Below are 57,671 nucleotides of genomic sequence, written 5' to 3' on the forward strand. Positions count from 1 at the left end.
GAATCTCGTCGATGAACAACACGTCGCCCTCCTGCAGATTGGTCAGCAGGGCGGCCAGATCGCCGGGCCGTTCAATCGCCGGGCCTGAGGTTGTCCGCAGATTTACGCCGAGCTCGTTGGCGATAATATTCGCCAGCGTCGTTTTGCCGAGTCCCGGCGGCCCGTACAGCAGCACATGATCCAGCGCCTCACTGCGCATCTTGGCGGCTTCAATATATATCTTCAGGTTTTCCTTCACCTGATTCTGTCCGATGTACTCGCCTAAATAACGCGGACGCAGGCTGAATTCCACCGCCTGCTCGTCCATCATCAGATTGGCCGATATAATCCGGTCATCCATTGTTTATCACTCCGTTCTTCAACACTGTTAGCAGCCTCTTACTTGGCAATATACAGCAGCCCCAGCGCCTTCTTCATCAGCACATCGACAGTTCCCGTATCCGCGCCTTCCTTCTTCATTGTCAGCCATACACGGTCGAGCTCTGCCTCTGTATATCCGAGTGCCTTCAGTGCATCCCGCGCCTCTTCCCAAGGCAGGGCGGCAGCCTTCGCCTCCGCTTCAGCCGCTACCGCGAACAAGCCGGTCTGGATCGGCACGGAGCTCAGTCCGTCCAGCTTGTCGCGCAGGTCGAGGATCATCCGCTGGGCGGTCTTCTTGCCGATGCCCGGCAGCTTGGTCAGGAAGGTAATATTCTCCTGGTAGATGGCCGAGATCAGCTGATCCGGCGTCCCCCCGGTCAGAATGCCGAGCGCGACCCGCGGTCCGATGCCGGACACCTCAATCAGCTTGCGGAACAGCTTCTGCTCCTCCCGGGTCGGGAACCCGAACAGCAGCGTGGCATCCTCACGGGTCTGATAGTGGATATAGACCATTACCGGACCTTCCGTCTTGGCAAAGGCATACGGATTCGGACAGAATACCCGGTAGCCTACCCCTTGTATATCTAGCACAATATATTCGGACTCCAGATAAACGACAGGTCCTCTTAAAAAATCTATCATTTTCGCAATACCTCATTTAATTTGGAATTTAGACTCACGGAATGGGCATGGCACACCGCTACCGCCAGGGCATCGGCCACATCATCCGGCTTCGGGACAGCAGACAGCTTCAAAAGCAGCTTCACCATCTCCTGCACCTGCTTCTTCTCGGCCTTGCCGTATCCGACAACCGCCTGCTTCACCATCATTGGCGTATATTCGTAAACAGGGAGCCCCTTCTGTACAGCCGCCAGAATCAGCACACCGCGGGCCTGCGCTACCGGGAGGGCTGTCGTTACGTTCCGGGCAAAAAACAGCTTCTCTATAGCAACCATGTCCGGCTTGTATCGGTCAATGAGCTGAACCATGCCCTCATAGACATGCAAAAGCCGCTCTTCCTCCGGCGTATGCGCCTCTGTCTGAATAGAGCCATACTGAACGGGTGTCAGTTTATTTCCTGTCTTATCAATAAAACCGAAGCCGACAATCGCCAGCCCCGGGTCAATTCCCAAAATACGCAAATCCGATCTCTCCTCTGCTACAGGCAGGATATTCCTCATGACGGCCCATTGTCCGCCCCTAAAGCGAACATATGTATTCCTTCTAACCATTATAACAAAAATCCCTCTGGCGGGAGCATAAAATTTGCTGTACCTGCAGATTAAGAGACAAAAAAAAGCGGATGCCCGGCCGCCCCGGTGCCGATCCGCTCTTTCAGTAATATAATTATAGTTTTGTTATCAGTGCGGAATAATATCCTTCAGTCCCCCGAGAAAACGGCTGGAGGCATAACAAATTTCCCCGTTAGTCATCCGGATTTCACGGTTCTTCGTATCGACCTCGGCAATATTATCCTTATTGACGACAAAGGAATTGTGACATCGGTAGAACCGCGAGTCCATCTCCAGAATATCCTTCAGCTTGCCGTAGAACTCGACCTGGCGGTTTTTGGCATGCAGGATGATTTTGTGCAGCTGCGGCGAGGTCTCAAAGAATAAAATATCATTATAATCCACGCTGATCATCTTATCGCCGGATTTGGTCTGGAATTTCTTAATATTGTTATACTTGTTCTGCAGATAACGGGTATTGGCAGTATCAATGCACTCAATAACGCGCTGGCGGATATCTGTAAATTTGTCCTTCGTTATATAATCCATTGCTTCCACCTTGTAGGTGAATGTTAAATAGGTCAGCTCCGAGTGAGTGGTCACGAAGACAATGGCTCCGAGACTGTCATACTGGCGGATCTCTGCGCCCAGTGCAATTCCGCTTTTCTCCTCCTGCAGATCAACATCCAGAAAGTACAGCCCCGTCACCCGGTTATTCTGCAGATAGTCAAGGATATCCTGGGAACGCCCTGTGGAGATGACCAGCTTCATATCCAGATTTTCCATCATAATATAGTTCTCTATGTAACTGTTAAGCCGCTTTCTTTGTTCCGGGTCATCTTCGCATACAAATATCTCCAGCATCAAACTTCCTCCCGTCTAGTAAACTTCCAATTCCTGAATAAACTGTCCGTCTTTCCTGTATGTATCCAGCGTAACACCGGCGCACTGGGAGACAATCTCCCTCAGGTTGCTCAGCCCGAGCCCGCGGCCCGTACCTTTGGTGGAGAACCCCTTTTCAAAAATCTGGTGCAGCTCGGGACCGTCCGGCTGGCAGCTGTTCGCGACGGCAATCAGCAGACCTCCGGAACGCTTGACCAGTGCAACACGCAGGTTGGAGACTTCGCATTTGACCGCCTCCTCAATGGCATTATCGAGGATAATCCCCAGACACCGGCAGAGCTTGACGGAATCCATATTGATGGCTTCAATCGGCTCTACTGCCTCTACAACAGCGTCGATATGCAGCTCCTGGGCACGGATCAGCTTCGAGGACAGAATGCCCTTCAGCTCCTGGACCTTTACATTTTGCAGCGTTCCCAGCTTATAGTTGTTATTCTGCATCCCCTGGCTGATCGGAAGGATCTTGTGGTCAAAATAGGTACTCAGCCCTTCCATATCCTTCGATCTTATGTATTCGGACATCGACAGCAGTATGTTGATATAATCATGGCGGAATTTCTGCATGTCGGTGTACATCATTTCCAGATTGTCGGTGTACTCCAGGAGACGTTCATACTGCTCCTGCTTGCCCTGCATCGCAGCTTCTTTCATTACACTGCGCGTCAGCACCATGAAAACACCGATTAATAGAATGAAATAAAATGCAAACAGCAGACTGTTCGCCTGAATATTGGCATTCGTAAATCCCTGCTGCTTCCCGATCAAAATATTGGCATAAAAGATCACTACCGTAATTACGCAAAGTATGGCAAACAAAATCCCGTATCTGCGGAATAAAAGATCATATGCCTGGAATCTGGTGAAAAGAAACCGGACGGCAAAAGCGAGAAGAATGGCAATCACGAAATAAGTAGGGTAGTAGTACATATTGTTCAGAAATCCGTCGTTAATCTCTTCAGGAGAGGTATTGAAGAACCTGATAAATATACCGCTTGTTATGTAGTCGCTAATTACAGAAATAATTATCGCTATAATCGGAAAAATGATACTGAATACAATTCCCCTGGACTTCCAGTAGCTCGATGCAATACACAAAAGCAGAATAATGGCAATACTGGGGACACCGATCAAGATGTAGAGAGGATACCCGATACAAAGAGCGCCTATGAACATTACAAGACTGAATTTTAGACTGAATCTGCGCTGATTTAAAATGTAAATACTCAAACACAGTGTAAGCATTTGAGCGCCAACTGCAAGTAATTCCTTCAAAATCCCTATCCCCCTCAGTAAAAAGTTTATTCTGTAATTTTATACAAGATTGGTACTTTAACCCTATCCATTTCATTGTAATTCATACAAGATAAACTAGTAAAGCTGAATAACCCGAAAAAATCCCCTATACCGGGGATCTTTTCGGGTTCTGTTCATTCCGCTGCTGCTCAGTATCGCTTGGAGCGCATAATTATTTATTGGCTGAGGCCTTCAACAGCTCCATTGGAATTTTAGGTTCATGGAACAGCAGCGAGCAGCAGGTTTCCATTGCAATATCTCCGCTCTTGATTGCCGCACTTCTCACTGCTGCGGCCATACCGTCTTTTACCTCGTTAAACATTCTTTGCGTCATAGTTTTCATAATTATTATAGCTCCTTTTCAATAGTTTATAGGTTATTGGCAGAATCATCATTACTTGAAGCAGAATTCCCGTGAGCAGTAAAGCCTTGACCGTGGGGCTTGGAATCACCAGAGCGGTAAATACAATCAGCAGACTGGACCTTGTTGTAGCCCTTCTTAATTTCTCTCTTCTTTCTTTGCCAAGCAGCGGAAATTTATCTGTATCCGCCGGTGCATACCGGTAAAGCAGCAATGTAGCCAGTAAACCAATGATTCCTACCTGTATGTTGTTGAACCTTATGTATTGTTCGCATAAATACGGTATGCCTATGAACATTGCAGTACTTGATATACTGCACATCAAGCTGCTGCTTGCATGGAGGCCAAATGCTGTTTTGCGGATCGCGAAGTAGGCGCCGTGCATGATTAATGTCTGCCAGAGCAGATGGAACAGGATTGCCGCTCCGTAGACAAGAACCATTTTACTCAGGTTAATCAGCAGCATTTCAAATCCCAGCTTCATTTTCAGGTAATCAATGTATTCTCCCTCACGCTCCTTGTTTAATTTCTCGGCCATTTTGCAGGCCAGCGATTCGGTAAATCCCATCTTTACTGCTTCTTCAGCTTCCATCTTATTTGGTCACCTCTCTTGTCCTTTATATTAAACTTTTATTGGAGAGATGAATGATTCAGGCGCAGGATGCCGCTCACATATAGCAACTGCGAACATAAATGCCGGGGCATGTCCTAAATGTGCCTTTTTTACACGTACCTGTGAAAACGAATACAGCGGCTTGGACAAAAAAACACCGCCGCTCAACCGGGAAAGTTCCGGGTGCAGCGGCGGCGGATGAGCGGGCGGGATCATTAAAGGCTTCAAGTGTCGATCAGAACCTTCAGGACATCGCCCACCTCAATCTTTTGCGGGACGACCAGGCTGCAGATTTCCTGATCGTTTTTCATAAAGGAGTAGCCGGTCAGGAACGGGAAGTTTTTGAAGCAGACCTTGAACACCTCCGTACCGAACATGATCTCCGGCCTGATTGCGGAGATTTCATAAATGGAGTAATCCGCGAGCAGCCCCATCTTGAAGGCCTTCCCCAGCGCTTCCTTGCAGCTGAAGAACATGTAAGCGAAACGGACGGACGAGCCATATCCGGCTATCAGCTCCTTTTCCCCGGTGCTCAGCATTTCTTCAATCGGCACCTCCAGCCGGATGGTCTCCATATCAATGCCTACTATATTATCCTTGGAGTAGACAACGGAAAGCACATAGCGCTTGGAATGGCTGAGACCCACCTCGACCGGCTGGTCCTTGATAATCGGATAACGCAGGCTTCCATACTCAACGGTGATCCCGCTGAGCTTCCCTTTAAAGGAAGCAGACTGGCTGGCCAGATTTTTTTTGATCGCATAACGCCCGTACAGAAATTCCCTGCGCCGGCTCTCACTGCAGATATTGCAGTACATTATATACTCTGTAGAGCTTAATATTTCACTGGCCTCGAAGGCATGCTGCTCCTTCATATCGATCAGGTGCGGACTAATCATGGCCTCATCCCCTTATCGTTCCCCGGCCTTTGATTTGCGGTGCCAATAATGAAACAGCAGCAGGTCCGCTACAAATCCGGCATTGATCAGCAGTATAAAGCTTAAGTAGATGCTCTGTGTAATGGTATGAATCGGATATTTAAACAGGACGCCCGCTGTAATCAGCAGACTGGCAAGTGCGCTGAGCGGCACGACTCCGGAGCTCCGGTAATGGATTTTGCGGTAAATGCCAAGCATCAGCATCAGAATTCCCGGCAGAATCAGTGACTCACGCAGCTCGCTGACATCAGGCATCGCCTCTCCGAAGGCATACACGGGGAACCGGATGCAGAGCACAAGTCCCGAAAGAATCAGCAGGGAATCTATCCATCTGCGGTGTCTGCTCAGGGCAATCGCATACCAGGCCCCGAATACATTCAGATAGGAAAGAGTCACCAGTATGAGCGCTGCCGCTATGCTTCCGATGAACCAGTACGTATCCTCCGGGATGAACCGGTCCTTGCCGGTAAAGCGCAGGAACAGGAAGAAAAAGAGGCCTACCGCCAGCAGCTTCACTCCCCAGTAGGCCCTCATACCTGCACTGAACAGGCTGCGGAAGGCCTTATTTTCCCCGGGGGCACTGAAGCCGTATTTACGGTACAAAAAATCATAGATAGTTCGCTGCATAATGTTCCTCTCCCAGCATATTGGATAATTGCTCGATGGACGGGTGCTCAAAGACATCAAAGAAGCTGATATCGGCATTGAACCTCTGGTTAATCTCACGGGCGATTTCCCACACTGTCACGGAATCGATTCCCTGTTCAAATATGTTCGTCTGCTCATTCAGGGCCGCGCCGGGCAGGTATTGCTGGAGAATCTGGGCAAGCTTTTTGTTTTTGCTGAGAAAATGCTGTTCATATAACGCCCTTGTATCTGTTTTACCGTTGGCGGTCAGCGGAATCTCCTGCACATATACAATCCTGGACGGAAGCATGTACATCGGCAGCAGCTGCTTCAATACCTGGCCGAGCTGCTCGGAGCGGGTGGTGATTGCCAGGTAGATCTTTTTCTCGCGGACAAAGGCATGGCAGTTCCGGATGCCCTGGGCACGGACGGTATATTCGATCTCCTGCAGGTCAATCCGGTAGCCGTTGATTTTCACCTGGGTGTCCTTCCGTCCCAGATAGACGATTTTGCCCTCTTCGTTCAGCCGGACAAGATCTCCGGTCTTATAGACATCCCGGCCCTGCCACCGGATAAAAGCCTCGTTCGTCTTCTCGGGATTGCCCAGATAACCGATCGCTACCCCTTGCCCCCCGGCATACAGCTCCCCTTCGACCGCACTCTCCCCGCTTTCATTCACAATAAATGTCTGCGTTCCATGAACCGGCGTACCGATGGCGATCTCCTTCATCACGCTGCCCTGCTCCATAACATCCAGGGTCGTAAACACCGTATTCTCCGTGGGCCCATAGCCGTTGACGACAGTGGTATACTTCAGCACCTCATTGACATGGGACAGGCTGAGCTGCTCACCGCCGACAATGACCCGGGAGAGGCTGCGGAACATTTCCGGCTTCTTGTCCACCCAGAAGTTAAACAGGGAGCAGGTGATCCACATGACGTCGATTCCCTGGCTGATCCGTTTTTCCACATGATAGATATTCAGAATTTCGGTTTTGGATAACAGTGAAATGGTCATCCCGGACAGCAGCCCGCCCCAGATTTCAATAATGGAAGCATCAAATTCCAGCGGACTGATGTGGGAGATGGTCTTCTCCGGTGAGAGTCCGAGCCGTTCATCGCCCAGCAGGCGGAGGACACCCCGGTCGGGAATGCCGACTGCTTTGGGTGTGGACGTTGTTCCCGAAGTGAACACAATATAGCAGAGCTGCTCCGCAGAACGGGCGGGAAAATCCCAGATGTCTTCGAGCAGAGGATCAGGCTGCAGCACTTCATTGATGGTGGCCTTGACCTGAATCGTACTGCGCATCGTCTGCTTCCGGCTGTCCGGATAGTCCTTGTTGATTACGGTATAGGCGGCTCCCGCCTTCAGCACCGCGACCATGGCCGCAATGGCCTCAATACTGCGCTCCAGCTCAATCGCCACCACATCATGAGCCTGGATGCCCTGCTTCTGGAGCTGCCGCAAATAGACATTGGACAGTGCATTGAGTCCGCCGTAAGTAATGGAACGGCTGCTCTCCGTAATAGCCGTCTTATCCCTGAAAGTCTGCATATTGCCCACTAAACTGCTTAGTATATTGTTCATTGCCCGTTTCCCCCTTTGAATCGGCTCGTCTGGCCGGCTGTAATGAAGCTGATAATGTGGCTGTAGACCTGCTGCTCGAACTCGTAGTAAAAGAAATGTCCGCCCGGATAGGTGTGCAAGGAAACCTCCTGCCCGGACAGGTCGCCCCAGTTCTGAACTGCGGTGACCGAACGGTCCTCAAGCCCCTGAAAGACTGCGATCCGGACATCTGCCCCGAACCTGCGGCAGCGGTACTGGTTATCCAGGTTATAGCGGTTCACTGCTGTAATATCGCTCCGCAGAGCCGGCAGGAACAGCTCTCTCATCTGCCGGGAGTCGAACTGCCCCTCCTTGATCAGGCCGTAAATCCGGCAGCGCTCAAGCAGCGCATCATCGTCCGGCTCCTCTTCATCGACCGCTTCAATCCGGTGCGGCGGAGTGGCTGCCATGAACAACAGCCTGCTTACAGGGTAGCCGGAGTCCAGCAGTGCATGGGCAAGCTCATAGGCAATCAGGGAGCCCATACTGTAGCCCAGCAGCATCAGCTCCTCCCCGGGGTCCAGAGACTGCCGCAGCGTTGACAGCAGATCAGCGGTAATCTCCCGGATGGAGCTTAAAGGCCTGCCGGAGAATCTTCTGCCGTGTCCCGGATATTCCAGGGACAGGACCGTCAGCTCCGGGTAACCCGCCTGGAGCTGCTTCTGCAGCCCGGCGAACACATTGACATGGGCACCGGCATACGGGAGGAGGATCAGCTTCATCGTCCGGCACCTCCTCCGGACCATGCGCCGGCTTCCTCCAGCTGGAGCAGCAGGCTGTAGCAGTTGCCGTGCATCGAATACAGCACCGACGCGAACAGCCCGAAATCACCGGGACTGCTGCTCCACTGCTCCCCGCCGATAGTCCCGATATAAGCATTCGGCCTGGATATTTCCCGTCCCGGCAGTTTACTGTGCGTGCGGCGGGCATCCAGCAGACGGCAGACACCGGTCAAGCCGTAGTAGCCCACGATATAATGGATATCCTCCTTCAGGAAGCCGCCCCTCATGTTCCTGTAGGATTTCTGCAGAGCCTTCAGGCAGGAGAACTCTGCCGTATCATCAATCTCATTGCCGCGGCCGTACAGCTCCAGAAAAAGTTCTGCCTCAGGAGATACCCCGGCCTTCTCCAGCGACCGGCTCACCAGCTTCTTCACCGCAGTCCGGTTAACCACCGGATTGCCCATGCTTCCGGCGGAGATATCCCTGATCTCGGCCAGAATAACATCACCGTCCGCCAGGGCCAGCTCCCGCTCCTTCAGCAGGAAGACGGCTCCGCCTTCCGAAAAGTAACGTCCCGAAGCCCCTTCTTCAAACGGCTCCGTATAGCGTTCAGCACCCGTTCCGAACTGGGACAGCTCATACGGTACCGGGAAGGTAACGGCACTCGCTCCCCCCGTCAGGGCGGTATCGAACTCCCCTTTGCGGATTTTGGCGTAGGCGCTGTACATGGAGCTGATTCCCGAGGTGGAGGCCTCGCTGATCAGCTGGACGGCAGGGGTGCAGCCCGGCTGCAGCAGCTTCAGGTAGCCCAGCGGATCAATAAGCTTCACAGCATGCCGGAAGTCTTCCCCTTCTACGCCCATCAAGGCGTATTTGGACAGGATATCCGTCTGGGCAGTGCCGACGGAGACAAGCAGGCTGTTCTTAGGGCCCAGCTTGTTCCGGTCAGCCAGCGTCTGCATCAGGCTGAGTGTAATCCGTTCGCTGGACAGCAGGAATCTGCTGTCCGCCTGCGGCACATGCTCCAGCCTGAAGCGTTCTTCGACTGAGGGATAGAATATACCGTCGAAGCAGGACACCTCTGCCTGCTCCCGGTTGTAGCTGCGTGCAAGCTCCTGCATGCGCTGCTCCCAGACTGCGTCTTTACGCCGGATCAGCTCTTCAGGGCTCCCCGATTCGCGGTTCGGGTAATCACAGATATAATCGACGATAACGACTCTGCGGTCATCCATTGGCTTCCTCCAGCAGGTCTCTGACGTATTGGCTGAGCTGGGTAATGGTCGGATAAATGAACACATCCGCAACTTCGATATCAATCTTGAACTGCTCCGCCACCGGACCATAGATGCCGAAGGCTTTGAGCGAGTCGCCTCCCAGATCCGTGAAGCTCTTGTTCACATCAATCTCGTTGCGGTCAAGCACCGAGGCGAACACAACCGTAATAAATTGCTCCACTTCATCCTGGCTTTCAGTGCCGGTGATCTTTAAAGCGGAATACTCCTTAATCTGAATGCCGGCAGCCTCTTCCGCTGCTGCATCCGCTGCAGGAGCGGGAGCTGCAGTGCCCGCATACTGCTCAGGCAGGCGGATGTATCCGCCCAGGTATTCGGCAGTCTTGGCTTTGTTGAATTCACCGGCGATTACCTTGCCAAACCGCTTGTCCAGCGAGAGCCGGATGTACTCTCTTCCAGCTGCCGACGGGAGCGACTTCATCAGCAGCTGACCGTCTGCTGCAGCCAGATCTCCAAACTGGAGCGCCATTCCGGTCTCTTTCCAGCCGGGCCACTGCACCGTAGTCGTTGCCTCGTCCCGGAAGCCTTCAAGAAAAGCATTGGCGAAGGTGTAGGAGAACTGGCCGGCCGACCCGGCGATGGTCGTCATGGAGGAGCTGGCAATGAAGAACTTCAGGGGCTGCCCGGCCAGATACTTGCGCAGCAGCAGCGTTCCCGTTACCTTGGGGGAGGCTACGGCAAGAAACTCCTGTTCCGATTTCGTGAACAGCATGCCCTCCTCCGGCAAGCCTGCCAGATGAACAACCCCGGAGATGGTCTCTGTACCTGCCAGAGCGCCGATGACCTGCTTAACCTGCTCCTCATCCGCCAGATCACAGCTGTGGAAGGTTACATCGGCCCCTTTGCCCAGTACCTGGTTCATGCGGTTCAGCCTGTCAGACTCCTGTTCGGTCAAGGAAGTCTGGGCCTGCAGTACAGACCAGGCATCCCTGCGTCCCAGAACCGCAATGTGCAGCCCCGGCTGGCGCTCCAGCAGAACATCGATGTACTCAAGCCCGATACCGCCGTACCCTCCGGTAACAATGACACAGTCTCCCTCACCCAGCTGAAGCCCCGAATCCTCAGGCAGCTTGACAACCTCCGTTAACGCTTCCTCATACAGCCGGTTCCCTTCATACAGCAGCTTGAGGCCGTTCAGCTGCTCCTGCCCGGCGATGGCCAGGATGGTTCCCAGATCGAATACCTTCATGTTCAGCATCTGCGTCTTAAAGCCGGTATTCTCCAGTCCCGGAACTCTTCCGGAGCTCAGCAGGGAGTAGTTCAGCGGATTAAGCGCGGAGTCTGCCTTCAGGGCAAATCCGTTATCCGCAAGGAACACTACCGTTCCGCCGCGCTTGACCAGTGACGGCACCTGCTTGGCGAAATGGAAGTAATGCAGCATCTCCTCTTCTATGCTGCCGCTGTCAGGCACGTCGGCTTCATACCAGGGGGCATAGATAACGATGTCATACTTGCTGTCTGGCTTGAAGGCAGTGATTCCGCTATAATCCAGCAGCTCCACTCCTTCCTGCTGTTCAGCCGCGGCAAGCTCCAATGCCTGCCCGTTGCCGATAACCAGGACGGACTTGCCGGCGGCAGCTGCGGCTGTCTCAGGCAGGCGGAAAGCGGAAGGGCTCCAGCCCACTTCGTGCAGATGAGGCTTGAAATAGGCATTGGCGAAGGCCTTCATCACATATTTGTCCAGATACGCGATCCTCTCTCCGGCTTCGTTATAGACAGTTACGTTGCCCGAGATAACCTCATGGTCCCCTGCAGTATCGTAGAGGAGCTCTGTCCGCGAATAAATACGGCTGGTGAACGGTTTGCCGGTGTAGATAAATTTGCCGTAGGACAGGGGAAGGTAGCTTTTGCCGCGGGCCTGGGCACGCTCATATACCATTGCGCCGAGTATCCCGTCCAGCAGGGAAGGATGCAGATGGAAGGCATTCAGATCGCCTGCATAATGTTCGTGAAGCGTCAGGGACAGCAGGATCTCAGAACCGGACGGGCGGGCCAGACGAAAGTTTTGCTTGGCAAAATCCCAGCGTCCCTTGAAAAAGCTGTTCTCTTCCGAGCCGAAATTCGCAGTCTGCAGCTGCTGCTCGAACATAGTGCTTATCTCCGCAGCCTCTGCCGTCTCCATCCCCGGCTCTGCCGCCTTAATCGTGAAGGAGGCATGTGTCACATAGTTGTTCATGTCTTGGTTCTCGTAGGAGAAAACCTCAACCTCCAGCTGTCCGGAGGACGGCTTGCCTACCTGGATCTGAAACTCCCGGTGAGTATCCTCAAGCTGGATCAGATTTTTGAAATACAGCTTCTCCAGCTGGAATGCGGGAGTACCAAAGTAGAGCACGGCCAGCTCGGCCGCCAGCTGCGTATAGGTCGTCCCGGAGAAGGTCCGCTGGCCGCCGATCCGGTGATCGTCTACAAACCAGTCGTCCGGCGACAGCTGTACAGAATAGACGTCGGACCGCCCTGTCTTCAGGGTCTGCTTGCGGATCAGCGTTGAGGCAACAGGCAGACTGGGGCCGGAATTGGTGTAAATATTATGCTTTCTGACATTTGCCCAGAGCACTTCCCGTTTGAACTCATAGGTCGGCAGGGAGAGTGTAATCCCGCCGCGGTACGGATACAGCTCCAGCGCCTGGCTGTAGCCGTCCAGATACAGCTGAATCAGCTCGCTTGTCAGGTACTGGTCGTAGCCGGTTTTGAGGCGGTGCTGCATCAGCTTTCTCATGTCAGCTGTAATCTCGCGGAGCTCTCCCTGGAAGATTCCGTCCGCAGGCTGGCCGCCGGCCAGAACCCGGGCTGCTGTACGCAGCTTGCTGATAAATTCATCAAAGGTAGCTGCTTCAAAGCCGATTCCGATTTTAAAATGATTCCGTTTATGAACGAGCGTATAAGAGATGTTGTGCAGGCTGAAGCGCTCCAGCCGGCTTGCCTGGCGCACGAATTTATTCAGTACGGCAATGAGCTGGTCATGGGACTCAGCCGTGAAGACGAACGGGTAAGGCTCCTCCGGCTGGTATGCCTCCTGCTGGCGCTCATATTCCTCCAGGACGATATGGGCGTTGGTGCCGCTGAACCCGAAAGAGCTGATGCCGCCGCGGCGCGGATACTTGCCTTTTTCCCATTTGCGGACCTTAGTAGGAATATAAAAAGGGCTGTCAACAAACTTGATATATTCGTTCGGAGATTCAAACGTCTGGTTCGGAAAAATCTCCTGATTGCGCAGCGCCAGCGACATCTTGATCAGTCCGCCGACACCTGCTGCACCTACTGTATGTCCGATATTTTCCTTAAGGCTGGTGAGGGCGCAAAAGCCTTTTCTATCCGCATGCTGCCTGTAGGCATCCGTAAGACCTCTGACTTCAATCGGATCGCCGAGCTTGGTGCCGGTGCCGTGGGCGTCAATGTATTCAACAGTCTCAGGCGAAATGGAGCTGCGTTCATAGGTATCCAGCAAGAGGTCCTTCTGGGCATGCGGATTAGGCGCGGTCAGCCCGTTCGATTTGCCGTCGCTGTTGATCATGCTTCCGCGGATGACGGAATAAATGTTGTCATTGTCAGCAATCGCGTTCTTCAGGCGCTTAAGGATCACAATGCCCACACCTTCGCCGAAGATCGTTCCCTCGGACTCTGCATCAAACACCTTCAGGAAGGAACGGGAGGTTTCTACGTTGCTGTACTGGTCCAGCACGCTGCCCTGGCGCGGGAACAGGCCGAGCGCAATCCCGCCGACAATCGCGGTGTCGATCTCCTTGTCACGCAGCGTCTTGACTGCCAGATGCGCGGCAACCAGCGAGGAGGAGCAGGCCGTATCAATGACAAAGGAGCCGCCGGACATGTTGTAGATATAGTTGAGGCGGCTGGCCAGAATGCCTTCCCAGCAGCCGGAATTCACATAATTGGAATCCTCTTCAATCTCCGAGCGGTAATTGGCGGTAATCGATTTATCCTTCCCGATATAGATTGCGGTCTTGCTGTCCTTCACGGCATCCAGGCGGATGCCTGCATCCTCAAGCGCCAGATAGGAGTGCTTCATCACAAGACGGTGTGTCGGGTCGATATACTTGGCTTCCTCCGGGGAGATTCCGAAGAACTCCGGATCAAAGGTGTCAATATCCTCCAGGTATGCCCCCTTCTCCCGGCACAGCCGCTGCAGAAACTCCTCCGGGGTCGTCTTCAGGTGGTCGGCACCCTTTTGCAGGTAATCATGATCCTTCGGGATGTACGGAATCCGGTTCTCCGGGAATTCCTTGAACCCTCTCATGCCGTGTTTGACCGCCTGATAGAACTCATAGGTATCCTTTACATTGCTGTATTCGCAGGAAATGCCCACGATAGCGATATCATCGGGAATGATCTCCTCCAGTAGGGCTTTGCCTGCTGCTGAGTCCAGATTGCCCTTTTTTACCTGATCAAATATATATTCGCCTGCTCTCATTGCCTTCGCCTCTTTCAAAGTTTATTGAACTGTATGGCTATATCTTCTGAAATCTCAGGAACTCAAGCAGTTCGGCAGCATCAGGCGCTGCAGCTTCAGGCACCGCCTGCTGTACCGGTGTCCCCACGGTCTGATCCATGAATTCAGCCTGTCCTCTAATGGTCGGAATGGAGAACAGGGTGGTTACATCAAAGCTTCCGGGAAACAAGCGGTTGAGTTCATCGCACAGCTGCACAATGGAGATCGAGTCTCCCCCCTGCTCAAAAAAGCTGAGCTCTGTATCATAATGGTCGTCACCCAGCGTCCGCTTCCACGCTTCGGCAACACCCTGCATAGCCGGGATGCCAGCTCCGGCCGGCAGGGATGCTGCAGACCGCCTGCTAAAGACATCTGCGGCAGGTTCAGGTCGGCCGAACAGGGAGGAATAATCCTCGGCCGGCGCCTTAAGCTTCAGCATGGAAGCCTGCAGTACGCCAGAATGAACGAACCGGTCAATCAGCTTCACACCCTCCCGGCTGTGGAGCTTCTCAAAGTAATAGTCTGCCTTCCCGGCCGACATCCCGACATCCTCCCAGCCGGTCAGATTCAAAGTCCGGACACGTCCTCCTTCTGCCGCCAGTCCCGACTGGTACGCATTTGCGGCACAATATTCCGTCTGTCCCATGGCTCCGATCAGACCGGCAACGGAAGCAAAGTGAATGATCTCCCGGGCATGTCCGAAATATTTGCCGAGCAGATAAGAACCTTGAATTTTGCTGCGGGTCCGTTCGCAGAATTCAGCCTTTGTTTTGTTGACGAACAGCCCCTTTGCCGGCTCCCCGGCAAAATTAAGCACATACTCCACATTTCTGCCTTGTCCTGCGGCAAAGGCCTGGATCTGCTGCTCATCCGTAATATCCAGTGTGAGATAGCGGATATTGGCGGGTGGAGGTCCGCCTTGCCACCCTGGGCTGCGTCCGGCTGCAATGATGTCCGTGTCAGGATAGGCAGAAGCCACATAACGGGCGTATTCTCTGCCGATGCCCGAACCGCCGCCGATAATGAGGAGAGTCCGCCCGGCCAGCTTGCCGGATTCGTCTCCCCACAGCTTCAGGCTTTTGAAGCGGAGGGTGTGATAATTTCCGTCTCTGAGCACAATCAGCTCCTCGTTATGATAGCTGTTGCGGACAACCTCCAGTGACTCGTGCACCGGCTTGGCATCAATCAGCCTGATCCTGAAATTCAGCTCCAGACGCAGGGAGTAGATGCCCATCGCCACACTGCGGCTGAGCGCATTCATCTCATCCCGGCCGAACAGCCCGGTGCCGATGTAATGAAACTCCTTGAGGCAGTTCGAGCGGTTAAGCTCCACCAGCCAGCAGCCGATTCCATAGGTCTCTTCTGCTACAGTTGCTTCATCGTAGTAGGGCTTGTCCCATAAAAAAATCCTCTGGGACGTTACTGCAGACGGCAGCAGCTGCTGCAGCTCGGAGAGATTCTCGAAGTAATGAACCGGCCCATCCGGCGCAAGCCTTTTCTGAAGCGAGCGGTGCATAATAAGCAGCGGCATCTGCGGCTCTTCCTGCTCCTTGAATACCGTCTCGACATAATACTCCTGCTTGAAATAATCGCCCCGCGGCTCCCCGCCTGTATTCAGAGCATTCTTGACCTTGTAGTTCCTGACTGAAATGACTGCTCTGCCTAAGCTGTCATACAGGGTAATATCCAAAGATAATATAATATTGCCTATGTTATCCGAAGTTTTCTCCCGGATTCTTAGATCCGAGTAGAACTCGCTCCCGCTTAGCGCACCGGTGCTGAAATCAATTTCGCTCCACAGCCAGGGGAACAGAATCTCACCGGGCACTGCCATCCGGTTCAGGGCGTTAAATGCCGGGTCCAGGAGAGAAGGATAGAAGCTGTATAAGCCAAATTCACGCTCATAGCCGGAAGGCGCCTTCAGCTTGACCAGTGCACGGTCCCGCTCTGCACTGACCCAGAGCCTGTCCACAGTGTCCCATCTCCCTGAGACCTGAAGCCCTCCGCCTTGCCCGTCTCCGACCTGGCTGGTGACCTCAAGCTCCTCCAGCTCCTCCAGCCCCATATCCTGGATAATATTCGCAGCAAATCCTTCAGCCTGGTGGCCCGCTCTGGACACCAGCTCAAACTGAAGCCAGTTCCGGAACTCTCCCGCTGTGGAGTAAGAAGCCGTGCCCCGCAAAGTCAATTTATCAATAACAACGTTAATCTTCAGAGCTTCCTCACAGGTAGAGAGCGGTGCCAGAATATGCAGATTACGGATATTGAACGCTTCCAGGCCGTAAGCGGTGGTGTCCAGGCCCTGGGCAAGAATTTCAAAGATCGCCGTACCCACCATCAGATGGCTGCTGCCAAAGACATGCTCTCTGATCTCCCAGCATTGCTGCATGCTAAGCGGAAATTGAACACACAGTGTATGCTCCGTTTCCAGCCGCTGGAGAGGATGGCTGACTGCAAAGGAGTTGCGCTCCATCGGGAACCAGTAAGGCCGCAGCTGCATTTCCAAAGGCTTAACCTTCCGCTTCCCTGCCCCCTCATAGCCCTCCAGGATGACATGTGCATTCGTTCCCGTCATGCCGAAGGAGCTGACGCCGGCAAGCGAACACCGGCGGAGCGGGCTGCTCTTGTCCGGGATAAAGAAAACAGATTGCTCGAAATCAATCTCGCTGTTCGGAATCCGGAAATTGGGATGCGGCAGCAGAGCACCACGCTCCAGGCTCATCACGGACTTGATCAGCGAGAACAGGCCGGAAGCGACATCCAGATGGCCGAAATTCGACTTGCAGGCAGTGAGCGCCACCGATTGTCTGTTCACGCCATGCTCCAGAAAAAACGGGGTCAGGCTCTCGAACTCAATGCTGTCCCCGACCGCTGTACCTGTGCCGTGAGACTCGATAAAGGCAAGCCGGTCCAGCTGATCTGCGAATGGGCTCCAGGCTTCCTCGATAAGACCCTCCTGGGCAAGCGGATTGGGGGAGGACATATTGACGGTATGCCCGTCATTGTTGATCGCATAGCCTTTGATCAGCCCGTAAATATAGTTGCCGTCCCTCTCCGCCTCCCCGCGTCTTTGGAGGATAACCGAGCATACGCCTTCCCCGATGGAGGTGCCGGTGCTCCGCTCGTCAAAAGCCTTGGTCGTTGCATCGGCAGCCAGAATATCAACCAGCTTGTCCGCTTTCTCACCGGGCTTGATATACAGGTTGGAGCTGACAATCACTGCATAATCGGTAACACCCCGGCGCAGCTCATCCGCAGCCTGGATGACCGATACGAGCGAAGAGGAACAGGCCGTATCTGTCATGACTGCAGGCCCTTTCAGATCAAAGATATAATTGATCCGGCTGGCTATAGTTGAATTCAGCATGCCCAGCAGGTCGGGCGTCAGGCCCAAAGCCTGCAGCTGCAGCTGATACTGGTACTGCTGGGTTGTATTAACACTTCCGTAGACGCCGGTCCTTGTCCCCCGGATGGATTCAAGGCAGCCGCTGTCATTCAGCGCCCTCGTAGCCGAGAGCAGTGTCAGCCGCTGATTCGGGTCCATGTACTCCGCGCTTTTCTGCGCAATATGATAATATTTATGGTCAAACTGGTCGATGGCCGGGAAATAGGAGCCCTCCATATAAAGCTCCCCGTTCCCGGACAGCCCGCTCCGCTTCAGCCGATGGCCGGGAAATTGCCCTTTGGACACCTGCCCTTCGCTTAGAAACCGCCACACCTCCTCCTGATTGCGGCAGCCCGGCATGGACAGATCCAGACCAATGATTGCTATATCATCCTTACTCAAGCTCATCCACCCCATTCCTATAACGCATTATTTACCTTGTTATCCGACTTTCCAGGCTAACTGATTGCAGTATTCTGTAATTTCATCGGCCGGAACCGCCTTGGTGCTCAGGATCAGCTCCAGCAGTGACAGAGTCTCACGGATCTCAGCATCCGAGGCTGCCTTGCCGATCTGTGACTTGATGCGGTTATAGCCGCTTATTACGATATTGTCATAGGCCTCGGCATCCAAGCTGTTATTTTTGGTGGAGACAATGATGCCAAGCGCCCGGGAGAAGATATCATAGTGCCGGTTGACCTCAATATCATCCTTCAGCTCTGTGCATAGCGCCGCCATGCTCTCTTCATTATGGAAGGCAAAGATGCCTTTGACACTTTTGAGCATTTTGACGAACATTCCGTTAGGGGACAGATCCACGAAGAGCTGCACCCCGCGGCTAAGCGCGTAATCAATGGACGGCTGCCAGCGGACGGGGCTGACAATCTGTGCGGCAATTTCTCCCCTCAGATTCGTGAAGTCATAGGGCCCTGCACTCTTGTTGCTGATGACCTGGGTCTGCACTCTGGGGCTGAAGGACATGCCGTCAAGCTGCGCGTATACTTCATCCGCTGCTTCCTTCATATACGGGGTGTGGAAGGCCCCGTTCACGCCGAGCATAACCCCTTCAAGCCGGTGGTGCTTAACAAATTCCTGTATGGCCTGGCGGGTTCCGGAGATCACGGTCTGCTGCTCCGAGTTGAGGTTGGCCGCATACACGTTATCCCAGCCGGCGGCGAGTGCCTCGACTTCTCCGGGAGCTGCAAACACCGCCATCATCCCCAGGCTCTCCTGCCGCTCAATCGCCGCCTTCATCGCCTTGCCGCGGATATTTACCAGCGCAAGCCCTTCTTCATAGGTGACTGCCCCGGCAATGGTCAGTGCAGTAATTTCGCCCAGACTGTGGCCGAGCACGAAGCCTGGATACAGGCCGATTCTCTGCTTGTATAACTGGTACATGCACATGGTGCCAACATAGGTGGCAAGCTGAGCTTTATGGGTGTCCTGGCTTAAATCCGCGGTCAGCCACTCCGAAACCGGGAAGCCCAGCTGATGTTCCGCTGTTTCAATCAGCGCACGCGCCCCGGGCGATTCCAGCCATAGCTCCTTCACCTGCTCCGTAAACCGTGTTCCCTGTCCGGGCAACAGCAATGCAATATTCATTTAATTAGCCTCCTTTAGATGATCCTTTATTTTACCGGCCAGCAGCCCGGCTGTATGAAAGTTGAAGAAATCCGAAATTTTAAGATTGATATTGAAGGCTTCCCTGATCCTTTTCTTGAGCTTTACAAGCAGGAGCGAGTCCATGCCGAGATCGAAAAAACTAACATCTGCCTGCACATCCGTCTCCCCCAGCAGGCCGGATACGATTTCGGCAATTTGGCTGTAAATCTCTCCGCCTTGTGCCTGCAAGCTGTCTTCTGCACTGGGGGGCTCTTCTTCCCTGGAAGTCAGGGACACCAGATCGCCTACACGCAGTCCGCCGCCGGCACTCGCATACAGGCTCCGGAGATTGCTGCGGAACAGCGACTGCAGAGTCTGCAGATCCTCCAGCCGGTATTCGCTGGAGATGACACTTATCTCCCAATCTTCCCCTGACTTATAGACGGAGAAATGCAGCCCGTATTTTTCATCCTGGTAGCCGGCGGCTTCCTCCAGCTCAATGCCATGGGCCTCATTCAGTTTTTTGGCAATAAGGCTGCCTGATTTGTAATCAAAAATAATGTCCCTGAAAATGTTCATGCTGCTCATAGGCTCGGTACGGATCAGCTCCCCGTAATGGTCACGTCCGGCAAAGCCGGAGAATATCCTGGCCTGAATCCCGGCAATAAGCTGATCCGTCCCGGTCTCCAGCTCCTCCTCCAGCTGCAACGCAAACGGGATCAGCTGCACGAAATTGCCGAGCGCCCGGTAATTGCGGGGATCTCTGCCCAGATAAGGATAGGCGAGATAGACCGTTCCGCTGTGCAGCAGGCTGGCCAGACTGAGGGAGAAGGCGGTCAGCGCTACCGCGAAATCCGAGTGCCGCCTGACATATCCCGGCTCCAGCGTGAAGCGGTCATTCAGGTAATGAACCTCATTGCACTGTCTGGCCAGCAGCCTGGACTTGAACGGTGCATAGCTCCCGAAGCTGATTATGCTTGCCGGCTCCTCGCTATCTGGCCCGTCAACCTCAAGCACAGGCGGGTGCAGCTGTGATTCGGCAGCTTCCCCGGACAGATAAGCTTCAGTCAATTCCTGCAGGAACAGGTTCATACTGAACCCGTCAAGAAGCACATGATGGGCATTAATGAACAGATAATCAGCCGGCTCGTCCAGCACCCTGCAGATCAGAATCCGCACCAGCGCACGGTCCCTCACGGTAATCAGCTGCTCGCTGATCAGACGCTCCTTATCCAGCTGACCGAAGGTTCGGACCTCAATCGTTGGCGCTTCATCTCCGGTTCTTTTGTAAATCTCGGACTGGATCTGGTAGGTGGTCCGGAACAAGTCGAACTGTTCCACATACCGGGTCAGCAGATTATACATTTTGGGGATATTGAGTCCTTCGGCAAACCGGACAAACAGCGGGATATTATAGGCGGTAGGACTGAGCAGGCAGCTGCTCACAATTCTTTTCTCGGCACTGCTAACCGTGGCTGACATTGTCCGCAATCTCTCCTAAAGTTCTGCTGAACAGCATATCAAGGTCCAGCTGATAGCCCTTGCTTCCCAGCTGCCAGATGATTTCCATCGCCTTGATGGAATCCCCGCCCAGATCCAGGAATGTCTGCTCTGCTGCTATTTCACTTTTCAGCACATTTGTCATCACCTGCATAATTTCATTGCGGTTATTACTGGCCATAGAATTGCCATTAATGATTTCTGAGATATCCGTTTTACCGTTAGTATTCATAGGAATAATATCCACCACCTTCACTGTAGGAACCATATACTCAGGCAGCCTGCTCCGCAGATGTCCGCGCAGCTGCTCCAGATTCACCTGATCCTTCACATAGAGCATCAGCCGCTGTCCGTCGTAGTGAGCCAGACAATCCTTTTGCAGGCCGAAGCCATAGGCACATTTCTCCACTTCCCCCAGCTCAATGCGGTAGCCGGAGATTTTGACCTGCCTGTCCTTGCGCTCCACATAGATAATCTCTTCTTCAGCATCAAGGTACACGGTGTCACCGGTCCGGTAAAAGCGTCTGCCGTCCAGCTCCAGCAGAGCTCTGCTGCTTGCCTCCGCATTCCCGAAATAACCGCGCATGACGCCGGAATCTGCAATCAGCAGTTCTCCCTGCTGCCCTGCAGGAACCGCGAGATTATCTCCGTCTACAATCATGAACGCCCCCTGGTCAAACAGTTTGCCGATCGGCATCTGCAGCTCAGTACCGTCAACCCGGTGGGCTGTGGCAAAGACCGTGGTCTCCGTTGGCCCGTAGACATGGAGGACGGTGCAGTAGCGCGCGGCCTCCTGCAGATGATGCACGGAGCAGCGCTCGCCTCCGGTCAGAACCAGCGACACCTTACGGAACAGCTCAGGGGCTTCATCCACATAGAGATTGAATAGCCTTGTAGTCAGGAATAACGTATCGATTCCGTCAAATCGTTCAGGTACCGTTTCACAATCCAGACTGTCGTCCTTGCTGATCAGCTTCAGCGTCATTCCGTTCAGCAGCCCGCCAAAAATCTCATAGACAGAAGCATCAAATTCCAGCGGGGCAAGCTGGCCCATTATCTCACCCCGGTAGAAGCTTGGTTCATTGACTATCTTACCGATAGACCGGTCTTCGATAGCTACCGCTTTCGGCTCTCCGGTGGAGCCTGAGGTGAAAATGATATAGAGCAGGCTGTCAGGCTGTCTTTCCGTTTCCGGCAGCGCGGCTTCCCGTCCGCCCCCGGCCCCGGCGATAGTATGCAGACTAACCTTGGCCTGGACCAGTGACTTCATCTTCTCCTTGCGATGGTCCGGATAAGCTTCCGGAATAACACAATAAGCGGCTCCGGCACGGATGGTACCGATCATAAGCACAATGGAATCTGCTCTTTCCGGGCATTCAATGGCTACCACATCCCCTTTACCGACGCCCCGGCTGCGGAGGCCGGCTGCAACACCCCGGGTAAGCTCATCCAGCTGCCGATAGGATAAAGTGCGGGAATCATCCAGAATTGCCGTTTTATTATGGTATAAATTAAATGTATTATTAATTTTTTCTGTTAAATTCACAGGAATCCCCCTTTTCCGCCAAATCATCAAGCCTGCTGCCTAAGTCATTTATAATTGCTGCAATCTGATCATCTGAATACTTGGACTTGCTGTATTCCACTTCTATGCCGTTCTCCTGCTGGTAATGGTAGACCCTGATGTATAATTCAAACTTGCACATCCGGTCAGCCGGTATGTAGCGGAAATGCCGGAACATGTCCTCCTCATAGGAGTACACGATCGGATATTCAATCATCCCGTGGGAGTCATTGCCGGGATCTCTGAAGCTCTGAAGATTGCTGCCGTGAATATTCCGGATTCTCGACTCCGCATCCTCTTCCGTTTGTATCTGCTTAGGCATCATCCGCACATAGCAGCCCGCTTCAGTGAAATTTCCGATTCTCATCCGCCAGTTGCCGATTGTGCCGTAGGTATCACCGCTGCACATTCGGCCCAGCACCTCCTCAAGCAGCCCCTGATAAACGGCATTCTTCGTGACCTTCAGCCGTAAGGCCAGCTGCTGGACCGCTTCCTGGCGGGCGGCTGTAAGCCTGACGGCAAGCCTTCCGGCACCCGGAGCGGGCCCCGGCTGCAGCGCCGGCAGCCTCAGCAGCCTGTCCTTCACCTCTGCCGCAGCGATGCTATGCCGCTGGAGCTCACAGATTGCCCGGTAGCCGGATAACGGAAGGGAAGCCTGCGGTATAATCTCCTGCCCTTCCAGCAGCCTGCCGATGAAATCCTGTTCAAAGCGGCGGATTCCCAAGCCATCCACGGCGATATGATGGAACTCTGCATACAGAAACCGTTGATCCAGCCATTCCAGAAAAGTCAGACGCCAGGGATAATGTGCAGCCAGATCAATCCCGGAGCTGCTGCCTCTGATATATGCTTCGGGCGCTTCATGAATTTCCAGTGGTTCCACACTGAAATCCTCCGGCTGCAAAGGGGTATACCGCTGGTAGAACTTCCGCAGCTGCGGGTCGTATTCATATTTTACCTGGAGCGTCTTATGCGCCTTCATAACGGTGTACAACGCTGCTCTCACAGCACCGTAACTGGTACCTGCATCCAGCGGATACAACAGCGGCAGCCGGTACAGCGGCAGTTTATTGCAGATGAACATCTTGCGCTGGATGGCGGTCAGCTCACTGATCTCCTCCTGCTCACCGGGGTCCGGGGAATATGCATACTCAAGCATGATCGGCTTCACCCGCCTTTACAGCAAGCTCCTGAAGAGCTGACCGTACATCTTGGACAATCCGTGCTTCTTCCTCCGGCGTGTAAACCAGATCGTCAATATACAAGCTGATCCGGCACTCCCCGGCAGACAGCTGGAAATTCACCAGCAGCTGAAATTTCGACACGCCCGGGAATTCCAGCACCTGGTCAAACAACGCTCCTTCACTGCTGCCGGCCACCAGGGTCTGAAATACAACGGCCGGGAACTCCAGTGTGAAGCCGGCCCCGTTCAGATCATAGATCGATGCCGCCTGATACCGGTGTGCAGTAGTAAGGCTCTCCCGGAGGACATTGTCATCCTCAGTGTCGAAGAAGACAGGCAGTACCCGGGCGAAGGACTGGACAACATGGATTGCACCGGGGATTACCCTTCCGTGGTACACCGCGCCCACATAACCCTGTGTATAATTGAAAGCCAGTGCCAAACGGCTCGTCAGAGAAGAGAGCAGCCTGTGTTCCTGCTCCGGATATGGCACTTCTTCTGCCTGGCAGGTAAACTCATACAAATGATAGCCTCCCTTGGTCCGAACCGGCTTGCCCAGACTTGGATAGGCGTTATAACGGAGAAGCGGCTGCCAGCCCTGCACATCACCGGCAATTGCTGCCTTATAGCTGCCGGCAATTTGCGCATACTGGGCGAATTGCACAGGCTGGTTGTTGAAGCTGTCCTCGATCTGGCTGAGCAGAATACCGAGACCTATCTGGTCAATAAGCATATGGTGCATATTGAGGTACAGGTAGATGTGCCTGTTAGAAAGCAGTGTAACCAGCCTGATATCCCATAGCCGTCCACCGCCCTGCAGGCGGAACCCGCTGCTGAGCTCCTGCAGCTGATCGGCATCCGCCAGCGTGATATGCTCAATTTCCACATGCCTGTTCTGTCCGATCTTCCCGTGTACCTCGCCATCGGCGTAGATATACTCTGTGAAGAAGACATCATTACATGCAATAACATGCTCAATCGCAGCCTGCAGCGCATTCAATTCAACCGTGCCCTGCTCTGAAATCCGGTAAGCATACTTCACATCGTACATATTGGATTCCGCCAGGCGGAAGCTGTCAATGAACAGCACCTTCATAAAGTTCGGGCATTCGTATCCGTCCGGCTCTGCAGCATCCCATTGCGGGAAGGCGGCATGGCCGGCCCGCTCCAGAATCAGCCGCTTCAGCTCGCGGAGCGTGCCCGAAGTATAAATATCCTGATAGCTGAGCTGTACACCCAGATGCTCGTAAATGTCCGTAATCATTCTTGCTATATCCATTGAAGAGATCGAGGAGTGGAACAGGTCGTCATCCTCACCGATATCAGGCAACCACCTGCTGCTCCTCTCTTCCCGCGCAGCGGGTCCGGCAGACGCAGCTGCAGTCTCCATGACAGCCGCCTGCGGTACATGCGTGCCACCGGCAGGCTGAGACAGCTCCAGCCGGTCCAGCATAAGCAGCATCTCCTCCAGTCCGGAGAACAGGTGCTGGATCAAGGGCTGGTCGCAGCAGTATTCATACTCCAGATGATCGCCGTATTCATTAAACTGCAGATGGTTATTGTACTTGTGGAGATAACCGCCCAGTGTAAGCCGGGAGAATACCGCCGATCTCTGTTCCAGCTCCGGCATTCCGGTATAAGACAATACGTAGTCATAACCGTGGTACCCCAGCAGCTCCATATACTCCTCATAAGACAGGAGGGCAGAGCCGCTAATGGACTGGAACAGCTCTTTGAATATGCTGCGGGCATTGCCGGCATAGCTTAGGCTGTCGTCTATCTGCAGAAGAACAGGCGCAATATCCGTAAAGTTCCCGATTACACCAGCCTGCTGCATTTGATCCCTGCGGGATACCACAGCTCCAATCAGGTTCCTCCGCTGCGGCGACAGCAGGGCCAGCGCAAGCAGGATAACGCCGAACCGGGTAACCTTCAGCTTGCCTGACAGCGATACCACTGCTCTGAAAGACCCGTCTGTCAGCCGGCCGCGGCCGTATACCGGCTCGGCGTACGGACGGCCGGTCTGATCCGGACGCTGGAATTGCCTGATTCTGTCCGCATACCCGTCCATTCCCGGCAAGGCCTTGGCCCGGCCACTCGGCTTCCGGAAATAACTGCCTTCATCAAGCGCAGGGGCGCTCTTGTTAAGCAGCTCCTGCTCCAGGCTGTCCAGGAACAGATACAGGGAATCACCGTCCATAATCAGATGATGCATCAGAAACTCAATGCAGTGCTCATCCTCCCTGAGATAGTAAGCGGCCAGGCGTCCGCCCCCGAAGACAGCCAGTCTCTGGCCGCCGAGCGGTACGCTGCTCCGGTAATCCTTGAAGCCGCTGTCCACGGCAAACATGTACTTTGAATCCTGTCTGATAATTCTGCCGCTGAAGGCTTCAACCGCGTTCATTACCTTCCTGACAGCCTGATCTATTTCACCCCTGCTCCACCGGTCATCATAAGTAACGGTGAAATAAATACCGTAATCCTTACCGTGCTTTTCGGCATATAATATTTTCTGCTGCAAGGGCTCCAGCTCGTAATGCCGTGTGCCGGTCTCGGGACTGTTAAGCATCATTCTCTTCTCCTCCTTTCAGCACAGCCTGTGGCCTGCCCTAGATATCCTGAGTTTTTACCCGGGTGAGCAGGAGAAAGATGAGCGCCGCGCAGCCCAGCAGGCTGACAAAATGAACCGTTACCGCGCTGCCGCTTCCCGTGAACCCGCTGAACAATTCTGTGTTCAGCTCCGTAATCCACCGGGTCGGCAGAATCCGGGCGAAGCGCTGCATGCCTTCGGGCATGATGGAGCTGGGCCAGAGTGTACCGCCGAGCATCGCCAGCGGCAGGGAGACAACGGTGACCAGCAGCCGTCCGGTGGACTGTTTCGTAGTGCGGCTGACCAGCAGCAGGCCGATGCCCGCAGCAATGACATTAAGCAGACCGTAAGCCAGCACCAGCAGCAGCAGATGGAAAGCGGACAGCTCCAGGTCGATTCCGAAGGCCCCGCTCATCAGGGCAATCATAAGCAGGAACTGGACGATACCGATCGCTGCGAATACACTGACCGTCTGTAAATAGTAGCTGAGCTTATTTTTTGCCGTCAGCAGCACCCGTTCAGTCGTGGAATGAACCTTGTCACCGAGGAACAGCAGGGTGTTGGTCATGGTCAGGAAGAGCATGATAAATACAATCATGTTAAACGTGCTGGTCAGGACGACCGCATTCGGATTGCCCAGAATGCTAGGCTTGATTGTGACCGGTGCCGGAGAATCCGCCATCAGCTTCATGCTCTCCTGAAAAGCTCCGGCATCGGGTGCATTGCTTGCCAGCGTCTGCAGTGAGGAGAAGATGCTGTTCAGCTTGACCTCAAGTGATTTGGAGTTGAAATTAACCTCCTTGGCATAGCTCTCGATCTTCATCGCACCCGGATTGTCAAAAAGCTCCCCGGCAGTACTGGTAAAGACTATTCCCAGATTGGCGCTTGTCTGGATGGCGCTGTCTGCATCCTTTGCATGAATCAGGGTTACATCCTGCTTCTCCAGCATGGCGGAGACGTAGGAATCAACTGCGGGGTCAGGTACATACATGGCCAGGGTTACCTTGGTCGCATCGTTATACTGCGTAACCACCATGAAGGTGAACAGAACGGGCAGCAGTACCATGAAAATAAGCGTCAGCCTTCTTTTCACTATCCGCTTCAAATAAAGTCCAAAGATTCTCATGTTATCTGACCCCCTTCCGGGTTAATGAAAAGACGGAAATCAATACAAACCCTAGCGACAGGACCAGTGCATTGTAGACAGGCATCAGGTCGATTACTCCTTGCTGGATATAGTTGAACAGCGGCTGCTGGAACACCTCATTGATGCTCAGCCTGCTGAGCGAGCCGAAATCCAGCTTGATAAAGCCGCCGCCGATAAACGTCATGACCGGAATCAGCAGGGAGACAATGCTGTCCAGTGCCTTCATGCGCCGTCCAAGCACGCCCAGGAACAGGCCCAGCGCGTTAAAGAAAATGGCGCCGACAATAATGATGAACAGGACCACCAGATTGTTATTGCCGTATGAGACATTGAAGAACAGCTTGGCACAGGCCACGATGACCAGCCCCTGAAGAATGGAGATCGAGCAGCCGGTCAGCCATTGGCTTACTACCAGCGACATTTTGGATACCGGCGAGATCAGATAGCGGTCACCCAGCGCTTCATTGTACTCCTCCTGAATGAAATTCATCGTATTGGCCAGTCCGTAAAAGAGGATAAGAACCAGCATCGTCACGCCGTAGTAGCTCAGACCCGACATACCGCCTGCTTCACCCTTCTCTCCGGCAGCACCTCCCGCCGTCAGCAGATTGCTGTAGGCATGCTGATAGACAAGCGGCTGATTATCCCGTCCGGATACGCCCATAGCCTGGTACCCGTCGCCGAAGGCGGAGAGGGTCAAGGCGGTGATATCCACCTTATCAATGTTCTGATCCTTGCCGTAAACCGTAACCGTACTTTCCCGGTTTGCTTTGACGCCTTCGGTCAAGCCGGCGGGCAGATAAATGAACTGGTCATATTTATCGGCCTCCAGGGCTTTGCGTGCCTCCTCTGCACTTGCAGCAACCGTGACCTCATACAGCTCCCGGTTCTCAGTGCTGGTCAAAAAGGCTACGATATCCTTTCCGAACTGGCCGCTGTCCTCATTAACCACGACCGTACGGGTCTGTGTAATATTGACCGCTGCAGCTGTCTCCTTGGATTCCGGCTGGAACATGGTCGATAGGGCGTTGCCCAGAATTACAATCAGCAGCAGCGGCAGCAGAATGTAATTGACAAAGACGACAGGGCTTTTGATCTTCCGCTTCATGCTTGTTATATAGATCGTCCACATGGCTAATCCCTCAAATTCTTCTTAGTCAGTTTGAAAAACACCTGTTCAAGATTTGGCGAGATGTACTGGAAGCTCTTGAGCTCATCGCCGAGCCTGTCCTTGATTTCGCTGATTACGCCGACGTTGTTCTTTGGAACCGCCAGCTCAATTTTGTTATCCTCGATAGCTACTACCGTGTAATCCGCCAGCCGTGCGGTGTAAGCGGAGCTCTTCTGCTGAAGCTCCAGCTTCAGAATGGCCTGGTCCGTATAAGCCTCCAGGATGTCGCTCAGTCTGCCTTCACAGAGCAGCGTGCCGTTGTCAATGATGCCGACATGCGAGCAGATTTTTTCGACCTCCTCCATGTAATGGGAGATGTAGACGATGGTTGTGCCCAGCTGGTTCAGCTCCAGGATGGCATCCAGAATCCGGTTGCGCGACTGGGGGTCAACCCCTACGGTCGGCTCATCGAGGATGATAACATCGGGATTGTGTACAATCCCGCAGGCAATATTCAGGCGCCGCTTCATCCCGCCCGAGAATTTCTTGGGCTTCTGCTTGCGCTCTTCCCATAGCCCTACAAACTCCAGAGCATAACGCACCTGCTTCTTCAGCTTTTCACCCTTGAGGTTATACAGCTTGCCGAAGAATTCCACATTCTCATAGGCCGACAGATCGTAGATCAGCGCCAGATCCTGCGGCACATAGCCCACCCGGCTCTTCGTGCTCTGGTTCGGGTATTCATTGAACCACTGCAGCTTGCCCTTTTGCGGGTTTTCGAGACCAAGCATGACTTTGGTCAAGGTTGATTTGCCTGCCCCGTTGGGACCAAGCAGCCCGTAAATTTGTTTGTCAGTAATAGAGATGCTAAGACCGTCCAGTACCGGTTCCTTTTTGTTGTAACTGAAGTCTATAGCCTCGCCAGAAAAGATTGTCCGCATTGCTGTACCTCCTAAATGTTTTATAGCACCGCCTTAAGGGCCCGCTTATGTAAAGACTGCCCTGGAAGCATCTGCCACCTTGTTTCCTACAATCACAGTTTAGCATCGGAGCGTACGGATATACTTTTATGTCATAACAGGCGTAATTTAGATAATAACTGCGAAATTATTCGCACTAGGGCAGCACCCGGATGACGTGTCAAGGCCGTATCAGGCGCTGCGGACATAGGGCTTGCAGGCGTGTGGAGCTGCTGTGATTATGGATTCAGAAGGGCGAATTCTTCTAGTAAAACATAACTACGGAAAATACAATTGGGAACTGCCGGGAGGGTTATCAGAGCTTAATGAATCCGCAGAGGAAACTGCAAAGCGAGAAGTGTTGGAAGAAACCGGTCTGGAAGTTGCCGTAGGTCGCTTAACAGGCGTGTATTATGAACCCGCTCACGATATGCATCATTTTGCATTCATGTGTAAGGTAGTCGATAATCAACCACCACAGCCTGATGCTGCGGAGGTAACAGAATGTAAATATTACAACGTAGATGATTTGCCCAGACCGATTAGTGACTTCACTATTGCACGTATACAGGAAGCTTTGAATACTGACAGTAATCCATTATTCCACACCATCGGACCAAGACAATGGTTTGAATAGTCAGGGAGCATCATCTAGTCTGTTCATCTATCTGAGACGATAGCTCAAAGAGCCGCCTTATTCACCAAGGCGGTTTTCTTATGCTGGAAAATCAACATTAGACTTTAAATAGTCTATATCAAAAAAAAGGCCATGCTGCCCATACCGGGCGCATAGCCGTTAAGTACCGTATCTATTCAGCCTGCATAACCTGCTCTGCCGAATCCCGTGCATAGTCACTGAAGGTCGAAAGCACACTGTTGTACTCCTCGATATCCTGTACACGTATACCATCATGCAGCTGCTTCCACACCTCTTCCGGAAGTGAGGATTTCATCGAGCCCATATCCATCTGAAAAAAGGTCTTCAGCACCTCTTCCCCTTCCGGCCGGCCCTTGAACAGGCTCAGATTCCCCTCTTCATCGACGCCGATGTAAGCATTCTGCTTGGTCAGCGGCGACAGGTCATTTACCCGCTTCTCGAGCCACAGATCGCCTTCCCCGCTGATCCACCCGCTCCAGCCCGGACGGTCTTTGATCAGCGCCTTTTGCTGCCCTGGACTTTTCAGGCCGGGCAACGTCTGGATTTCCTCACCGGTGACGTAGACCGTCTTCAGATGCACCACCCGGCTGATCCCCTCACTTCTTACCGTCTCCAGTAATTTGGCACGCTCCAGCGTGATGCTTCCGTCTTCCCCGGTGTCTCCGGCATTATGATGAACAGCCGCCAGAGCCGCTATACTGTTATCCGGATCTCCGCCCTGCAGCGGATCATAAAACGTCCCTGCCGCTTCCGGCATATTCCATTCAGCTGTGCTAAGCAGTCCGCTCAGCTGCTGCGGAACCTGCATTCCCCGCCAGCCGAGCACCGTTAGTGCGATACAGGCCGCTCCAACCCAAGGGGCATTTTTCCACCGTCTCCACCGCCGCCACAGCTGTTTTTTCAAGCGAAAAGCGTTCACTGTAATCCCTTCATTCTGCTTTTTTGGCTATTGTGGCCTGCAAGGGGAGGGATTATGCGCGTCCGGCGGAAAAATGTTGCTATTCAACGGAGGGAAGGCAGATTTTCATGAATTTAAGTGGCGTTTTTCCAACTAGTTTCCCGGCAGCAGGATTTTCCGCAGAATTAGATAGCGAAAATCCACATAGTTTGATGAGCGCATGCCGCTTTTTCTATCTTTATGTGAATTCAGCTATTCCGCCGGCAGCGGCTCCCCAATGGACCCGAGGAACAGCCATAACCCAGTCTGTGTGTCCTTGATAATGAAGACAAACGGCCGGTCGGCTCGAAAGGTAAGTCTGCAGTGGGAGCCGCTCCGCCATCCATTGCAACGAGCGTTGAGGCTGCGGCTTCTGTTCCGGATTCATTCACCTCGATAAATGTCTTATGAATAATAGAGCCAATGAAGATGGGCGTATCCACATCTGCAAGCGCCGTGAAATCTGCTGTGACCGGATCAAACGGAGTCTTCACGCCCAGTGCCTGTACAGCCTCCTTCAGATCAACGCCGTATTCGGCAGTGAACCGCGGAAGGCCGACGGTTCCGAACCTCTCTGCGAACGGGTCTCCGGCAGGCAACCCGCCCTGAAGCACCTCATCTACAGACGAACCTTCAGACGGCAGAATAACCAGCATCTCCATCTGGCCTTCCCCGTAAGGAAGCCTTACAGCCTGCCAGTCCTCATTCTCTGCATAAGCAAAGGTACCGGTCTGCTTCATCATCATCACTTCTGCAGCGGTATTATTCCCCGTGTGAAAGTCTGCAGGCTCAGAGCGCTCTACAGGAAACTTCTCTTGCCACGCTCCTTTAAAATACAGAGCATTGACCAGCAGAGCTACTGTATTGCCTCCGGGCGGCTGCTCCAGCATCCTGTCTATCTTGTCCGCCGTATGATCTTCAACCCACTGGTTCACCTCGGTAACGGACTTCTCCGCAGACAGATCTGTTGTGCGAACCTGCGCCCCATAGCTGGTCTTGGCTGCTTCCAGATACTTCTTGTGCAGCTTTATGCCGTTCTCTACCCACACCGAATGGGCCAGCTCAAGCTGAACGCCGGGTCCGGCATCGTTCATTAGCGGCAGCAATGCCTTGTTGCCTGCATTCAGCTGCTCCAGCTCTCCGGGAGCATAGCCCAGCAGCTCTCCCAGCTCTTCCGCCGTCTCACCGCCGCTGCCATTGTAAGCCAGGGCCAGCGCGGCCGATATGCTGTACGGTGAAACCGTAAGATTACCTTCCCCGCCGTTCTGCTCCCTCAGCTTGCCAAGCAGCCGCAGGCCAAGCTCATTGCTCTGCCGGGCAAGCCGGGCATCCAGCTTCGCCGCTAGCGCAGCCCGTTCACTGAAGTTCATCGCGGAGTCTGCAGCAGAGCCGCCGGCAAAATCATCAGACCCGCCAGAACTGCAGCCGGCCAGCAGAATACATGGAAGCAGCAGGACATACAAAGACAGTGCCGGTCTTTTTCTCATAAAACGTCCCCCTTTTATCTCAGTCCATTCAGGCAAATGCTGACATACCTTACCTGACGGAGAATAAATGGAAAATGTTTCAATCCGCTTTATGCATTCGGTATAACCGGCAGGAGAATATGACTCGGATGCTCTGTGCTATGGCAGATGGTTTGCTGAACAATTACCGCTTCCGTATCCTCATACGGATTATTGCCGGTGTTCGTATTCGGGAACGCGACAAACTTGCTGGATGAGGTAACCGTGAAGCGGATGCGGTGTCCGGCAGCGAAGGTATGGGCGATATTTTGCAGGAAAATATCATATTTCTCCACCTGACCCGGCACCAGCAGCTGCGGCTTGTCCAGCCCGTGACGGTATTTGGCCCGTACAATATAATTGGACAGCCGGATCGAGTCGCCGTTCTCATGGACATCGCTGAGCGTCACAACCCAGTCGGTATCAAGGCCCGTGCTTGCCGCATACAGAACGCAGGACAGCTCCCCGGCAACCGTCAGCCTGTCGGCCAGAGGTTCACTGGTGTACACCACAATATCGCTGCGCAGCTCATGCTTCCGCATATTTTCCGGCTCCCGCTCCCCGCTGTCCGCCACAGGGTCCGCCGGATTATAAATAAACGTGTCCGGGGCGGAGTCCGCTTGCGGGGCGGATACCAGCCTGCCGTCGCCCAGCGACGAATTCGCCCGGCCCTCCCCGGCGAGATAGAACGGCGTAACCACCGCTTCAGCAGGAGTCCAGTCTTCAGAGGTTCTCCAGCGGTTTTCACCGACTACATAATAGGAGGCCCGCGGCTCCTCATCAATACCGTTTCGAATCTCCTTCAGGAACCGGTCGAACCAGCGCAGCACAGAGACATCATAATCGTAGACAACCGCATCCTCGCCAAAAGCAACGCCCTGCAGATCCCTGGCCCGGTTCGGCCCGTGCTCCCAGGCGCCCAAGCGGATTTTGCGGTTTGGTACATCATGCTCAGTCAGCATCCGCCAGGTCTCCGATACACCGGGACTGTCCCCGTCATACCAGCCGGAGATCACATACACCGGAGCCTTGACCTGATGGCCCAGCTCGGTGAAGGTGCAGTTCCGCCAGAAGTCATCGTATTCCGGATGCTGGCTCCACAGCTCCCACGGGCCCGAGGTCTTCCCGATCATCTGCTGCGGAATATCCCTGATCGGCCTTGCATCAACCGCAGCTTCCGGGCTTACCGTAATCCCGCCAAAAATATCAAAATCCGTCCGCGTTCCCACCGACTGCGCCAGGGTCCAGGACAGCAGCGGCCAGGAGCAAAGAGTCCCGCCTTTGCGTGCGGTATCAATAAACGGCGAGCCTACATTCACTTCATCGACAACCGCCAGGAGGTTCGGATGCCCGCTGGTGGCAGCTGCGACAACGACATAGCCGAGATAGGATGCGCCCCACATGCCGACTTTGCCATCCGACCAATCCTGGGCGATAATCCAGTCGATCGTGTCGTAGCCGTCATCCCGTTCATTATAAAAGGGAATCAGCTCACCCTCCGAATCCGCCCTGCCCCGCACATCCTGGGAAACTACGGCATAACCCTTGTTCGCCCAGCGCATAAAAATCTCTTTTTTCCCGTTACGGTCATAACAGGTCCGTACAAGAATAGTCGGCAGCTTAGTCCCAGGCTGAATGCCCTCAGGCAGAAATACATCGGTTGCCAGCTTGATGCCGTCACGCATGGGAATCAGGAACGTTCCGAGGTCATTAACGCCATACTCCGGCTTGGACAGAAGCGGCTCATCATAGACCGTCAGCGGAGTCAGCGCTTCATAGCCTGCCTTGACGATCAGCTCAATTCCGTAGCGGTTAGGGGTAAGAAAAGCAATGACCTCCCCGTTCAGCGTCACTACATCCAGCACCGTATCGCCCCGCAGGGCCCAGACTTGAGAAACCTCCAGCTTTCCGCCGATTTCCGCTTCATATTGAATATGCTTGTGGTATACCTCACCGGTGTCCAGGACAACCTTTTCTCCCGTCCAGTCTGCAGCTTCGTAGGAAGAGAGCTGGCGGGCGATTTTGGTAAAAGGAAGGACATATTTCGCGTTCGGATCAAGCACATTGCCCTGCATTTGCGTGCGGCGGCGGACGTCTACCTTGGCGTGCATAATTGCTTTTTCCGTAAAATGAATCCTGCCGCTATAAATCCCCGAACAGTAGAAATGGAAGTCCGTTGTATGTAAATAGTTAGTCATCAGTGCAATCCCCTATCCGCAGATTTGTTCAAATACCCGGAGCCAGTTGCCGCCCATGATCTTGGCGATGTCTTCATCCGTGTAGCCCCGGGCTACCAGCCCCCTGGTGAAGTTGATAAACGTGCTGTATTTTTCAAGTCCGGCTACCGTTTCGGTCGAAGGCCCGTCCCCCGGGGCAAAGCCTAGCTTGGGCGCAATATGCTCTTTAAAATAAACCAGGGACCAGTCGAGGTCACTCATCGGCCAGTCTGTGCCAATGCCCACATGGTCAACGCCAGCCAGCCTAATCACGTACTCTATATGATCCAGCACATGGTCAATCGTCGTATGGTCAGGATCTTCATGAACAAACCACGGCATCGCAAAAATCCCGATCACGCCGCCGGTTCCGGCAATGGCGAGAATCTCCTCATCGCTTTTACAGCGCATATGCGGATATATCACTTCTGCTCCGGTGTGTGAGGCAATGACCGGTGTGCTTGAAACCTTGCAGGCATCCAGGGTCGTCTGTTTGCCGCAGTGTCCGGTATCGACAATGATCCCCAGCTCGTTCATCCGCTGCACGAACCGGACCCCGAAATTCGATAGCCCGCCGTTCGCCTGCTCTGCACAGCCGGAGCCGATCAGATTCTGCTTATTATAGGTCAGCTGCAGAATGCGCAGCCCGAAGTGATGCAGCACCTCAAGCAGCTCCAGATTGGTGCCGAGGGCATCCGTCTCCTGGGCCGTCACAATGCCCGCTACCTTGCCCGACTGCTTGGCGCTGCGGATATCTCCGGCGGTCAGCGCCTTGATCAGCCAGTCATTGGCATCAAACTGCAGCTGCACCTCGCCCATGCTTGTAACCAGGCTCTCCATATCGTTCAAGTGCAGCTCCCGGTTGCCTGCCGTAATGCCGGACTTGAACCACTCCTCTTTGTACTCAGGAATGTCACCTCTAGCAGCCAGCTTGGTCACCCATTTGGCCGGCATGGAGCTGTAGGCCATCGGCTCATCCTTGTACGGCTCGCTAAGCTCTTTGATTCTCTCTGAGACAGCAGCGGGAATTGCGCTTGGTGACAGCGGCCCCTGAAACAGCAGATCAATGTTGATATTCTGCTCATGCAGCCGCTGTGCGCGGAGCTCCTGCTCCTCCGTCAAATTAAAATCATACAATCCTGACTGTAAGCTCATCTGTTTAGCCTCCTATGATCACATCTCCACCTCAACACCTTTACGCAAAACCAAAGCCTGATTGTAAATATATTGCGCTGCAGCCAGGTCCTCAATCGCCAGGCCCAGTCCCTTGAACAGAGTAATCTGCTCCGGGCTGCTCCTGCCCTCCACTTGTTGCAGGAGCAGCCCGCCGAGCTCGCCGGCGATATGCCCTTCGGCTATGGCACCCTCAGCCAGCGGAATGAGATAGTCCCCCGCCTCGTGAACGGCGGATTCCAGCCGGTCCACGTAGAGCCCGGATGCCGCTACCAGCGCCGAGTCCAGCTCCCGCTCATGCGGCCGGCAGGCGCCGACGGCGTTGATATGGGCTCCCTTCGGGACCCACTCGCCATTCAGCACCGGCACACTGGAAGCCGTCACGGTACAGATGATGTCCGCAGCCTGTACCGCCTCGCGAGCTGTCGCCGCTGCCGTTACTTCTATGCCGTATCTGGCGGCCATCTCCGCGGCAAAACGCTGCGCCTTGTCCGGCGTTCTCCCCCAGACGCGGACCTCGCGGATGCTGCGCACCAGCAGCATCGCCTCCAGATGGCTGACCGCCTGCTCGCCGGTGCCGAGGATCGCCAGCACGCCGGCATCTTCCCGGGCCAGCAGCTTCGTTGCTACCGCACTGACCGCCGCTGTGCGGATCGCCGTGATCTGCCGGCCGTCCACAATGGCATTCAGCCTGCCGGTCTCTGCATCGAACAGTGCAACCGCCCCCTGATGGGAGGGCAGGCCTCTGTCATGATTGTGCGGGAACACGCTGATCAGCTTGGCTCCCGCCGCAGCTTCCTGCCGCAGATAACCCGGCATCAGCCCGAACAGATTCCCGCCCATAAGCGGCATAACCTGCCGCAGGCTCTGTACCGCATCTCCTGAAGACAGGGCTGCCAGCACATCCTGCATGACTCCGATGCAGGCTTGCATCGATAGAATCTCCGCTGTTTCTCTTCCGTTAATCACCAGCATTTTGTACGGCCTCCAGTCTTATCAGCTATTCTTTCTACTATTTATCATAGCGCTATCCCGGCTGTTTGCGAAATACCGGAGACAAAATAACCGGGGGGCTTATCTTTCTGAGCCATCATTTGCTATACTCTATAACAGTGGTTGTAAACTTAAAATTGAAAACAAAGGGGATTTCCTATATGATCATCCAGCCCAAAACACGCGGCTTCATCTGCACCACGGCGCATCCCGAGGGCTGTGCCCGGCAGGTACAGCAGCAGATCGACTATGTAAAAGCACACAAAAAACTGAGCGGACCCGTTAATGTTCTGGTTGTCGGAGCCTCCACCGGATATGGACTGGCTTCGCGCATTACCGCTGCCTTTGGTGCCGGAGCGAATACGATCGGCGTTTTCTTCGACAAGCCGGCTGAAGGTGCACGTACGGCTTCTGCAGGCTGGTATAACTCCGCTGCGCTGGAGAAGGCTGCTGCCGAGCAGGGCCTGAAGTCGTTCAGCATCGTCGGCGATGCTTTCTCTGACAGCATCAAGACCAAGACGATCGATCTGATCAAAGCCGAATTCGGCACCGTTGATCTCGTAGTGTACAGCGTGGCTTCCCCGCGCCGTACCCATCCGGTGACAGGAGAAACCTTCTCCTCCGTGATCAAGCCTGTCGGCAATGCCTATACCAATAAAACTATGAACTTCCACTCCGGTGAAGTTTCCACCGTAACGATCGAGCCTGCAACGGAAGATGAAGTGCGTCAGACCATTGCCGTTATGGGCGGCGAGGACTGGGGCATGTGGATCGACCAGCTTCAGGCAGCAGGCGCGCTTGCTGAAGGGGCAACAACAGTAGCCTACTCCTACATCGGACCTGAGGTTACTCACCCGATTTATAAGGACGGAACAATCGGCCAGGCCAAAAATGACCTGGAGAAAACCGCAATCGCACTGAACGAGAAGCTGAGCGCTACAAACGGACGTGCCTTTGTATCGGTTAACAAGGCGCTTGTAACCCAGTCCAGCTCGGCCATTCCGGTCGTGCCGCTCTACATCTCTGCCCTGTACAGAGTGATGAAAGACAAAGAGCTGCATGAGAACTGCATCCAGCAGATGTACCGCCTGTTCGCCGAGCATCTGTATAATAGCGACGCCGGCAGCAGCCACCTGATCCGCATCGACGACTGGGAAATGCGTGAAGACGTTCAAGCTGAGGTCATGAAGCGCTGGAGCGAAATTGAGACAGCCAATGTACCTGTTCTGGCGGATCTGCCAGGCTACCAGGACGATTTCTTCAACCTGTTCGGCTTCCGCACGGAAGGTGTGGATTATGAAGCCGACACCGACCCGGCGGTAGACATCCCGAATCTGGTGTAATATCCAAGAACAGCGAAGAGGCCGCTCCCATACCGGGATACGGCCTCTTTTTATATGAATCTACTGCCTCAATGCCAGTCTTACCTGTCTTGTATAGAACAGTCTCACGATCAAGAAATAAACCAGCTGAATGATAAAGAACAGGCCCAGCACAAGCGCGGATTCCTTAAGCAATGAATACTGGAACATATGCGACAGGGTCGTAAGCGCCACGGCTCCATGTACCAGCGCTACAATAATAGGCGCAAAAAACAGCAGGCTGATCTGGCGGTTCAATATCCGGCCCAGCTCTTTTTCACTGAGGCCCAGCTTCGATATGGCTTTGAACTTGTGCTTATCCTCATCCAGATCGCTGTACAGCCGGAAATACAGAAAGCTGCCTGCCGATACAAAGAACACAATGCCGACAAAGAAACCGACGAACATCATCGGCCCGAAGTTTTTAACCGTCATGTCCATCTGATAGTCCATGGCTCTGAACTGATAAGCTTCGGAGTAAGGCAGCTTGTTCAGCAGCTGTCCGCCGGCAGCATCTGCTCCTTTTTGGCCAGCCGGTCCGTGCCAGGCATAGTAGTGATCCGCCCTGGACGGATTGCCGAGGCTTGACAGCAGCGCGTCCGGGACAACCAAATAATGGCTGACAACACTGACCACCGGAGAAAGAATGGCCCGGTCCGCTTCCACCACGGCCCCCGTCTGCAGCTGCAAAGGCTGATTCAGCATGCCCTCTCCGTTGCGGGACAGCCCGTAATCAACGGCCACCGCCTGCCCTCCCCTCAGCTCGATCAACTCCATATCCATTATCTCCGCAATATGGTTGTATTGACTTTGCTTCACCAGCAGCAGCATTTCGCCGCTCCCTGCCGCAAGCGGATAATAACTAAGCTCAAGCTCAGCCGGCTCGGTTCTGAGCCCCGATTCACTGAGCTGCTGATTGACCAGCTGCACATGCGCCTGCTCCATACTGTCGCCTTCCCTGGCCAGATAAGTGAACAAATAGGGATTATGCTTGGGCAGCGAACCGTACAGCATCGACTGGAAGCCGTACAACGACCCGATGGCACAGAAGGACACTGTTGAAATAATCGCCACCAGAAAAAAGGTACGCGCATTATCCTTCATCCGGTAAGACAGATCGGAGAACAGCAGCATATTGGTTCTGAACCAGAAAAAGCGCTCCTGACGCTTCAGTCTCCGGATGATATAGACGCTGAGCTGGGTGAACAGCAGATAGGTTGCAACAGTAACCATAATGACCACAGGCAGGAGCAGTAATACGGCCTCCAGCCCTTCCGCCCGCAGCGACAGGAAGTAGCTGATCCCGATTAGGACTACGACAAGCAGGGACAGCAGCAGCGAGGCCTTCGGCTCCTTTTTCGGCTGACGGTCTGACTTGATCAGGGTAATCAGCTTGCCGCTGCGCAGTACCGCCGAAATAAACAGGGAGATCAGCACGAACAGCAGCAGAAAGGAGACCAGGGTAAGCACAATCGCCTGCAGCGGAAAATAAAAATACAGCCGCTCATTAAGCGCAATTATATTCTCCCCGGCCAGCAGAATCCCCTTCGCGAACACCAGTCCAAGGCCCAGACCGCCGGCGATGGCACTGAAGCCGATCAGCATATTTTCCATAAAAATCATCCTGCGCAGCTGGCCGGTCGTCATGCCCTGCAGGATCATCAGGCCGAATTCCTTTTTGCGAGACTGCAGGAAGGCGCTCATCGAATACAGCACGAAGAAGAAGGAGAATACATAAATAATCCATTTCGAGACCGTCAGGGCTACCACGGTGCTTGAATTCAGCCTGTCGGCACTGAGCTGCGGATGCGAGGCAAAGATCGAGAACGTAAAGAACACCATAACCATGAACATGCTGCTGAGAAAATAGGCGGTGTACAGCCGTTTGTTGCGGGTGACATTACGGAATGCGAATTGTCGGAACGTCATTGCCGTATCCCCCCAGCAGCGAAAGTGTATCAATGATTTTCTGGAAAAAGCCCTGGCGGTTGTCGCCGCGGTGAATCTCGGTATAAAACCTGCCGTCCTTGATGAACACCACACGATGGCAGTAGCTTGCAGCCACAGCGTCATGGGTAACGAGCAGCATCGTCGTTTTTTGCTCCTGGTTGATCGTCATCAGCATATCCAGGACATCCTTGGCCGCTTTGGAATCCAGATTGCCGGTAGGCTCATCTGCCAGCAGCAGCTTGGGCGAATGAATCATCGCTCTGGCAATGGCTGTCCGCTGGGACTGGCCTCCCGAGATTTCATAAGTACGCTTTTTCATAATAGAGGCTATTCCCAGCTTGTCCGCGATCCGCTGCGCCTTCTCCTTCATCTCACGAACCGGAGCCCCGTCCAGCGTCAGCGGCAGCACCATATTCTCTTCCACCGTCAGCGTGTTCAGCAGATTGAAGTCCTGGAAGACGAAGCCCAGCTGACGGCGGCGGAAGACGGCCAGCTCATTTTTGCCCATCCTGCCTATACTCTTGCCGTCGATCAGAATCTCTCCGGTAGTCGGGCTGTCGACGGTGGCGATCAGGTTCAGGAGTGTCGTTTTTCCGCTTCCGGACGGCCCCATGATCCCTATGAATTCCCCCTCATCCACCGTCAGATCGATGTCTGTCAGCGCCCGGTAGGCGATGTTTCCTTCATATATTTTATTGACCTGTTTTACCTGCAGCATCTTTACTTTGTCTCCTTTCTATAGCGGGCTAATTCTGTACCCAATATACAGTGCAGGCAGAAGAGCTGCTATCGAATAAGGTTTCACTTTTCTTACATGCATGTAAGCTAAGCAGTCGCTGCAAAAATAAGCCGGACCACAGTGCCCTTCCCGGCCTCAGACTCCAGTTCAATCCCATGCCCGAGCCGGTCGGCAGCCTCCTTGGTCAGATACAGCCCCATCCCTGTGGATTCGCGCAGGCCCCGCCCGTTCTCACCGGTGAAAAAGGGATCAAATACCCGCTTAAGGTCAGACGCCTGAATGCCGATCCCCTCGTCCCTGACCTCTATAACAGCCTCGCTGTTCCGTAAATAACAGGAAACCGTGATTTTTTTATCGCCGGACGCTTTGACCGCCGTGTATTTGATCGCATTGTTAATGATCTGCGACAGCATGAAGAACAGCCATTTCTCGTCCGTCTGGACGGAAATGCCCGGACCAGCCGCCTCCACCGCCGGAAAGATCCGGTTGCGGATAAACTGGCGTTTATGCTCATGCAGAACCTCATGGATCAGCTGCGGGAGAACCACCTGTCTAATGTTAAAATCCTTCTCAAACGCCCGCAGCCTGGCCATGTACAGCACCGTATGCAGACCGCTGCGCATCCGCTCCAGCTCCTCCCGGATGCTGGCAAACTCAGGCTCATCCATATTCTGGACCGTAAGCTCGATAACCGAGAGCGGGGTCTTCATCTGATGCACCCACTGGTCGATGAAGCTCAGATGCTGCTCCTGCTGCTTTTTCACTGCCGTGAGCTGCTGCATGGTATGGCGGTAGTGGGAATGCAGCAGCTCCTCCAGGGCTTTGGATACGGGGGATTCCTCTATTTTTTGAAAGGCCTCATCCAGTGAATCGAGCGGCCGGCTGAGCCGGAGATAAAAGCGGCGCCGGGTCACGTACTGGTGAACCAGATAACAGGAGAGGAAGAAAAAACCTATAAAAACAGCATACAAGGCAACCGGCAAGTGATGATAACCATCCAGCCAGTAAATGGAGATGATTGCCCCGAACTGGACCAGCTGAACGACGATCAGCAGCAGGTGCTCCCGTATAAACAGCTTCATCAGACACCCTCTCCCCAAGTAACATTCAGCCGGTAGCCCGTTCCCCTGACCGTCAGCACAGCCTCCTCGATCCCAAGCTCCTGCAGCTTTTTGCGGACCCGGGTAATGTTCACATTAAGCGTATTCTCATCAACAAAAGCCTGAGGCTGGTCCCACAGCTTCTCCAGCAGCGCTTCTCTGCTGGCTACCCGCGGGTAACGCTCCATCAGACTCTCCAGAATATCGGTTTCTTTTTGGGTCAGGCTGACCATATCTTTCCCAAGCTGCAGCTCGAGCCTCTCGGGATACAGGATAAGACCGTCCTGCTCAATCACTGCTTCCTGGCGTACTCCGGCATATTCCCCGAACGCCCGCCGCAGATGGCTGCGGATTTTGGCCAGCACAACCCCGGAATGAAACGGCTTGGTGATATAATCATCCCCTCCGTTCTCCAGCGCCATAATCTGGTCCATCTCACCCTCACGGGCTGAAATAAAAAGGATAGGACATGTGGAGACGCGGCGGATTTGCCTGCACCAGTAATAGCCGTCGTAGCTCGGCAGATTCACATCAAGCAGTACCAGCTCCGGCTGCGCTTGCCGGAATTCCTCCAGCACCTGCTGAAAATCCTGGACCAGTACCGCCTCGTACCCGTATTTTTGGATGGCTGACTGCAGAAGCTCGGCAATCTTGATGTCATCCTCCACGATCATTATTTTGGTCATAAGAACAGCTCTCCTTAACCGTTTCAATCCGGGGCAGCCTCAATAAATCGGATACCCCCATACGAACAATCCCAGATACAGCAGGCTGCCTGCTATACATACTACCGTTACCGCACTGTCTTTAGCCTTATCCTTCGTAAGCAGCACAACGGCAAAGGCCAGCGGAAAAGCAGCAGCCAGATAACGCGGCGCGGACAGCAGCCAGGTCGGACCGGTTACAAATACAAAATACACAATCATATAGGCCGTATAGGAGGGATGGAGCTTCCTGGCGCTTTTGAACATTACATACAATGTAGTAAAAATTGCAAGCAGATTCGGAAGCCAGAGCCCAAGAAAGCTGCGGCTGTCTCCTTCCTTGAACTTGCCGACCGCGTACTCCATCTGGTACCTCACGGTATCAAAAAACAGATACTGCCGCTGGAACCAGTGCTCCCGCTGGTAAATGCTGAACTGCAGCGCATTCCCGTAGACAGCGTAGTTGATGTACAGATAGGCCAGCAGGCCAAGCGGCACAATTGCCAGACAGCCGGCGGCAGCTGCCAGCATGCGCTTGAACGCCTTTTTATCGGCAGGTTTGTAGGTTTCAGCAAGGCCGCGCCACAGCTCAATAACAATCGGTACCGCCAGCAGGACCCCGGGAGAACGTGTGAATCCGGCCAGGGCGGCGCATAAGCAGCCAAACAGCCACTTCTTTTTGCGGACCAGATAAATGGATAGTAACGACAACAGCAGGAATAAGGACTCCGTCATCGGCAGCAGGAAGAAGAAGGCGGCCGGGAAAATAAACATATATTTTACCACCCTGAAGGCTTCTTTCCTGTCCATGTCAAGCGCCGCAAGCTCATAAGCAACCAGTGCAAAGGCAGCTGCACAGAGATTGGCTACGGCATAGCCTGCAGCAAGATAGTTATTGGTGAAGAAGTGAACGGCCTTGATCAGGATCGGAAAAAAGGGCAGGAACACGATATGGAACCGGGGGTCCCCCTCCGTCACATACCAGTTCTCGGCAATGCCCAGATAAGAGGGAGCATCGATTCCTTTTAAATGCCAAGCCTCATTCAGATACCCGAACAGGTCTCCGGTGTAACCGTTCTTCAGGATAAGAAAAGCGTAGGCGGCAACCGCCATTAGCAGCCTGCTGAGCAGCACCCAGACAACAATTTTCGTCCACGCCTGTCTGCGCAGATCTTCAGCAGCTTCCAGCCCGGCATACTGTTGGCTCCGGCCGGGTGTAATATATCCGGTTAATGCAGGTATCGCACGCAGGCCGGTCATGATGAACAGTACGTAACAGGCCGCTGCGGCCGCAGTGCCCATAAACGTCCAGCTGCTGACATGCGCTGCCCAGTACACCCCGGTTGCTGCCATGACGGCTGCAAAAATGACAGAGATGCTTCGATTCATCTTCTCCATCTGCTCCCCCTTGTGGTTAATAACATTATGTATGGTTGTTCTATCGATATAAGTAATTTTTACCATAAGACAATGGGATTGTCTTTACAATCTTAAAGCCGGCCATACTCAAACCGCAATATATCTAATCAAATACACAACAAACCGACACCGCATCAGATTTATAATGAGACTGAGAACAATATAGCGACATATTGTAACCCATCATTTGAGCATAAAAACAATCTAGCGATACCAGGAGGTTATTCCAGCATGAACCGGAAATCCGTAATTGAACAGACCCTGGCCATTACCCGCCTTAACGTTGAGCGTTTCGGTAAACGCTTTCCTATTGTTAGCATGGGCGATGGCAAATACCACCTGACTGACCAGACGAACTGGACGGAGGGCTTCTGGTCCGGTATTTTGTGGCTGAGCTATGAATACAGCAAGGATCCAGCGCTTTATTATGCAGCGATCCAGACAGTGGATTCCTTCCGTGAGCGCATGGAAGCAGGGCAGGCGCTGGATCATCATGACATCGGCTTCCTCTACTCCCTGTCCGCCAAAGCGCGGTGGATCGTCGACAACGATGAAGCCTCCCGCCTGCTGGCGCTGCAGGCCGCCGATGTGCTGATGAAGCGCTGGCGTTCAGCACCGCAGGTGTTCCAGGCCTGGGGGCCGGAAGGTGACGCCGACAACGGCGGCCGGATTATCATCGACTGCCTGATGAACCTTCCGCTGCTCTACTGGGCAGCTGAACAGACCGGAGACCGGAGGTATGCCGAATGTGCCACCATTCATGCCGACAAAAGCCGCCGGTTCCTGGTGCGGGGGGACGACTCCTCCTATCATACCTTTTACTTCGACCAGGAGAACGGAAATGCTATCCGCGGCGGAACCGCGCAGGGCTTCCAGGACGGCTCGACCTGGACACGGGGCCAGGCCTGGGGCGTCTACGGCTTCGCGCTGGCTTACCGCTATACGCGGGATGAGCGTTTCCTCGAAACCTCGCGGAGGCTGGCCCGCTACTTTCTTGAGCATCTCCCTGAGGACCATGTCGCCTATTGGGATTTCGATGCCCCGCAGGAGGAAGGAACCGCGCGTGACAGCTCAGCTTCAGCCATCTTTGTATGCGGTGTGCTTGAGCTGCTGGAGCATCTCCCGGAAGGCGACCCGGACCGTGCTTTGCTGAGCGACGCGGTAACCCGGTCGATGGAATCCCTGATCAACAGCTATTTCACCGCCGGCAATCCGGACGAGGAAGGCTTCCTGCGCCACGGCTCCTATTCGGTCAGAGGCAACTCCTCCCCCGACGACTTCATGATCTGGGGCGACTATTTCTTCCTGGAGGCGTTGCTGCGCCTGGAGCAGAGACTTCCGGGGTATTGGTACGGCCGGCAGGCGTAGGTAGAGAGGTGAGTGGCAAGGAATGAGGAGCGGAGACTGGGAATGTTCGTTGAGAGTGGTACTTCCGGTAGACAATCAACCGGCTCGGCGGCGGGGAGTTTGCAGTGAGTGCCTGAGTATTCTGGATGAGTGTGTGGGGACAGCAGGAGAAAAAATCAGAGTTTAGCTGTGAGGTAGGCTCGATAGTTACTTAGGAGTAACTAGTCTTGGGGAATGGGAGCAACCCGCCCCCTCATCCGCTGGAATCAGAGGGATTTTTCCCTCTATTGCGGCTGTCAGCGGGCTGAATCGGGCTACTTAATGGGATTTTTCCCTCTAAGGATTTACCTGGTTACTTGGAGCTGCATTGTTACTTAAGGGCGCAGATGAAACGGTTTCTTTTTACCGGACGGCTCCTTATACTAAAAGTAATTCTGGTTGATGAGGGAGCGCTGTATGAACAGGAACGATCATCTGCCCCAGGGGCTGGAGCCCGGGTTGTTTATGTACAAGTATAAGGTTGAGGATGCGGAAGCTCATTGGTTCCACGCGCACAGGGGCATTGAGATGCTGTACATTTATAGCGGCCATGGCGAGATAATGGCAGAGAATCAGACGTATCCGATCCGGGATCACACCCTGGTCTGGTTCCAGCCCTATCAGCTGCACCGTGTGCTTGTTCCTGCGGCCGAGGGCCATTCTTATATCCGGACCAATCTGACCTTTGATCCCGGCTTTTTGGAGCGTTATCTTGCGCCCTTTCCTTTACTGGAGAAATTTTTCCGGAGCTTGTGGAGGGGGAGCCTGCAGCGGCCGGTTGTATATGAGATGCACAATACGCCGGTTGCCGCTGTGCTGGAGGAATTGCATTACGCTGACAGTAGCTCCCCTGCGGATAGAGAAGAAAATATGGGGCTCCTGATGCTCCAGTTAATCCGGCTGCTGCAAAAAAACATGTCCGGCGTGTTGCCCGGGGATTTCAATAACCAGTCACGCGGAGGTTCGCATGTTGAACGGATTACCGGCTGGCTGGACGAACACTATAAAGAGCCTTTCAGCCTGGAAACGCTGGCCGCTGCAATGCACCTGTCACCGTACCATATTTCACATTTGTTTAAGGATTTTACCGGGATTCCTCTGTCCGAATATGTGATACAGCGGCGTGTGCGGGAAGCCTGTATTCTGCTCGCCAACACCACCAGGTCTGTTCAGGAAATTGCGGCGGAAGTCGGCGGCTATTCTCCATCGTATTTTAGCCAAATGTTCAAAAAGCAGAAAGGAATCTCGCCCGAGAAATACAGAAAGAGCATCCGCTGAACGAAGCTCATTACAAAAGGGATAACGATACCGCAACCGCATTATCGACAAAAGACCGGTCAGGGCGGGACTTCAGCAATACTGTGATTCCGATTAAGGATACAACGAGGCTCTGGGCCAGAGCTTTGGCGTTCGTCTCTTGATTTAGCTCGCCTGACCGGATTCCGCGCTCGATCGTTTCCTGAAACAGGACGGATAAGTACATCTGATGCTCCCGCGTAATAATTTCGAATTTCTCATCATGAGGCGACAGCTCGACCATTGTATTGATGCAAAAGCACCCCAGGCTCCCCTCCCCCCCGTACTCCTCATCAACTAAACCCTTGAAGTAAGCATGAATGGCTTCCCTGACAGAGCTATTACTTTCAAGCTTCTTCCGTATACCCGCAGCGTGCCATTGGGTGTACTTGCGCAGAGTGGTCTCAAACAGCTGTTTTTTATCGCCAAAAGCTAAATAAAGACTGGGCCGCTGAATCCCCATAGCCGAGGTCAAATCGTTCATTGAAGTCGCCTCATAGCCCTTCTCCCAAAAAACACGCATCGCCGCATGAAGCACCTTTTCCTCATCAAACTCCCTGAGCCGGACCATTGTTCAACCTCCATAACGTACTACTTGGTATATTATGAATTTTATATTTTGGGCTTCCGATTGTCAAACTCCTCTTGAAATTTCACCTTGACTATCTTCAGTAAAGGAGTTATTTTTATTCAGTGCTTTTTTGTACCGATAAGTATATTATATTGTATAGTACATTTTACATTGAGAGGTGCGTGAATACATTTTGGGGAAGCTGTACATTAGCGAAAAAGCGAGGATAAAAAAAGGAACGGGGAATACAGCTGCCGGACGGCCTGCTTCAATGCAGCGTAGTGTAACTTTATTATTCGCCATAGCGTGCGGGCTGTCTGTTGCCAATGTGTATTACGCCCAGCCGCTGCTGGATGTCATCGCAGAGGAATTCGCTATAGCCCCTTCATCCGTTGGTATTGTTATTACGGTTACACAGGTTTGTTATGCGATAGGCCTTATTTTGCTGGTACCCCTTGGCGATATTCTTAACAAGCGCCTGCTGATTCCCGGCCAGATGTTGTTATCCGTAATGGCTTTAACTGCGATCTCTTTCGCCCCGAATATCAGTGTGTTTTTTTCAGGCCTGGCCATTGTGGGATTACTGGCGGTAGTTACTCAAACATTAGTTGCTTATGCCGCAACCTTAGCCGCACCCGCCGAACGGGGTCGTACGGTTGGGATCGTGACCAGCGGGGTTGTCATAGGTATTTTGCTGGCGAGAACCGCTGCAGGAGTGCTGACGGACGTAGCAGGCTGGCGCGCGGTCTATCTTCTGTCCGCAGTCTGCATCCTGGCGATTGCATTCACGCTGCTGCGGATTATGCCTCAGGAGGAACGAAAAACCACCCTCCCCTACTTCCAGCTGCTGCGTTCCGTACTGGGCATGTATAAGGAAGAGCGTATTTTGCGTATCCGCTCCTTGCTTTGCATGTTCATTTTTGCCGCTTTCAGTATCTTGTGGACTTCGCTGGTGTTACCGCTCAGCCAGCCTCCGCTGTCGCTCTCTCACTCTGCCATCGGAGCATTCGGCTTAGCCGGAGTCGCCGGGGCGATAGGGGCAACCCGTGCCGGACGGCTGGCCGACCGCGGATATGGACAGATCACAACCGGAATTGCGCTTGTGCTGCTCCTCTTTTCCTGGCTGCCTATCAGCTATACGGAGCGCTCCCTGGCAGCGCTTGTTGCAGGAGTACTCCTCCTGGATATGGCCGTTCAAGCAGTACATGTTACGAATCAGAGTATGATTTTTAATGTGCGTCCCGAGGCCCGCAGCCGTCTCACCGCCGCTTATATGATCTTTTATTCGATCGGCAGCTCGGCCGGTTCTATTGCCGCAACAAGCATGTACGCCTATGCCGGATGGAACGGGGTATGCTTGCTCGGAGCCGGTGTAAGTGTACTCGCTCTATTATTTTGGGCTGTAACCAGGCGTAAATGTTGAACAGGCAGCAATCATAAAACAACCGCCCTTAGGCAAATGGAAGGTTGAACAGCCATTTTGCCCAGGGCGGTATGATGTGCCTATTACCTCCTGATGGAAGAAAGGTAAAGGGTATTTAATGAATATCGGCGCAATGGGGAATGTTTAACACCGATCACAGTCAGCCTAATGAGAAACCTATTTTCTACAGAACGACCTCAACCTTGACGGATGAGCGTCCGGGATACGCGGGAAGTATGTTGCCTTCCACCTGTACGCCGTCGACGGTGATGCTTTTGACACCTTTGCAGACTTTATTGACATTGGTAACAGTGATATCGTAGACGCAGCCCCGGAAACGCCGCTTCACCGTGAACCCTTCCCAGTCCGCAGGAATGCACGGGTCGATGGACAGCCCCTCCAGCACCGGCTTTACACCGAGAATATACTGGGTAACGGCTACGTACATCCAGGCAGCGGTACCGGTCAGCCAGGAGACGTTGGCCAATCCGAACTTGTCGGACTCCGGCCCGAACAGGTTGGAGGCATAGACATAAGGCTCTGCTTTGTAGCGCCACAAGCCCGCTTTGTCCATGGCTACATTCGGCAGCAGCTGGCGGTAATATTTATAAGCCAGATCCCCGCGTCCCAGCAGGCATTCCGCAATAATCGCCCAGGTGTTGGCGTGGCAGAAGACCGCTCCGTTCTCTCCGGTCCCCTTGTTGTAATTGGTCAGAGGATCGGCAGGATCAGGGAAGGTGGTGATGGACGGGTGAATTTTTTTGATGCCGAGCTCGGTGTCCAGCATTTCCCGCACGCTGTCCATCGCCTGCAGCCCCTTATCGACGTCCGCCATACCGGAGATGGTGGCCCAGGTCTGGGCGTTGAGCCAGATTTTGGCCTCATCGTGTTCGTCGCTGCCGAGGAACCGGCCGTCATCCATAATCGCCCGGCGGAACCAGCGGCCGTCCCAGCCAATGCTGTTGACCAGCTCACGCTGGCGCTCATACATCTCCCCGTACCGGGCGGCATCCTCCGGATGACCGGCAGCCGCGGCAAGGTCAATCATCCGCAGCAGCACGGTTCCGAGCTGCATCGAGGTCCAGATGCTTTCCCCTTTTCCCTCGCGGCAGACCCGGAACAGCTGGTCATTCCAGTCCGAGCGCAGCATCAGCGGAAAACCGCGGGAGCCAAGCTGTGAGGCCGTAAAATCAATGGCTGCCCGCAAATGCTCATACACCGTGCCTTCCCCGCCGTCATAATAAGGCACTTTTGCCTGCAGGAACGCGGCATCCCCTGTCTCCGCCAGCAGGTCCCAGGCCGAAAGCGCCGTCCACAGATGATCATCCGAGTGAATGCTCGTTACCGGCTCCCAGCCCTCGTTCGGGAAGAAATAATGGTTCACATGCCCGTCCCTGTACTGCTGGCCGAGCAGCAGCTTCAGCTTGTCAAAAGCAAGCTCCGTATCAAAGGGCACAACTGCCAATATATCCTGGGCCGCATCCCTGTAGCCTACCCCGCGGAACGTGCCGGTCGCGTAGAAGGAAATATTGCGTGAAAACAAAAAGTTGCGGTGCGCCTGATACGGATTCCAGATGTTGATCATCCGCTGGGCATCCTGATCCGGCAGCCGGCTCTCCCAGGCGCCCAGATAGCCGGACCAGTTCTCTTTTAGCGCCTGGAAGGAGGTTTCCACAAATCCGGCTTCCCTGGAGTGGGCGATAGCCCGCGACACCTCCGTCTCATCAGCTGCCGTACCAAGAAACACTTTAATCGTCCGGCTCTCTCCCGGCTGAAGCGTAACATTGAACTGCAGTGCGCCGCACGGGTCCCCGCCCAGCAGCGTTGATCCGGTACAGCCGCCATTCTCGATCGCGGCCGGATTGGTTTCACTGCGGTAGCTGCCGATGAACTCCTCACGGTCGCCGTCGTATCCGGCAAGCGGCGTATCCGCAGCCAGATAGACGAGCGGCGTCTCCTCAGGCTTCGGCTGGTTCTCCACCCCGTAACGGTAGACCAGCGCCTCAGCCTCATGATACTGTACGGACACCTGGTGCTTGTTGTAGCACTGCCACTGCAGCTCACGCATAAATTCCATCATCCCGAATTCGGCGTAGGCGTAGACCTTCAGCTCTTTTGCTTCGGTCCCTTCATTGGTCAGGGTCAGATTCCAGATCAGCGAATTTTCATGCGGTCCGACAAAATACACCGTCCGGGCCGCGATACCGCCGCGTTTTGCCTCAAAGCGGGTGTAGCCCATCCCGTGGGCGCTTTTCCATTCCTCCGGTTTATCCAGGGCAGGCTCGCTGGTCGGGCACCAGTAGCTGCCCGTCTTGGCATCCTGCACATAGATGTACGGGCCGGAACGGTCCATCGGCAGATGGAAGAAACGATAGCGTGTAATCCGCCAGATCTGGGGCGACTTGTAAAAAGCCACACCGCCGCCGGCATGTGACAGCATCGTATGGAAGGTGCCGTTCGACAGGTAGTTCATCCACGGCGTCGGCATGTCGTGCCGCTTGAATTCGACCTCTTTTTCCTCATCCCTGAAGGTATAGTATGCTTTCGGATCGTTATTTCTGGTAAGCTCCGCATTCACCGGACTTCAGCTCCTTTATAATGTAATGGGGGTTATTTCGGCTCAACCTCATCCAGGGTCAGACGGTATTCCAGGCCCTTCATATAGGTGTCATCCCGGTTCAAAAAGGTCAGGCCGAACGCCAGGTCTCCGCCCGTTCCCTGCACAATTACGATCAGCCGGTTAAGCCCGGTCTGCAGCGCAAGCTCCCGTTCCGGCTCAGCTGCAAGCTCACCGTTCAGGTAGATTTCATAGGGGGGGTCCGTGTTGATCCGGAGCCGGCCCGGGTAATGCTGAGCGGCCTCCCCCGCTTTTTCCGGGACATCCACAAAACAGCTCAAAAACCAGCGGTTATGCCCTGCATTTGCTATGCGCAGGGTGCCGTCACCGGGGCGGCGTTCTTTTTTCTGCATCCAGCCGTACAGGCCCTCGCCCAGATTATTTAATGAGAATTCCGGGTCGATGTAGTACGCCTTCATCTCTTCATAATTCATGTGGGGCAGGCAGGGCAGGGCCATCATCGTTTCCACAGCCCATTCCCCGTCCCCCTTCACGCTGTCCAGCAGGCCGTCATCAAAGGACGCGCCCAGATTGGCCAGCAGCCGGGTATACAGGCGGACGGCCTTGTCATTGCCGGGATCGGTCAGCAGCTGGGAGCAGATTACAGCCCCTTCGCTAAGCTTGACTTCAGCCATGAACGTCCCTGCAGGGCGGGCCTTTCTGCGGTTCAGCTCCACCAGCGCCAGCCGGCTGTATTCAGCCGTGTAGCCATGCACGAAGTAGTCCTTCCAGGCTGTTCCCTCGACGCTTATGCAGAGCGTATCCGCGCCCGGGATGTCCAGGCTGTACTCAGCCAGCACATGGTTCCTGACCTCGCGCGGCGACAAAAACACCTTGTCGAAGCCGAACAGGTCGACAGGGCTGAACCCCTGCACGGCGGCGTAATCATATTCCGCCGCCAGATGGTACGCCTCGTGCGCTGCCACGCGCACGGGCAGGTCCAGCAGGCCGCCGAGCGCCGCCTGCTGCCCTGGCTCAGCCGGCAGCAGCACCAGCTGCCCGCCGGCCTCGGCGTAGTGCCGGAGCGCCGCGGCTGTGCCCGGCGCTTCCAGCAGGCAGGCTTCGGCTATAATTAAGCCGAAGTCCTGCAGGTTCTGGCGCGCCGCTGCGTCAGGCGCGCCCTGAAGTGCCGGCGCTGGGGCCTCCAGCGCCGTGTACCGCAGCCGCAGCCCCGCCAGGAAGGCTGCGGCTTCCCCGCCGGCGCGGACCAGCGCGGCGGCGGACTTGCCGGGGCGCGCCAGCGGCGCCCCGGGCAGGGGCTGGCCTGCGCCGGCGGTGCCCCCGGCGTGGGCCAGCAGGTTCCGCAGCAGCAGGCAGGCCTGCGGGACCTGCTCCAGATTGGCCATCAGCTCCAGCTGATTGGCCAGGAGCAGGCCCGCTCCGCTGCGGTATTCCAGCAGCGGCGACCACAGATCGCCGCCGTCGCCGAAATCGCCCGAGCTGCATTCCAGCAGCAGGGTGAAATCGCCGGTCACCGGCTTCTCAAAGGCCGCGCGGATGACCGGCAGGGGCCCTTCTTCACGCAGCTCCGCATGCCAGAACATGAGGCTGCTGTCGCTGAAGCCCTCCAGTACCGGATGCCGATAGCTGCCGCCATGGGCGCGCAGGAAAGGCCGCCGCGAGAGCCGCAGCTTGCCGGGCGACAGGCTGCTCTGCTCCAGCAGCAGCAGCCGGCCGCCGCGCGCGGCGAAGGCCTGCAGCCCGGCCTCAAGCGTGCCGTCCGCGTCCTCCGCATAGCTGCCGATAATCAGCAGCGAACCGGATGCAAGTCCGGGCACCTCAGCGGCGTCCACCCGTTCACAGCCCGGAACCAGCCTGCGGATATAGGCGAAATCACGGTCCGCTCCGTAAAAGGCTGCCTGCAGCCGGAGGTTCATCGGCTGCTCCAGCAGGCCTGCGGACACCATTCTGTATTCCAGACACAGCTCATGCAGCTGCTGTCCGTTATGGAACAAAAGTGCTGTCAGCTCTGCCTGTTCCCCGTCACCGGCAGGGAGAGGCATCCACTCCAGCCCGATAACCTTATGTTCGGCAGGCTGCTGAACGAACCGGAAGGTCTGCTCATGGATGCTCTGGCCGCCCTGGCGGATTACGATCTCCACCCGGACATCCTGGCTCAAATACGTATCGTTATAGACATCAAAGCTGCGGACAACCGGCTTATCATCATAGAACCAGCTGTTGTACTCGGCTGCCATAATCGTAACGGGCTTAAATGCTTCCGCCATAATGGCAAAGGCGGGGTTGGGAATATACAGCGGATATTCCTCCGGCAGCATTCCGTTGTTTATCGTCAGTGAATAAGCAGGGACTGTCTTCGGTTTCACTCCTGGCGATGCCGGATCAGCAAGCGGCAGTGTCAGCTCTCGTTCAGGCATCGCCCGCATGAAATAATGGGCGAAATTAAAGGTAGAGATGCCGGATACCCCTTGCCGTCTGGCATACTCCACAAACAGCCGCTCCTTCTGGGCCAGCCCCGCAGTGCTCTCATCCGTTCCCCGGTAGACTTCAAGGCCGGTGTACATGCTGCTGTTCTGCGGGCAGATATACCACCAGCCGCCGTGTTCCCCGAATGTCAGCGGAGCCGTCCGGTCCCACTGGCTGATGGTTCCGTCGATGTTATAGTGACGGCTCTCCACCTCCGTATGCTCCTTGGCCAGCAGCCGGTTGTCCCCTTCGGCGATGATCAGCCTTGTCGGGTCAAGCCCGCGGATCTCCTCCATCAGGCCGGGCATGTGCAGCTTGAAGCCGTCCCGCCCGTCCACCCAGCGCATTTCATTCTGCAGGCTCCAGAGGATAACGGATGGATGGTTTTTGTCACGCCGGACCAGCCGCCGCACATGCTGCCGGCAGTTCTCCACATAAGCCGGATGGTCGGCCAGCATCGATTTGCCCGAGCCGTAAATGGCCGTCTCATCGACAATCATCATCCCCTCTTCATCGGCAATCCGCAGATAATCCGCCGGGTAAGGCTCGGCATGCAGCCGGATGCTGTTAATGCCGGTGCTGCGGCAGATGCGGTACCAGTTACGGATGTAAGCTTCCGTCATCTGCAGCGCGCCCTGAAAATGCCAGGAATCACCGCGCAGATTGACCGGAATGCCGTTCAGCATAAACTGCGGGCCTTTGCTCCAAAATTCGCGGAAGCCGAAATCCTCAGTGTAACGGTCAATAACCGTTCCGCCCTCCAGCAGCTCCAGCACCGCATTGTAGAGAAACGGCTGATCCGGACTCCACAGTCTGGCACTGTCCCAATCCAGCTGGAAGGAGGCGCTGTATACTGCTCCGTCCCGGGCGTTCTCACATAGCCTGAGTTTCCCGGCAGATGCGACTTCTGAAAGCTCTGCCGGACCTTCCGCTGACAGGACCGGACCGGCAGCAGTTGTTTCGCCAAAGAATTCCGCCCCGTCCTCACCCCGCCGCAGCACACCCTTCTCCCAGATGCTCAGTCTTACCTTTAACGGACCTCGGCCAGCCGCAACTTCTTCTGCCCCGGCTGCCAGCGCCTGAACCTCAAGCCGCCCTTCCCTGACAGAGGTGCGGATCGTTACATCCTCCAGCGCAAGCTGAGGATAGCCTTCCAGATACACATCCTGCCAGATCCCCCGGCTGATTCTGCCGTACCAGGAGCCCATCAGCCCGGTGATCTTGGACGTTCCACTCGGCAAAAGCACCGTGTCAAAGCTGCTGCACACCACATGCAGCTGATGCTCCCGCCCCTGCTCCACCCTGGAAGTGATGTCGAGCCTGAGCGGCAGATAGCCGTCCTCCCATACACCTGCCTCCCACCCGTCTATATAGATGACCGCTTTCTGCATAATACCGTCCAGCCGCAGCACGATCCGCTGTCCCGCCATGCTCTCCGGAACCCGGAAGCTGCGGTGCAGCACCCCTGCCTCAGCGGCATCCCATTCTACCGGATAACCATACAGATCAAACGGTGCATAATCATATTCCGGGATTTTCCCGAAGGTTTTGCCGTCCGGCTGCGGATAGGTCCGCCTCCAGCTGGAGGGTACCAGCACCTTACGTTCTTCGTACACGATGTTCTCCGGCAGGCTGCGGCATTGCGGCTGATCGTACAGGGGCATGAAATCCCACTCCCCGTTCAGGCAAAACAAATTACGCATGCCGCACCCCCCGCTTTCCGCTCAGAGAGCGCACCTCAAGCAGCAGCTCCATGTTCTTCCATAGCTCCTGCCCCGCCGGCGAACCCTCCCATTTCACAAAATGCGGCTCCATTACTTCCGCCCAGTTATCCGGACGCAGCGAGGTTTTCAGCTTCCCTTCATATGGCGCAGGCTCCCGGGTGTCCGGCTGCTCGGCATAAAAAAACAGCACATTCTCATGCAGCCCGATAATCCCGTACTTATCCCCGTCCCCCGGCCGTTCCTCCTGATACTGATAATGGTAGTAAATGTAGCTCGCCGCCGCTTCCGGCTTCAGCATAGCCAGGCGGCCGTAAGGCTTACCCGCAGTATTCCGCCGCTTCCAATGCTCCGCCGACACAGGCCGCTGGTAATGAAAAATATCGGCCAGCGGTGCCCAGCGCCGCCCCGGCTCTCCTCCCGGCCAGGCAGCAAGCTGCTGTCCAGCTTCAGGCAGCATTTGCTCCGGTGTGGCCGGCTCTGCCAGGTACTCATAATACAGAAACAGCTGTTTACCGGCGGCAAACAGGCTTAAATAATCCACATGCAGACGCACCATCGCTTCTTTAAGCGAAACAGAAAGCCCGCCGCTCCCGAAAAAAGCAGCCGACTCCTTCTCTTCCCCGAGCCATTCGGCCCTATACAAACAGCGCTTCATGCTGCACCTCCCAAACGTTGTATTCTCTTTCATGTTACCGTATACAAACCGGTACCGCCTTGACGATGCTGACTATGTTTAGCATAATAACGACACGCTTTAAACCGATAAAACCTGTCCTCCAGCCTATAAAAGAATGCAGGGATTCGGCAGGATGAAAGATAAGAGGTTCTATTGCATTTTGTACAACAGATAACGGTTAAATTAGCCTAAAAACGGATTCTGTTGTATTTTGTGTACGGAATGCAATAGAATGAAATTTCCGGTCGTCTAGTGAGAATTCTGTTGCACAAAGTACAATCACTCGGGCACGCGGGGGTGAGGGGTACGCCATTTGGTGTCTTTTAGTGCCTATGTTGTTAGTTCCAGTGTCGTTTAGTACCAGTGTCGTTTAGTGTTAGTCTTCCTGCCTGCGCCGCCAGAAACTAAAAAGCCCTCCCCGCAGGGAGGGCACCACCAGCCTCTAAGCACTCTTACAACTCTTGCATCCTTACTCACTTACTCTCTTACTCTCTTGCTCCTTACTCTCTTACTCTCTTGCTCCTTACTCTCTTACTCTCTTGCTCCTTACTCTCTTACTCTCTTACTCTCTTGCTCTCTTGCTCTCCTACTCTCTTGCCCTCTTGCCTTCTAACACTTGCACCAATACTCAACCACTCAAGGCATAACCGAGAACACAATGTCGTCGAACAGCATATACTCAAAGCCGCTGGTGTAGAAGCCGACCTTGCCCGAAGGACGGTGGCCGGGGTCGGTGCCGGTCAGCCTTAGTACACCGTCAACATATACGCTGATGTCGCCGTCCTTCGCCGTCAGCTTCACCGTATATTCCGTATCCGGCTGCAGGTCATGTCCCGGCAGGACGGACTCGGTCAGCTTCTGCCAGGCAGTGTTGTACAGAATCCAGGCCGAGGTGCCGTCTGCCCGGGTACGGTAGCCGATCCGGGTCGAGCCGGCGCTGTCCTGGCGGTCAAAGAGATAGAGTATCCCGTTATCCGGCATCACCGTCGGTGTCTTCAGCTTGAATTCCAGCTGGTAGGACGTAAAGCTGCGCTCAAGCAGAGCAGTCGCCCCGTTCAGCAGCTTGTAGCGCCGGTTTCCATCCGGATCTGCTGAGATGCTGCGGTTAGGGTCAACCGGCCAGCCATTGCCGCCGTTCTCAAAGGTAGTCTCATGCATGACATTGGACACGGTTACGGCAATGTCTGCCTTAATCAGCGGATTTGCTGCCGATACAGCTGTAATCACTGTGTTTCCTTCATACACCGCACTGACAACTCCCGTCTGGTTTACAGTGGCTACAGCCGGATTGGCCGACTGCCAGGTAACTCCCGTGTCCGGTGTATCCGATGGATCAAAGGTCAGCTGCAGCTGCTGCTGTTCCC

Annotated in this window: 42 protein-coding genes (2 of these 42 only partly in view); 5 read left to right on the top strand and 37 right to left on the bottom strand. The window is 54.4% G+C overall.

Going from position 1 to position 57,671, the window contains the following annotated elements; translation table 11 throughout:
• The 22 genes from ruvB to BLR64_RS04445 all read right to left on the bottom strand — a co-directional run.
• On the bottom strand, window positions 1-340 hold the beginning of the coding sequence (gene ruvB, locus BLR64_RS04340; RefSeq protein ID WP_068726625.1) for a Holliday junction branch migration DNA helicase RuvB. The gene continues 668 nt to the left of window position 1, outside the view; the window shows 340 of its 1,008 coding nt (coding positions 1-340); its start codon is at window positions 338-340; the stop codon falls past the left edge of the window.
• Between the two features lie 38 nt (window positions 341-378).
• Entirely contained in the window at window positions 379-1,002 is a 624-nt protein-coding gene (gene ruvA, locus BLR64_RS04345) for a Holliday junction branch migration protein RuvA (RefSeq protein WP_090712519.1), read from the bottom strand.
• Window positions 999-1,502 carry a crossover junction endodeoxyribonuclease RuvC gene (gene ruvC, locus BLR64_RS04350; protein WP_090712521.1) on the bottom strand — a complete coding sequence of 168 codons (504 nt, stop codon included), beginning with the start codon at window positions 1,500-1,502 and terminating at the stop codon, window positions 999-1,001. The genes ruvA and ruvC overlap by 4 nt, the downstream gene beginning before the upstream one ends.
• A 219-nt stretch (window positions 1,503-1,721) precedes the next feature.
• Window positions 1,722-2,456, bottom strand: a complete 735-nt coding sequence (locus tag BLR64_RS04355; protein ID WP_090712524.1) for a LytR/AlgR family response regulator transcription factor — start codon at window positions 2,454-2,456, stop codon at window positions 1,722-1,724.
• Between the two features lie 15 nt (window positions 2,457-2,471).
• Entirely contained in the window at window positions 2,472-3,767 is a 1,296-nt protein-coding gene (locus BLR64_RS04360) for a sensor histidine kinase (protein ID WP_244157610.1), read from the bottom strand.
• A gap of 193 nt (window positions 3,768-3,960) precedes the next feature.
• Window positions 3,961-4,131: a cyclic lactone autoinducer peptide gene (locus BLR64_RS04365; RefSeq protein ID WP_090712526.1), complete on the bottom strand. Its 171-nt coding sequence runs from the start codon at window positions 4,129-4,131 to the stop codon at window positions 3,961-3,963.
• Window positions 4,103-4,741: an accessory gene regulator B family protein gene (locus tag BLR64_RS04370; RefSeq protein ID WP_090712528.1), complete on the bottom strand. Its 639-nt coding sequence runs from the start codon at window positions 4,739-4,741 to the stop codon at window positions 4,103-4,105. Before BLR64_RS04370 ends, BLR64_RS04365 begins: the two co-directional genes overlap by 29 nt.
• A 245-nt stretch (window positions 4,742-4,986) precedes the next feature.
• Complete coding sequence (locus BLR64_RS04375) at window positions 4,987-5,661, bottom strand: 4'-phosphopantetheinyl transferase family protein (RefSeq protein ID WP_090712529.1); 675 nt, start codon at window positions 5,659-5,661, stop codon at window positions 4,987-4,989.
• A 12-nt stretch (window positions 5,662-5,673) separates the two neighbouring features.
• A complete protein-coding gene (locus BLR64_RS04380) occupies window positions 5,674-6,327 on the bottom strand; it encodes a hypothetical protein (protein WP_090712531.1) in 654 nt (217 codons plus the stop codon).
• Window positions 6,308-7,915 carry a non-ribosomal peptide synthetase gene (locus BLR64_RS04385; RefSeq protein WP_090712533.1) on the bottom strand — a complete coding sequence of 536 codons (1,608 nt, stop codon included), beginning with the start codon at window positions 7,913-7,915 and terminating at the stop codon, window positions 6,308-6,310. Before BLR64_RS04385 ends, BLR64_RS04380 begins: the two co-directional genes overlap by 20 nt.
• Window positions 7,912-8,655 (bottom strand): thioesterase II family protein, encoded by a 744-nt coding sequence (locus tag BLR64_RS04390; RefSeq protein WP_167360592.1) that lies wholly within the window; start codon window positions 8,653-8,655, stop codon window positions 7,912-7,914. The genes BLR64_RS04385 and BLR64_RS04390 overlap by 4 nt, the downstream gene beginning before the upstream one ends.
• On the bottom strand, window positions 8,652-9,887 hold the full coding sequence (locus BLR64_RS04395; protein ID WP_167360593.1) for a beta-ketoacyl synthase N-terminal-like domain-containing protein: 1,236 nt from the start codon (window positions 9,885-9,887) through the stop codon (window positions 8,652-8,654). The genes BLR64_RS04390 and BLR64_RS04395 overlap by 4 nt, the downstream gene beginning before the upstream one ends.
• Window positions 9,880-14,373: a beta-ketoacyl synthase N-terminal-like domain-containing protein gene (locus BLR64_RS04400; RefSeq protein ID WP_090712539.1), complete on the bottom strand. Its 4,494-nt coding sequence runs from the start codon at window positions 14,371-14,373 to the stop codon at window positions 9,880-9,882. The genes BLR64_RS04395 and BLR64_RS04400 overlap by 8 nt, the downstream gene beginning before the upstream one ends.
• A 37-nt stretch (window positions 14,374-14,410) precedes the next feature.
• Entirely contained in the window at window positions 14,411-18,178 is a 3,768-nt protein-coding gene (locus tag BLR64_RS04405; RefSeq protein WP_167360594.1) for a beta-ketoacyl synthase N-terminal-like domain-containing protein, read from the bottom strand.
• Between the two features lie 39 nt (window positions 18,179-18,217).
• Window positions 18,218-19,378, bottom strand: coding sequence for an ACP S-malonyltransferase (locus tag BLR64_RS04410; protein ID WP_090712544.1), 1,161 nt, complete (start codon window positions 19,376-19,378; stop codon window positions 18,218-18,220).
• Window positions 19,379-20,860, bottom strand: coding sequence for a condensation domain-containing protein (locus tag BLR64_RS04415; protein ID WP_090712546.1), 1,482 nt, complete (start codon window positions 20,858-20,860; stop codon window positions 19,379-19,381).
• On the bottom strand, window positions 20,844-22,424 hold the full coding sequence (locus BLR64_RS04420; protein ID WP_167360595.1) for a non-ribosomal peptide synthetase: 1,581 nt from the start codon (window positions 22,422-22,424) through the stop codon (window positions 20,844-20,846). Before BLR64_RS04420 ends, BLR64_RS04415 begins: the two co-directional genes overlap by 17 nt.
• The gene (locus tag BLR64_RS04425; protein WP_090712550.1) at window positions 22,402-23,601 is read right to left on the bottom strand and encodes a condensation domain-containing protein; all 1,200 of its coding nucleotides are present in this window, start codon (window positions 23,599-23,601) and stop codon (window positions 22,402-22,404) included. The genes BLR64_RS04420 and BLR64_RS04425 overlap by 23 nt, the downstream gene beginning before the upstream one ends.
• Window positions 23,594-26,197, bottom strand: coding sequence for a condensation domain-containing protein (locus BLR64_RS04430; RefSeq protein ID WP_090712552.1), 2,604 nt, complete (start codon window positions 26,195-26,197; stop codon window positions 23,594-23,596). Before BLR64_RS04430 ends, BLR64_RS04425 begins: the two co-directional genes overlap by 8 nt.
• A 37-nt stretch (window positions 26,198-26,234) precedes the next feature.
• On the bottom strand, window positions 26,235-27,341 hold the full coding sequence (locus tag BLR64_RS04435; RefSeq protein WP_090712554.1) for an ABC transporter permease: 1,107 nt from the start codon (window positions 27,339-27,341) through the stop codon (window positions 26,235-26,237).
• A 1-nt stretch (window position 27,342) separates the two neighbouring features.
• The gene (locus tag BLR64_RS04440) at window positions 27,343-28,494 is read right to left on the bottom strand and encodes an ABC transporter permease (protein WP_090712557.1); all 1,152 of its coding nucleotides are present in this window, start codon (window positions 28,492-28,494) and stop codon (window positions 27,343-27,345) included.
• 2 nt (window positions 28,495-28,496) lie between these two features.
• Window positions 28,497-29,414, bottom strand: coding sequence for an ABC transporter ATP-binding protein (locus BLR64_RS04445; RefSeq protein ID WP_090712559.1), 918 nt, complete (start codon window positions 29,412-29,414; stop codon window positions 28,497-28,499).
• Between the two features lie 259 nt (window positions 29,415-29,673).
• Here BLR64_RS04445 and BLR64_RS04450 point away from each other — a divergent pair, with 259 nt between their 5' ends.
• Entirely contained in the window at window positions 29,674-30,069 is a 396-nt protein-coding gene (locus BLR64_RS04450) for an NUDIX hydrolase (protein ID WP_090712561.1), read from the top strand.
• A 172-nt stretch (window positions 30,070-30,241) separates the two neighbouring features.
• Here the strand turns inward: BLR64_RS04450 and BLR64_RS04455 are convergent, their stop codons facing one another.
• The 5 genes from BLR64_RS04455 to BLR64_RS04475 all read right to left on the bottom strand — a co-directional run bounded on the left by BLR64_RS04455 (window position 30,242) and on the right by BLR64_RS04475 (window position 36,896).
• On the bottom strand, window positions 30,242-31,009 hold the full coding sequence (locus BLR64_RS04455) for a BofC C-terminal domain-containing protein (protein ID WP_139171905.1): 768 nt from the start codon (window positions 31,007-31,009) through the stop codon (window positions 30,242-30,244).
• Between the two features lie 227 nt (window positions 31,010-31,236).
• Window positions 31,237-32,514 carry a serpin family protein gene (locus BLR64_RS04460; RefSeq protein WP_090712566.1) on the bottom strand — a complete coding sequence of 426 codons (1,278 nt, stop codon included), beginning with the start codon at window positions 32,512-32,514 and terminating at the stop codon, window positions 31,237-31,239.
• A gap of 89 nt (window positions 32,515-32,603) precedes the next feature.
• On the bottom strand, window positions 32,604-34,730 hold the full coding sequence (locus tag BLR64_RS04465) for a CocE/NonD family hydrolase (protein ID WP_090712568.1): 2,127 nt from the start codon (window positions 34,728-34,730) through the stop codon (window positions 32,604-32,606).
• A 12-nt stretch (window positions 34,731-34,742) separates the two neighbouring features.
• Complete coding sequence (locus tag BLR64_RS04470) at window positions 34,743-35,903, bottom strand: dipeptidase (protein WP_090712570.1); 1,161 nt, start codon at window positions 35,901-35,903, stop codon at window positions 34,743-34,745.
• A gap of 18 nt (window positions 35,904-35,921) precedes the next feature.
• Window positions 35,922-36,896: an ornithine cyclodeaminase family protein gene (locus tag BLR64_RS04475; protein WP_090712572.1), complete on the bottom strand. Its 975-nt coding sequence runs from the start codon at window positions 36,894-36,896 to the stop codon at window positions 35,922-35,924.
• A gap of 179 nt (window positions 36,897-37,075) precedes the next feature.
• Here BLR64_RS04475 and fabV point away from each other — a divergent pair, with 179 nt between their 5' ends.
• Window positions 37,076-38,257, top strand: coding sequence for an enoyl-ACP reductase FabV (fabV, locus tag BLR64_RS04480; protein ID WP_090712574.1), 1,182 nt, complete (start codon window positions 37,076-37,078; stop codon window positions 38,255-38,257).
• A gap of 60 nt (window positions 38,258-38,317) precedes the next feature.
• Here fabV and BLR64_RS04485 read toward each other — a convergent pair whose 3' ends face one another.
• The 5 genes from BLR64_RS04485 to BLR64_RS04505 all read right to left on the bottom strand — a co-directional run bounded on the left by BLR64_RS04485 (window position 38,318) and on the right by BLR64_RS04505 (window position 44,166).
• A complete protein-coding gene (locus tag BLR64_RS04485; protein WP_090712576.1) occupies window positions 38,318-40,204 on the bottom strand; it encodes an FtsX-like permease family protein in 1,887 nt (628 codons plus the stop codon).
• A complete protein-coding gene (locus BLR64_RS04490) occupies window positions 40,176-40,943 on the bottom strand; it encodes an ABC transporter ATP-binding protein (protein WP_090712578.1) in 768 nt (255 codons plus the stop codon). The genes BLR64_RS04485 and BLR64_RS04490 overlap by 29 nt, the downstream gene beginning before the upstream one ends.
• Before the next feature lie 107 nt (window positions 40,944-41,050).
• Window positions 41,051-42,046, bottom strand: a complete 996-nt coding sequence (locus tag BLR64_RS04495) for a sensor histidine kinase (protein ID WP_090712580.1) — start codon at window positions 42,044-42,046, stop codon at window positions 41,051-41,053.
• Window positions 42,046-42,750, bottom strand: a complete 705-nt coding sequence (locus BLR64_RS04500) for a response regulator transcription factor (protein WP_090712582.1) — start codon at window positions 42,748-42,750, stop codon at window positions 42,046-42,048. The genes BLR64_RS04495 and BLR64_RS04500 overlap by 1 nt, the downstream gene beginning before the upstream one ends.
• Window positions 42,751-42,789: 39 nt before the next feature.
• On the bottom strand, window positions 42,790-44,166 hold the full coding sequence (locus BLR64_RS04505) for a hypothetical protein (RefSeq protein WP_090712584.1): 1,377 nt from the start codon (window positions 44,164-44,166) through the stop codon (window positions 42,790-42,792).
• 252 nt (window positions 44,167-44,418) lie between these two features.
• Here BLR64_RS04505 and BLR64_RS04510 point away from each other — a divergent pair, with 252 nt between their 5' ends.
• Window positions 44,419-45,555, top strand: coding sequence for a glycoside hydrolase family 88 protein (locus tag BLR64_RS04510; RefSeq protein WP_090712586.1), 1,137 nt, complete (start codon window positions 44,419-44,421; stop codon window positions 45,553-45,555).
• 435 nt (window positions 45,556-45,990) lie between these two features.
• The gene (locus BLR64_RS04515) at window positions 45,991-46,851 is read left to right on the top strand and encodes an AraC family transcriptional regulator (RefSeq protein ID WP_167360596.1); all 861 of its coding nucleotides are present in this window, start codon (window positions 45,991-45,993) and stop codon (window positions 46,849-46,851) included.
• Between the two features lie 10 nt (window positions 46,852-46,861).
• Here the strand turns inward: BLR64_RS04515 and BLR64_RS04520 are convergent, their stop codons facing one another.
• On the bottom strand, window positions 46,862-47,440 hold the full coding sequence (locus tag BLR64_RS04520) for a TetR/AcrR family transcriptional regulator (protein WP_090712590.1): 579 nt from the start codon (window positions 47,438-47,440) through the stop codon (window positions 46,862-46,864).
• A gap of 271 nt (window positions 47,441-47,711) precedes the next feature.
• On the opposite strand from BLR64_RS04520, the gene BLR64_RS04525 reads away from it, so the two are divergent.
• Window positions 47,712-48,863, top strand: coding sequence for an MFS transporter (locus BLR64_RS04525; RefSeq protein ID WP_090712681.1), 1,152 nt, complete (start codon window positions 47,712-47,714; stop codon window positions 48,861-48,863).
• Between the two features lie 184 nt (window positions 48,864-49,047).
• On the opposite strand, the gene BLR64_RS04530 is transcribed toward BLR64_RS04525, so the two are convergent.
• From BLR64_RS04530 to BLR64_RS04545, 4 genes are all read right to left on the bottom strand, one after another.
• Window positions 49,048-51,441 (bottom strand): GH36-type glycosyl hydrolase domain-containing protein, encoded by a 2,394-nt coding sequence (locus tag BLR64_RS04530; protein WP_090712592.1) that lies wholly within the window; start codon window positions 51,439-51,441, stop codon window positions 49,048-49,050.
• Between the two features lie 32 nt (window positions 51,442-51,473).
• On the bottom strand, window positions 51,474-55,610 hold the full coding sequence (locus tag BLR64_RS04535) for a glycoside hydrolase family 2 protein (protein ID WP_090712594.1): 4,137 nt from the start codon (window positions 55,608-55,610) through the stop codon (window positions 51,474-51,476).
• Window positions 55,603-56,286, bottom strand: coding sequence for a hypothetical protein (locus BLR64_RS04540; RefSeq protein WP_244157611.1), 684 nt, complete (start codon window positions 56,284-56,286; stop codon window positions 55,603-55,605). Before BLR64_RS04540 ends, BLR64_RS04535 begins: the two co-directional genes overlap by 8 nt.
• Window positions 56,287-56,943: 657 nt before the next feature.
• Window positions 56,944-57,671 carry the 3' end of an Ig-like domain-containing protein gene (locus BLR64_RS04545; protein WP_090712597.1) on the bottom strand. Its footprint extends 3,052 nt past the window's final position, so 728 of the gene's 3,780 nt are visible here — the last part of the coding sequence; its start codon lies off the right edge, out of view — the gene reads right to left on this strand; its stop codon occupies window positions 56,944-56,946.

This window comes from Paenibacillus typhae (genome assembly GCF_900099765.1).
GTDB classification, from domain to species: domain Bacteria; phylum Bacillota; class Bacilli; order Paenibacillales; family Paenibacillaceae; genus Paenibacillus_AQ; species Paenibacillus_AQ typhae.

Bases quoted from the DNA above. Each gene is read 5' to 3' on its own strand.
- ruvA (WP_090712519.1), bottom strand. From the start codon at position 1,002: ATGATAGATTTTTTAAGAGGACCTGTCGTTTATCTGGAGTCCGAATAT.
- BLR64_RS04355 (WP_090712524.1), bottom strand. From the start codon at position 2,456: ATGCTGGAGATATTTGTATGCGAAGATGACCCGGAACAAAGAAAGCGG.
- BLR64_RS04365 (WP_090712526.1), bottom strand. From the start codon at position 4,131: ATGAAAACTATGACGCAAAGAATGTTTAACGAGGTAAAAGACGGTATG.
- BLR64_RS04370 (WP_090712528.1), bottom strand. From the start codon at position 4,741: ATGGAAGCTGAAGAAGCAGTAAAGATGGGATTTACCGAATCGCTGGCC.
- BLR64_RS04375 (WP_090712529.1), bottom strand. From the start codon at position 5,661: ATGATTAGTCCGCACCTGATCGATATGAAGGAGCAGCATGCCTTCGAG.
- BLR64_RS04380 (WP_090712531.1), bottom strand. From the start codon at position 6,327: ATGCAGCGAACTATCTATGATTTTTTGTACCGTAAATACGGCTTCAGT.
- BLR64_RS04385 (WP_090712533.1), bottom strand. From the start codon at position 7,915: ATGAACAATATACTAAGCAGTTTAGTGGGCAATATGCAGACTTTCAGG.
- BLR64_RS04390 (WP_167360592.1), bottom strand. From the start codon at position 8,655: ATGAAGCTGATCCTCCTCCCGTATGCCGGTGCCCATGTCAATGTGTTC.
- BLR64_RS04395 (WP_167360593.1), bottom strand. From the start codon at position 9,887: ATGGATGACCGCAGAGTCGTTATCGTCGATTATATCTGTGATTACCCG.
- BLR64_RS04400 (WP_090712539.1), bottom strand. From the start codon at position 14,373: ATGAGAGCAGGCGAATATATATTTGATCAGGTAAAAAAGGGCAATCTG.
- BLR64_RS04410 (WP_090712544.1), bottom strand. From the start codon at position 19,378: ATGAATATTGCATTGCTGTTGCCCGGACAGGGAACACGGTTTACGGAG.
- BLR64_RS04415 (WP_090712546.1), bottom strand. From the start codon at position 20,860: ATGTCAGCCACGGTTAGCAGTGCCGAGAAAAGAATTGTGAGCAGCTGC.
- BLR64_RS04425 (WP_090712550.1), bottom strand. From the start codon at position 23,601: ATGCTTGAGTATGCATATTCCCCGGACCCCGGTGAGCAGGAGGAGATC.
- BLR64_RS04430 (WP_090712552.1), bottom strand. From the start codon at position 26,197: ATGATGCTTAACAGTCCCGAGACCGGCACACGGCATTACGAGCTGGAG.
- BLR64_RS04435 (WP_090712554.1), bottom strand. From the start codon at position 27,341: ATGAGAATCTTTGGACTTTATTTGAAGCGGATAGTGAAAAGAAGGCTG.
- BLR64_RS04440 (WP_090712557.1), bottom strand. From the start codon at position 28,494: ATGTGGACGATCTATATAACAAGCATGAAGCGGAAGATCAAAAGCCCT.
- BLR64_RS04445 (WP_090712559.1), bottom strand. From the start codon at position 29,414: ATGCGGACAATCTTTTCTGGCGAGGCTATAGACTTCAGTTACAACAAA.
- BLR64_RS04450 (WP_090712561.1), top strand. From the start codon at position 29,674: ATGGATTCAGAAGGGCGAATTCTTCTAGTAAAACATAACTACGGAAAA.
- BLR64_RS04460 (WP_090712566.1), bottom strand. From the start codon at position 32,514: ATGAGAAAAAGACCGGCACTGTCTTTGTATGTCCTGCTGCTTCCATGT.
- BLR64_RS04465 (WP_090712568.1), bottom strand. From the start codon at position 34,730: ATGACTAACTATTTACATACAACGGACTTCCATTTCTACTGTTCGGGG.
- BLR64_RS04470 (WP_090712570.1), bottom strand. From the start codon at position 35,903: ATGAGCTTACAGTCAGGATTGTATGATTTTAATTTGACGGAGGAGCAG.
- BLR64_RS04475 (WP_090712572.1), bottom strand. From the start codon at position 36,896: ATGCTGGTGATTAACGGAAGAGAAACAGCGGAGATTCTATCGATGCAA.
- fabV (WP_090712574.1), top strand. From the start codon at position 37,076: ATGATCATCCAGCCCAAAACACGCGGCTTCATCTGCACCACGGCGCAT.
- BLR64_RS04485 (WP_090712576.1), bottom strand. From the start codon at position 40,204: ATGACGTTCCGACAATTCGCATTCCGTAATGTCACCCGCAACAAACGG.
- BLR64_RS04490 (WP_090712578.1), bottom strand. From the start codon at position 40,943: ATGCTGCAGGTAAAACAGGTCAATAAAATATATGAAGGAAACATCGCC.
- BLR64_RS04495 (WP_090712580.1), bottom strand. From the start codon at position 42,046: ATGAAGCTGTTTATACGGGAGCACCTGCTGCTGATCGTCGTTCAGCTG.
- BLR64_RS04500 (WP_090712582.1), bottom strand. From the start codon at position 42,750: ATGACCAAAATAATGATCGTGGAGGATGACATCAAGATTGCCGAGCTT.
- BLR64_RS04505 (WP_090712584.1), bottom strand. From the start codon at position 44,166: ATGGAGAAGATGAATCGAAGCATCTCTGTCATTTTTGCAGCCGTCATG.
- BLR64_RS04510 (WP_090712586.1), top strand. From the start codon at position 44,419: ATGAACCGGAAATCCGTAATTGAACAGACCCTGGCCATTACCCGCCTT.
- BLR64_RS04515 (WP_167360596.1), top strand. From the start codon at position 45,991: ATGAACAGGAACGATCATCTGCCCCAGGGGCTGGAGCCCGGGTTGTTT.
- BLR64_RS04520 (WP_090712590.1), bottom strand. From the start codon at position 47,440: ATGGTCCGGCTCAGGGAGTTTGATGAGGAAAAGGTGCTTCATGCGGCG.
- BLR64_RS04525 (WP_090712681.1), top strand. From the start codon at position 47,712: ATGCAGCGTAGTGTAACTTTATTATTCGCCATAGCGTGCGGGCTGTCT.
- BLR64_RS04535 (WP_090712594.1), bottom strand. From the start codon at position 55,610: ATGCGTAATTTGTTTTGCCTGAACGGGGAGTGGGATTTCATGCCCCTG.
- BLR64_RS04540 (WP_244157611.1), bottom strand. From the start codon at position 56,286: ATGAAGCGCTGTTTGTATAGGGCCGAATGGCTCGGGGAAGAGAAGGAG.